Raw genomic sequence first — 57,671 nt, forward strand, 5'->3', positions numbered from 1 at the left:
ACCGGACAGGCGGTGCTTCATGAATCTCTCCGAAAGGTGTGACGGCGCCACGCGCCTTGCCTGTCAGGCAGTCTTTTGCTTCGCGAGTTCCTCGTCCCGCAGCGCGCGGCGCAGAATTTTTCCGACATTGGTTTGCGGCAGCTCGTCGCGGAACTCGACCAGCTTCGGCACCTTGTAGCCGGTCAGATTCTTGCGGCAATGCGCGATCACCTGTTCGGCGGTCAGCGAAGGATTGCGCTTCACGATGAACACCTTCACGCGCTCGCCCTGCGCCGCGTCGGGCACGCCGATCGCCGCGACCTCGCGCACGTCCGGATGCGCGGCGATCACGTCCTCGATTTCGTTCGGATAGACGTTGAAGCCCGACACCAGGATCATGTCCTTCTTGCGGTCGATCAGGCGGATGAAGCCGCGCGAGTCCATCACGCCGATGTCGCCGGTGGCGAGCCAGCCCGCGTCGTCGATCACCTTGGCGGTCTCCTCGGGGCGGTTCCAGTAGCCCTTCATCACCTGCGGTCCCAGCACGCACAGTTCGCCCGCCTCGCCGATGCTGGCCCAACTGCCGTCGTCCTTGCGAAAACGCACCTGGGTGGACGGCGCCGGCAGGCCGATCGAGCCTTCGAAGTCGCGCATATTGCTCAGGTCCACGGGATTCATCGACACGATCGGCGAGCATTCGGTGAGCCCGTAGCCTTCGATGATCGGTTTGCCCGTCACGGCCTTGAAGCGATCGGCGACCGCTTTCTGCGTGGCCATGCCGCCCGCCATCGCGAGCTTGAGGTTCGAGAAGTCGCGCTTGCAGAACTCCTCGTTGTCGAGGAACGCGTTGTACAGCGTATTCACGGCGGTCATGCCGGTGAATTTCTCGTGACGGATGATCATCATCACGCGCTTCATGTCGCGTGGATTGGCGATCAGGATGTTGCGGCCGCCGAGTCCCATGAAGATCAGCGCGTTCACCGTCAGCGAATAGATGTGATAGAGCGGCAGCGGCGTGAGCACGGTTTCGATCTCGCCGCTCAACTGTCCTTCGGACCACGCCTTCGCCTGCAGCAGATTGGCGATGATGTTCCTGTGCGTGAGCATCGCGCCCTTGGCGACGCCGGTCGTGCCGCCGGTGTACTGCAGGAACGCGATGTCGTTGTGCGACAGTCGCACCGGCGTGACCGTGCGCGTGTAGCCGGTGGCGAGCGCGTCGAGCAGCGGCACCGCCTGCGGCAGGTTGTACGCGGGCACCATCTTCTTCACGTGGCGCAGCATGAAATTCAGCAGACGTCCCTTCAGATTCAGGCCGTCCGCGAGCAGGTCGCCGAGGCCCGTGACGATCACGTTCTGCACCTTGGTGCCGGGCAGCGCGTCCTCGACGGTCTTCGCGAAGTTCTCGAACACGATGATCGTGGTCGCGCCGCTGTCCTTCAACTGATGCGCGAGCTCGCGCACGGTATAGAGCGGATTGACGTTGACCACCACCGCGCCCGCCTTGAGTACGCCGAACAGCGACACCGGATACTGGAAGGTGTTGGGCAGCATGATCGCGACGCGCTCGCCGGGTTTCACGCCGATACTCTGCAGATACGCGGCGAACGCGGTGGCCTTGCGTGCGAGTTCGCCATAGGTCAGGTTCGCGCCCACGCTGACGTACGCGACGCGCTCGCGGAACTGCGCGATGCATTCGTCGAAGAACTGGACGATCGACTCGTACTGGTTGACGTCGATTTCATGCGGGACGTCGGCGGGATAGGACGCGTACCAGATGCCGTCGGTGTTCGGCGCCTGAGCGGCGCCGGGCGTTCCAGGGATTCCAGTTGCGCCGGTTGCGCCGGGTGCACCGTTGGCCGCCTGGGCGGCGGGCGAGAATGGCGCTTGCGGGGCTTGCGGGGCTTGCGTGGGTTGTGTCATCGGTCGTCTCCTGAAGCCGTGGCTTCATCTGTTTATATGCTGGCCTCGCGGCCAGTCTTAGCGCTCCAGAATCGCGACCACCCCCTGGCCGCCCGCCGCGCAGATCGAGATCAGCCCGCGCGCGGTGCCCGCGGGTTTGTCGAGTTGCGCAAGCATCTTCGCGAGGCCGGCGACGATGCGTCCGCCGGTTGCCGCGAACGGGTGCCCGGTCGCGAGCGAACTCCCATTCACGTTCAGTTTCGTGCGATCGATCGCGCCGAGCGGAGCGGGCAAGCCGAGTTGCGTGCGGCAGTATTCGTCATCCTGCCACGCGGTGAGCGTGCACAACACCTGCGCGGCGAAGGCCTCGTGAATCTCGTACAGATCGAAGTCCTGCAGCGTGAGGCCGGCGCGTGCCAGCATGCGCGGCACCGCGTAGGCGGGCGCCATCAGCAGCCCTTCCTTCTTGTCGAAAAAGTCGACGGCAGCGGTTTCGGACCACGTCAGGTATGCGAGCACCGGCAGACCGTGGCGGGCCGCCCAGTCCTCGCTGGCCAGCAACACGGCGGATGCGCCGTCGGTGAGCGGCGTCGAATTGCCGGCGGTCAGCGTGCCGGCGTCGCGGTCGAAAACCGGTTTGAGGCCGGAAAGCTTTTCGAGCGTCAGGTCGGCGCGTAGATTGTTGTCGCGCGCGAGGCCGCGATACGGCGTCATCAGATCGTTGACGAAGCCGCGCGCGTACGCGTCGGCGAGCTTGCGGTGGCTGTCGTACGCGAGCACGTCCTGCGCCTCGCGCGAAATGTTCCAGCGCTTGGCCATCAGTTCGCAATGCTCGCCCATCGAGAGCCCCGTGCGCGGCTCGCCGTTACGCGGCAACAGCGGCTTGAAGAACATGCCCGGGCGCAGTTTGGTCAATGCGCCGACGCGCTGGCCGGTGCTGCGGCCGCGATTCGCTTCGAGCAGAATCTGGCGCATCTTCTCGTTCACGCCGATCGGCGCATCGGAGGTCGTATCCACGCCGCCCGCGATGCCCACTTCGATCTGCCCGAGCGCGATCTTGTTGGCGACGAGGATCGCCGCTTCGAGGCCGGTGCCGCATGCCTGCTGCACGTCGTACGCGGGCGTTTCCTTCGCCAGCGTGGTGGACAGCACCGATTCGCGCGTCAGATTGAAGTCGCGCGAATGCTTGATGACGGCGCCCGCCGCGACTTCGCCCAGCCGTTCGCCATGCAGGTTGTAGCGGTCGATCAAACCCTGCAGCGTGAAGGTCAGCATGTCCTGATTCGACGCGGTCGCGTATGCGGTGTTCGAGCGGGCAAACGGAATCCGGTTGCCCCCGACGATGGCGACGCGGCGCACGGCTGGCAGCGGGTGGGTCATGCTCGGCTCCTTCGAGTGATGTTGTTCTGGTGGGTTGAGCGTCACAGCAGTTTCCATTGCATGCGTCCGCGCAGATGGGGTTTTTCTCCGCTCATGTCGCGCACTTCGATGTCGCGTTCGATCAGCGAGGCCGACGCGCTCCACAGCGATGCTTCGCCCGGCAGCAGCATCGGCAATTTGAATTCGCCGCTGAGCGTGGCCTCGGCGAGCGGCTTGGGCGGCTGCAGCGCGGCGGCGGCGCGTGCGAGCGTCCACATGCCATGCGCGATCGCGCGCGGAAAACCGAAGGCCCTGGCCGACAGCGCGCTCAGATGGATCGGGTTGTAGTCGCCGGACGCCTTCGCGTAATCGCGGCCCAGTTGCGACGGCAATTGCCAGCGCGCGATACGCAGCAGCTCGGCGGGCCCGAGTTCGAGCGGCGCGAGCGAGCTGCCGCTCGCCGTCACGCCGCGCTTCAGATAGACGCTATCGCCGTCCCACACCGCTTCGCCGCGCCGGTACATGCGGGTGTGCAGCACGAACGCCTGGCCCTTGTCGTGGCGCAACAGCGCGCCGAATTCGACCTCGACGCGCAATAGATCCTTGAATGCGAGCGGACGCCGCAGCCGCACGTGATTGGCCAGATGCACGAGGCCGAGCGCGGGCCATGGAAACGCCGGATCGGTCAGCATCAGCAGATGCAGCGGAAACGCCAGCAGGTGCGGATAGGTGAGCGGCACGCCGTGCTCGGGGATGAAGCCGCACACGCGCGCGTAGCGCCATACCGCGCCGGGGTCCAGCGCGACGGCGGGGCGCACGAGGCGCAGCGCCGGCAACTGCGTGGGCCGTCCGCGTTTGACGATGCCGGACACCGCGCGCGCATAGAGCTTGTGGGGCGCGGGCAGCGGGTCGATCACCACGGTCTTCGGCCGCACCGCATCGCCGCGCGGGAAACCGGAGCTGGAGTCGCCGCCGAACGGATCACCGGGTTCGGCCATGCTCACGCTCCAATCAGGCTCTGTCCGCACACGCGCACGACCTGGCCGCTCACGCCGGCCGAGCCCGGATGCGCGAGCCACGCGATGGTCTGCGCGACATCGACCGGCTGGCCGCCCTGGCTCATCGAGTTCATGCGCCGGCCGGCCTCGCGGATGGCGAGCGGAATCTTCGCGGTCATCTGCGTTTCGATGAAACCCGGCGCGACCGCGTTGATCGTGATGCCGCGCGCGCGCAGTCGCGGCGCCATGCTCTGCACGCGGCCGATCACGCCGGCTTTCGACGCCGCGTAGTTGGTCTGGCCGAGATTGCCGGCAATGCCGCTGATCGACGACACCGCGACGATGCGTCCGCCGTCGCGCAGAATGCCGGCGGCGAGCAGGGCGTCGTCGATCCGCTCCTGCGCGCCGAGGTTGATGTCGATCACGTTTTGCCATGCCGCATCGCTCATCTTCGCGATGGTTTTGTCCTTCGTGATGCCGGCGTTGTGCACGACGATGTCCACGCCCTGTTCGTCGAGCGCGGCGGCGATCTGCGCGGGTGCTTCCGGCGCGGCGATGTCGAAGGCGAGGGCAGTGCCGTTCAACTGACGCATGGTGGCGTCGAGCGCGTCGCGTGCCGATGGAATGTCGATGCCGATCACGTGGGCGCCCTCGGCCGCGAGCACGCTCGCGATCGCCGCGCCGATGCCGCGCGCGGCGCCGGTCACGACCGCGCGCCGTCCGGCGAGCGGCTGTTGCCAGTCGAAGGCGGGAGCGGCTTGCGGCTGCGTGGGCGTGGGCGTTGATGTTTGCGGCTGCGTGGGCGTTGACGTTAGCGTCGCCGCCTGCACTGCCGGAGAAGCGACGCCGATCCGCACCACCTGTCCGGACACATAAGCCGAGCGCGGCGAGAGAAAGAAGCGCAAGGTCGCCTCGATGCCGCTCTCCGCGCCGCGTTCCACGTACACGAGGTTCGACGTGATGCCGCGCCGCGCTTCCTTGCCGAGCGAGCGCGTGAGGCCTTCGAGCGCGCGCTGCGCGGTCCATTGGCGCGGGTTCTCGCACGACTCCGGCGGCCGCCCCAGCACGACGATGCGTCCGCACTTGCCGAGCGAGCGCAAGGTATCGTGGAAGAACGCATGCAGCGGCGCGAGCTGGCTGCTGTCCTCGATGCCGCTCGCGTCGAACAGCAGCGCGGCGAGCTTGCCGTGAGATGTGGGTTGGGTATGCGACCCGCTCTCGGCCGCTTCGAAGCGGCCCGTCATCAGGCCGCGGCGATTCGCGAGCGGCACCCACAGCCCGGCGCTTTCATGCGCGACGCTGGTCACGCCGATGCTCGCCACGAGGCTCGCGAGCGCGTCGAGCAACTGAGGCTCGCGGCCCGCGCCGAGCGCGACCATGCCGTCGAATTCCGGCCGGTCCGCCTGATGGCGGCGCAGCACCTCGGGCTTCGGCAGACCGAGCGAGCGTGCGAGCCGCGCGCCGAACGGCGAGTTGACGAAGTTCAGATATGAGTCGTTCATAAAATAGCTTTGCTCCGCTGGACCTGGCCCGTGGGAAGTCTGCCGGGCAGACGGTCCACGGGAAGCCCCCCATGGGGCGGCGAACGTGTGTCAGTGTGCACCGAGTCCGGCGCGTCCGGTGCACCTTTTCATCGCGCGCGGGCGGCCGCTTTCAGGCCGCCAGTTCCAGCGCCTTGTCGAGCGACTCCTTGCGTTTCTGCAGGCTCGCGAACATGTCGAAATCGGCCGGGAAATCGTCGACCTTCACGACCTGCGCGCCGTAGCGGGCGTAGTCGTCCAGCACGCGGCGATCGTCCGCGTCGATCAGCCCCTTGCGCTGCGCCGCGTCGGTCCATGCGGCCAGTTGCGGCAGACTTTGCGGCATCGGGTCGAGCTGGCCTTGTTTGACCGCGTCGCGCAGCTTCTGGTCGATCTGCGTGAAGCGCGGATTCAGCTGGAACACCAGTTCGCCGTAACCGAGCGCATCGACGTCCGGGTGCGGGACGTACGAGTCGGACACCAGACGATCGCGGGCCGCGCCGGGCGTCTGCATCAACTCGGCGATCTCGCCGCCGAGGCGGTCGGACGGCTCGCGGTACGGCAAGCCGAACGGGAACGCGAGCATGCGCACGAGCGCGGCGGCGAAGCGGTTCGGGTAGTTCGCGAGCACGCCGTCGAGCGCCTGCTGCGCCTTGTACAGCGAGTCCTCGACGCCCCAGCGCACCAGCGGCAGATCGTCCTCCTGACGGCCTTCGTCCTCGAAACGCTTGAGCGTCGCCGAGATCAGGTAGAGCTGCGACAGCACGTCACCGAGCCGTCCGGAGAGGCGCTCGCGGCGCTTCAGGTCGCCGCCGAGCACGAACATCGAGACGTCGGCGAGCAGCGCGAAGGCGGTCGAAACCCGGGTGGCCGCGCGGTAGTACCCATGCAACGGCGCGTGCGCGGCGCGCGGCGCGGCGATCGTCACGCCGCCGGTGACGCCGTACACGAAACTGCGCACCACGTTCGACAGCGTGAAGCTCACGTGTCCGAAGAACGCGTCGTCGAAATCGCGCAGCGCCTTCGCGCGATCGGTTTCGCGAGTCGCGGCCATTTCCTTCAGCACGTACGGATGGCAGCGAATCGCGCCCTGGCCGAAGATGATCAGGCAGCGCGTGAGAATGTTCGCGCCTTCCACGGTGATCGCGATCGGCACCTGCTGGTAGGCACGCGCGAGGAAGTTCGACGGCCCCATGCAGATGCCCTTGCCGGCGGCGATATCCATGCCGTCGTTGATGACCATGCGGGCGCGTTCGGTGATGTGATATTTGGCGATCGCCGAAATCACCGACGGTTTTTCGCCGAGGTCCACCGCATGCGCGGACAGGCGGCGCGCGGCGTCCATCACGTAGAGGTTGCCGCCCATGCGGCCGAGCGCTTCCTGCACGCCTTCGAACTTGCCGACGGCGGTGCGGAACTGGCGGCGGATCGCCGCGTACGCACCGGTGCCGCGCACCGCGATCTTCGCCATCCCGACGTTCGACGACGGCAGCGAAATCGCCCGTCCGGCCGCGAGACATTCCATCAGCATGCGCCAGCCGTTGCCGACCTGCGCGCGGCCGCCGATCACCCAGTCGAGCGGAATGAAGACGTCCTTGCCCGAGTTCGGCCCGTTCTGGAACACGGCATTCAGCGGCCAGTGACGGCGGCCGATATTCACGCCCGGATGGTCGGTCGGAATCAGCGCGCAGGTGATGCCGGGTTCGTCGTTCTGCCCGAGCAGATGGTCGGGGTCGAGCGCGCGGAACGCGAGGCCGAGTACGGTCGCGATCGGACCGAGCGTGATGTAGCGCTTGTCCCACGTGACGCGAAAGCCGAGCGTCTCGCGTCCTTCGAACGTGCCCTTGCAGACGATGCCGACGTCCGGAATCGCCGCCGCGTCCGATCCCGCGTACGGGCTCGTCAGTGCGAAGCAGGGGATTTCGTCGCCGCGCGCGAGGCGCGGCAGATAGTGATTTTTCTGTTCTTCGGTGCCGTAGTGCATCAGCAGTTCGGCGGGGCCGAGCGAGTTCGGCACCATCACCGAGACGGCGGCGGCCGAGCAGCGCGTCGCGAGCTTCATGATGACCTGCGAATGCGCGTACGCGGAGAACTGCTTGCCGCCGTACTGCTTCGGAATGATCATGCCGAGGAAGCCGCGTTCCTTGATGTATTGCCAGGTTTGCGGCGAGAGGTCCTGCCAGACCATCGTCGTTTCCCAGTCGTTCGCGAGGTCGCATAGCTGCTCGCATTCGACGTCGAGGAAAGACTGTTCTTCCGCGGTGAGCGTGGCGGGGCCGTAGCCGAGCAACGTGTCCCAGTGCGGGCGGCCGGAGAACAGCTCGGCGTCCCACCAGACCGTGCCGGCTTCGATCGCGTCGCGCTCGGTCGGCGACATCTCCGGCAGGATCTTGCGGAACACGTCGAGGACCGGCTTCGTCAGCCATGCGCGGCGCAGCGGCTTGACCGCGAGCACGAGAGCAGGGACGACGAACACGATCGCGAGAAGCGTGGTCAGGACCGGACCGGCCGCGCCGGCGACATGCGCGGCCGCGACCCAGACGACCAGCAAGGCCAGCCACCAGAGCGCGCGCGCCTGAACGAAGACGAGCGCGAAGGCGGCGATGACGAGTAGCAGGATGAACCACGGCATGACGTTTCCTCCTCTTTCGATAGTGCGTGCGAACGCCTCCACGTGACGCGGACGGCTCGCGTTATGTTGATGTCGTTGATCGTCCGGCGGTGCCGTCGTTCGGGTCGCTTCCCGTTTCCGGTTTTCCGGTTTTCCGGTTCGACACGGCGGCTTCGCCTGAGTGCGGCGATTAGACGGGCCGCTCGGGTATGACGCTTCGATGGAGCACGTTTCGTTCCCCGTTATGGGCGGACGGCTTCGCGGGAGGCCGTCCGCCCTGTCTTGCCCGGCATGCCGCGTTGCTGCGTGCGCGGCGTTGCATGCGGGTGCGCTGGATGCTCAGGCCGCGCCGTGCAGCGCGTGATGATAGGCGCCTTGTGCGACGTTGCTGGAGCGAGGGTTGTCGTCGGCGGCATCGGATGGATCGGATGATGCCGTTGCTTTCGATGCGGGTTGCGGCGCTGGGTTGTGTGTCGAGCTTTGCGTCGGGTTTTGCGTCGGGTTTGGCGTTGACGTTTGCATCGATGCTTGCGTCGGCGAGCCCGTGGCCGAGGCGCCTGCCGCGCCCGCGCCCGCCGCGTCGGCGGTGTTCGCCGCGTTCTGCAACGGACACTCCGCGCCGCCCTCGGTCGCATCGCCCAGCACCGCGGCGAACGCGGCCAGTTGCGTGCCATCCGGCAACGGCGCCTTGAGCGCGGCCACCATCAGCGACGCGAGACGCGCGATCAACTGCAGGTCGTTCATCGACTTGCCCTGCGAGAACTCGGAAATCAGGCTGTCGGTGTCGGTGCCGGCCAGCACGCCCGACAGCGCGCCGATCGCGAAGTGCAGGCGCCAGCCGAGTTCCTCGCGCGGCAGATGCGGCAACGCGCGCTGGAACGCATCGAAAAAACGCACCGCGACGGACTCGTAATGCGCATTCAGAAAGTCGCGGATGAACGCCGACGGATCGGTATAGGCGCGCCCCAGCAACCGCAGAAACGCCTTGCCGCCGACGCGCGGATCGCGCGACAGACGCAGCGCCGGAATGAACATCGCGCCGAGCACGTGCTCGCAGGTGAGGCGCGCGCCGAGCATGTCGTCGAAGCGGTCGAGCAGCTTCAGGCGCTCCTGGTTCAGCTTGTCGAGGCGGCGCGACAGCATCGAGTGAATCAGCGATTCCTTGCTGCCGAAGTGATAGTTGACCGCCGCGAGATTGACTTCGGCGCGCGACGTGATCTGGCGCAGCGACATCGCTTCGTAACCGCATTCGATGAACAGCGTTTCGGCGGCATCGAGGATGCGGGACTTCGTATCGCCGGCGTGCCGGCCTGTTGTGCGAACTGCCATGTTGCGTCTCCCAGTTGCCGGGCGTCCGGCCCGCAAACAAGCGATTCAAATAGTTATTTGAAACAGCCGTTTTTTTCAGGATAAGAAGGATCAGGACTGCGATCAAGTGTCCGCTGTGGACTAACTCCTCTAGAAGACCTGACGAAGGCCGGGCTTTCCCTGGTGTGCGCGGGGCGTCGAATCGCGCGGAAATAAAAAAGGCCGTTCCGATCGAAATCGGAACGGCCTCGTATGGCGATACTACTTGTTTGGCCCTGCTATCTATCTGTTCTTGCTTTGCCTATGCGTTGCTCATGCGTGCTGATGTGTCCTGCATCATGCGCTTCGTGGCATGGCGGTTCGAACCGCCTTTGTGCGTATTGTGCCTGCTGCCGCCGCGAGTCGGCAAGCAAAATGGCTGTTTAGTTCGAACGCTTAAAGCTGTGCGGCCACCTGCCTGGCCGACTGCGTCATGTCGATGCCGCGACGCTCGCGACTGAACGGAATCAGCGCCGCGATCACCACCGCGACGATACCGATCACGATCGCCATGATGAGCGCGTAGTTGTTGCCGTGCGCTTCCGCGGCGCTCGCCTGCAACGGGCCGTTGACCGACGCGATCAGATTGCCGAGCTGATACACGAGACCGGGGAAGGTCGCGCGGATTTCATCGGGCGAGATTTCGTTCAGGTGCACCGGGATCACACCCCATGCGCCTTGCACCGAGATCTGCATCAGGAAGGCGCCGAGCGCGAGCAGCACCGGCGTGCTCGAGAATGCCCACAGCGGCAGCACCGGCAGCGCGATCAAGGCCGCGATGAAGATCGCGCGCTTGCGGCCGATCCGCTCCGACATGTAGCCGAAGAACAAACCGCCGCAAATCGCGCCGATGTTCAGCGTGATCGTGATCCACGACACCGTGTGCGCGTCGAACTGATGCTGCACGCGCAGGAAGGTCGGATAGAGATCCTGCGAACCGTGCGAGAAGAAGTTGAACGCGGTCATCAGAATGATCGCGTACAGCGACAGGCCGACGTTCTGTTTGAGCGTGGCGACCAGGCCCGGACGCGCTTTCTTTTCGAGCGTCTTGAAGGCGGGCGATTCGGGCACGTGCGCACGCACGTACAGCACGAGCAGCGCCGGCAGCACGCCGACGAAGAACATGCCGCGCCAGCCGATGTACTGGTAGAACACGCCGAACACCACCGAGGCGAGCAGATAGCCGCTCGGGTAGCCCGCCTGCAGCAGACCGGAGACGATGCCGCGTGATTTCGGCGGCACGGTTTCCATGGTCAGTGCGCCGCCGACGCCCCATTCGCCGCCCATCGCGATGCCGAACAGCGCGCGCAGCACGAGCAGGGTGGTCAGGTTCGGCGAGAAGCCGGACAGCAATTCCAGCAACGAGAAGCACGCGATGTTGACCATCAGCGTCGGACGGCGGCCGTATTTGTCGGCGAGCCAGCCGAAAATCAGCGCGCCGACTGGACGCATCATCAACGTCAGCATGATGCCGAAAGCGACCGCCGGAATTTTCGTATTGAATTCGGCGGCGATATCTTTCAATACGAACACCATTAGAAAGAAATCGAATGCGTCGAGTGTCCAGCCTAGATAGGCGGCGATCGTGACGTTTCTCTGTTCCCGTGACCAGCTCATTGATTGTTCTCCTGAGTCTCGAATAACCCGCGTTTCACGCCCGGCTGCGCGATTTCCCCGTACGCCCCGTGGCATGGGCTTCGAGCGAGTGTACGCCGACCGTTAAGCGCTTGCATGAATGAACGCGCGTTTATCCGTATTAATCCCTGGAGCGAATTTCATGTTGCGCTGCGATGCAGGCGTTATGTTTGTTTATTGTAATTATTGTAGTAATTCTGTTTGAATTTTCGTCGGCTGATCGTAATGAGTTTGAGTGGATGTCATTAAGTAATGGCGAGGCTGAATTTAATACCGGTGGGTCGCGTGCAGGCGGTCGATTCGACCGCTGACTCGCGCGGCGGTAGAGGCTTCGCTCGCGGGATTCCGGTTGGCCGCCTGTTCGGTGACAGGTATAAAAGCGGCTCGCGGCGTACGCGCCGCGTCACGTCGCGTCTGTCACAGCAATCATCTAACGGAGCCGGAGGAGCGCTGAAGCGTTCATTCCGCTCGACGGGGACACCGAACCATGACGATTCCGCATATCTGCCTGCTCATCGTTGCCTTGCTGCCATTTCCCTGGACCATGCTGGCCAAGGGCAACAAGCGCTACAACAATCACGCGCCGCGTGCCTATCTCGCTGGACTCGAAGGCTGGCGGGCGCGCGCCCACGCCGCGCATCAGAACGCGTGGGAAGCGCTGGCGATGTTCACCGCGGCGATCGTCGTCGCGGGGCAGTCGGGCGGATCGAACCCGACGGTCAATGCGCTAGCGATGACCTTCGTCGTCACGCGCGTGTTGCATGGCGTGCTGTATGTCGCCAATCTGGCGGCGCTGCGCTCGCTGGTGTGGTTTGTGGGTGTCGCGTGCGTGGTGGCGATTTTTTTCGTGTCGGCGCATTGAGCGGCTGAAGGCGTGTGCCGAGCGTCAGGGAAACGGCGCTCGGCAAGCTAACGTCGGCACGAACCCTCAACCTATGCGCTCAATGCATCAGTGGAGATTAAAAATCAATTGGACTCATGTTGCGACGCGAAATAACATGGCGAAATTCTCTTAACGCCCGTTCGCTCCAGCTCGCACGCCATGTCCGTCCACACTTTGACTTCCCCGCCGGTACGCCGCGAACGCGGTTCGCTCCCGGCGCTCGCCATCGTCACCTTATTGACCGGTCTCGGCGCCGGACTCGGCGGCATGTTGCTCGCGCTGCTGCTGCACGGCATTCAGCATCTCGCGTACGGCTATAGCGTCGCCCATCTCATCAGTGGCGAGAGTTTTCTGCATGGCGTGAGCAGCGCCGCGCCGGAGCGGCGTCTGGCCGTGCTGACGCTGTGCGGCCTCGTGGCGGGGCTTGGCTGGTGGGCCCTGTACCGTTTCGGCCGTCCGCTCGTGAGCATCCGGCAGGCAGTCAAATCCGACGATCCGCACATGCCGCTCCTCAGCACGACCGTGCACGCGTTGCTGCAGATCGTCACGGTTGCGCTCGGTTCGCCGCTCGGCCGCGAAGTCGCGCCGCGCGAGATCGGTTCGATGCTGGCGGCCTGGTTGTCGCGCCGCGCGGGGTTGTCGGTGGCGCAAAGCCGGATCATGGTGGCCTGCGGCGCGGGCGCGGGTCTCGCGGCGGTTTACAACGTGCCGCTCGGCGGCGCGGTGTTCGTGCTCGAGGTGCTGCTCGGCACATTCGGCTGGACCGCGCTGGTGCCGGCCGTCGTCACCTCGGCGGTAGCCGCGCTGGTCGCGCAGATCGGACTCGGCAACGAACATCAATACCTGGTGCCGGCGTTGACGGTGAATGCTTCGCTGTTGGCGTGGTCGGTGGTGTGCGGGCCGGTTTTCGGCGTGGCCGCGTGGGGCTTCGCCGAGGTCACCAGGCGCTCGCGCGCGGCGGCGCCGAAGGACTGGCGGTTGCCCGTGCTGTCGCTGCTGAATTTCGCGATCGTCGGCGTGCTGGCGATGCATTTCCCGCAACTGCTCGGCAACGGCAAGGGTCCGGCGAGCCTCGCGTTCGACGGCAATCTGACGATCGGTCTCGCCGCGATGCTGCTGGTGCTGAAGGTGGTGATCACCGTGAGCAGTTTGCGCGCGGGCGCGGAAGGCGGGCTGCTGACGCCGGGCCTCGCGAACGGCGCGTTGCTCGCGATCGTGCTCGGCGGCGTGTGGAGCATGGTCTGGCCGGGCGCGTCGCTGGGCGGCTTCGCGGTCATCGGCGCGACGGCGTTTCTGGCGGCGTCGATGCAGATGCCGATTACCGCCGTCGTGCTCATGTTCGAGTTCACCCGCGTGAGTCACGACTTTCTGATCCCGGTATTGTTCGCGGTCGGCGGCTCGTATCTGGGTTTTCAGGCGTGCGTGAAATGGGCGCCGTCGATGCAGGCAAGCTCCGGTTTCATCACTTGGGGCGGGGCGGGTAAGGCTCGCTGAGCCTTTGCCGGCATCGCTTGTGGTCAGGCGAAATTCGCCATGCGTCCCGTTGAAAATGGCAATCCTAAGTAAAAGGCATCGCTTCGTTGCGTGACACCATTTCGTCATGCAAGTCTGCGTAAATTTGCCCCCGTGGTTCATCACGACACGGGGGACGCAATGAGCAAGATTTTCAGTGCGACGGCGACGTCGCAAGGATTGACCGTCAAGGCCTATTCCGGAGACCGTTGCGCGATGCTGGCCTTCGATCTCGCCGACCATCTGACCGACAAACTCGCGGGCTTCGCGATCCGCCGCGCGCCGAACGGCACGGACAAGTGGCAATGGCTCGGCAACCGCCTCTCGTTCGACGGCGCTTACACGAAAAGCGCCGATCAGACCGGTTCGAAGTTCTACGACTCCAACGTCGCACCGTTCCAGAAATTCTGGTGGCTCGATTTTCCGCCCGATGGCGTAGCGGGCACGTTCCGCTACGAAGTGACCGCGATGCGCTTCACCGCGGACAAGTCGCCGCAACTGACCGAGGGGGAACAAGTCGAGGTCGTGATCGATGTGGGGCCGTTTACCGAGGGCAATATCGAAGTCGCGTTCACGCGTGGATATCTGTCGTCGCAGGCTTACGCGGATGAATTCCACAATCAGCCGTATCAACCCAGCCCGCAAGGGAAGGACGGCTGGAAATTCGACTGGACGCCGTATCTGCCGAAATGGACGTGGCTCGGCGGCCATGCGCGGCAAACCATCGTCGATTTTTTCAACGAGATTCACGCGGAAGAAGGCGCGACGCTCGATGCCTTCGTCTACGACCTCAACGAGCCGGAAATCATCACCGCGTTCATCGACCTCGCAGCCAAGGGCAAGCTGAGGTTGCTGGCCGATAACGCGACGTTGCACGCGCCGTCGACGGATGCCGGCAAGGCCTTCGTGGATATCCAGAATGCGGCGAGCGCCGGCACGAAGAACGACTTCCAGCGCGGGAAATTCGGCCGCTTCCAGCACAACAAGGTGTTGATCAAGCGCGTGGGCGGCGTCGCGACGAAGGTGCTGATGGGTTCGACGAATTTCTCGATCACGGGCCTGTACGTCAACGCGAATCACGTGCTGGTGTTCAACGACGCGCAAGTCGCGGCGAAGTACGCAACGGCCTTCGACGCCGCCTTCAAGGACGAGTTGTCCTTGCGCGCGTTCCACGACGACGAAATCTCGATGAAGGAATACCCGATCAACGAAGCGGGGATGCCGGCGCTCGTCGTGACCTTCGCGCCGCACGAGAATCCGCAGATTTCGCTCAAGCGCGTGCTCGACGCGATCGACGGCGCGGACAGCTCGGTGATTTTCGCGGTGATGGATCTGAACGGCCAGGGCGAGGTGCTGAAGGCGCTGTCGCAATTGCATGGCGACGAGAAGGTGTTCTCGTACGGCATCTCCGATTCCGTGAATGCCGACGACGACACCATCAACGGTACGACGGTGTTCACGCCGTCTTCGAAGGGCGGCGAGCTGGTGTATTCGAAAGCGAATCCGGAAAAGTTTCCGCCGCCGTTTTCGTCCGAGATGGAGGTGCATGGGCCGGCCGCGCACATCGTGCATCACAAGTTCGTGGTGGTGGATTTCAACGGCACGAATCCGGTGGTGTTCGTCGGCTCGTCGAATCTCGCCGAGGGCGGCGAAAAGCTGAACGGCGACAACCTGATGGCCGTGTACGACCGCGCGATCGCGACGGCGTTTGCGATCGAAGGGATTCGCCTCGTCGATCACTACGCGTTCGCCGAGGCGCTGAAGAAGGCGGGGTCGAACGCGCAACCGCTGCGGCTCAAGTTCGACGGTGAGAAATGGTGGTCGCGTTATTACACGGCGAACGATATTCGGGAGAAGGAGCGGAAGTTGTTTAGCCGGTGAGACGTAGGGTGCAGGTTCGAAAGATGGTGACAGGGAGTGAGGCCGTCCGCCGGGTCAGGGAGCCGCCGTGCCACGGACCGGCGTCGGCCGGAAACAGGTCGCGCGATACCGAACGAGCGACTTAAAAAATTACAAGTGATCTCATAACAATATTGCGCTGTATGTTTCCTTCATTGTGCTTTGCCTACGCGAGCCAATTGTCTAAAAATGCCGGTCGCCAGGGGCCGGTAAATATTCGGGTCGGCTGCAACAGAAATCCACCTAAATAGAGACATTTGCATGCCCCGGATGTATGCGGATCACCCTAGAATCCGTCAACGAATCACTTCATAACGCACCCGGGTTCGAAGACTATCGCTTTCCGGCATACCGGTAGCGGGCTCAAGGCGGCATAAGCCTGGACTCACGATGCTATTCGGTATATCCGGGCGTGCCGTCTTATCCGTGGATCAGCAGCCATGCTGCTGCGCGTCGGCATGGACGCGTCGGTTGATTCACATCGAGATCGATCCGCGAGGTCTAGCTGTAAATCGGATTTGAGTGAATCAGCCCGTAGGGGGAGGCTGCGCTGTTACGCCCGTTTTATCGGCGCAAGGACGTGACTTTTATTCTGAGGACATGCATGAAACCTGTCGCGGCGGTTGCGGCGGTTGCCTTTGCACATCGGCATTGTTAAACACGGGGAAGACGCGTCATGTTTTATATCAACTGGAAGCCATCGCGGGTTTGCGCGGTCTGTGCCGCCGCCATCCTGATTGCGGGATGCAGTACCTACCAGCAGCACCTTGCCAACGTATTCATCGGCAAGAATGTCAATGATGTCTACGCCCGGATCGGCCGCCCAGCGTCTGTCACGCAAGACAGTAGCGACCCCACGCACCCGTTGAAAGTCCAGTACTGGACAAACTTTCATTCGAACACGCAACAGGACTTCGTTCAGACCGGCAGTGCTTATGCCGGGCAGGTGCAGGTCGGGCAGACGGCAGGAGGCAATGGCGTGGCTGGAATGCCGATTCTCCAGGATCAGTATGCGCCGACGGGCTATTACCAGACGAACACCTATCGATGTTCGCTGACGCTGAAAACGGACAGATCCAATACGGTCGTCAGTGCATCCACCGAGGGTCCCGGTTGCGTTGACCATTTATGGTGGGCGGAAGCGCGGAACTGGTGAGATGGCGTTGCAGGATTCAGCGGTACTCTGGACGCGGACCATCCCGGCACGCGGATATTCACGCAGCACCATCAGGCGATTTTGCGCAATGGCAAGTCGAGGGGGCCACGAATGGGCAGCTTGACCCGGATTTTAGGCGCATCGCTTGCCATGTCAGTGTGGGTGTCGGGCGCGATTGCGCGTGAGCAATCTGCGCTCGACCAATATCTGGCGATGAAGCGCGTCTATGAACAGGAGTTGGCAGCCTACAAGACCAGCGAGGAAGCTGGGTTTCGGGGAGAGACATCCGACAGGATTCTGCGCGATTATCAGGCCGTGTTATTTGATTATGGTAAAGCAGCATCATATTGGGCGCGTGCGCAGATGGAGAAGGCGCCGGCTTCCAATCCTCCCGCGATTGGGCTCGTATCAACCCCGCCCGAAACCCCCACGATCGCAAGTCTCGATCAATTTTATGAAAGCGCGTTGCGGATCAACGCGGCGATGTGGCGATCGTCAGCGGCAGGTTTTCCCAATTCGGTTTTAATACCCAATGATCCGCCTTTGCCACCGTTGCAGAATGAACGTGATCCGCAGTTCGTAAAACTGGTGACGCTGCGTGCGCAGGTGAACAAGCAAATCCAGGCTGTCTTGGCGACCGCTCAGAGGGCCAGCCAGGCGGCGACCGAAGCTGCCGCCAGAATGGGGCCGCCCAATCAATGTATCGATGAGATGGGCCGGAATACCTGCCAACAGCCGGCGCCACCATCACAGGGTGCTCGTTGTATCGCCGTGGAGGGGCAAGGCTGGTCAGGCTGCGCGCCTATTAATTGAGACGTTCGGGAGACTGACTAGCGCCTTCCGGGTGCGCCGAGCCGATCGCTGTTTTCCGAACAGATCCCGCAGTTGTCCCATGAGCTGCATGGGTTCGCCCGCGAGTCTGGTATGCGCAACAGGATCCGCAAAAATCGTCGATGTCAGAGGAGCGCAAGGGATCCGCAGAAAGCAAAAAACCCCGTAAGACCAGAAATCTTACGGGGTTTCTCGAACAGCTTTTGTACTACTGCCGGCTTTCGCCGATACAACTTAATGGTGCCCAGGAGAGGACTCGAACCTCCACGGTGTTGCCACCGCTAGGACCTGAACCTAGTGCGTCTACCAATTCCGCCACCTGGGCACGTCTTCAAACTAGACCGCTATTTTAGCGTGAAGATTCAGCGTGTCAACCCTGCCGACAAACAAACTTCGCTGCTTCAACGCCTACTTCTAACGCCCGGTTAAATCGTTCGACGAAGCGAAAACTTCACGACCGACCACCGTCCTGCCAACTACCTGAAACCCGCCGATTCGTTCCAAACAACTGGAGCCGGATCAACGTGGCCTCACACTAAAAGTAAAGCCGCCCGGAGGCGGCTTTACTTTTGAATCTGGTGCCCAAGAGAGGACTCGAACCTCCACAGTGTTGCCACCGCTAGGACCTGAACCTAGTGCGTCTACCAATTTCGCCACCTGGGCAGGTGATGAACAGCAAAGACCACCATTATAGCGACAGATTCGGACCTGTCAAGCGTTTCTCAAAACTTGCTTAAACATTCCGGCGCGCTCTTCCCGGGTGTCGCGCGACGCGCGCCCGGCGACCGCTCAGCGACTATTGACGGGCCGCTTGGCGCGCGAGACGGGTGTTAGAATGCCTCGCAGTAGTTCGTTGGCACGGTGCACACGCCCGTCGGACTCAGCCTTGAACGAGCCGGACTTGAAAGAGTCTTTTTTGTGCAATCGCAAGAGCAACTCAGGTGCAAGTCAGGTGCGACTTTAGCGCCAAGCAAACGCTTCTTAAGCCGAGCCACATCGCCGACCGACGTCCATGCAACGAGAAAAAATCATCGACAAGCCCTTGAGCAAATTTCCGTACCCGATTCCAAGCCGCGAAGAAATTCTCGGCGTTCTGCGCACGAGTGAAGCGCCGCTCGCCGCGAACGACATCGCCGAAGCGCTGTCGATCAAGCGCCAGGAGCGCGAAGGATTCTTCAAGCGCTTAGGCGCGATGGAGCGCGACGGCCAGATCCGGCTCGATCAGCGCAATCTCTATCAACTGACGCATCCGTCGAACTTCGTCGCGGGCCGTGTGCAAGGTCATCGCGACGGCTTCGGCTTCCTGATCCGCGACGACGGTCAGGACGATCTGTTCCTGCCGAACGGCGAAATGCAGAAGGTCATGCATAACGACCGCGTGCTCGCGCGCATCGTCGGTTATGACCGGCGTGGCCGTCCGGAAGGGCATGTGGTCGAGGTCACGGATCGCGCCAACAAGCGCGTGATCGGCCGGTTGCTCAGCGAGAACGGCGCGCTGATCGTCGCGCCTGAAGACAAGCGCATCGGTCATGACATCCTGATCCAGCAGAACACCCGCAAGGCCAAGGTCGGCCAGGTGGTGGTGGTCGAGCTGACCGATTTCCCGAGCCGTCATTCGCAGCCGCTCGGCCGCGTGGTCGAAGTGCTCGGCGATATCGACGACCCCGGCATGGAAATCGAAATCGCGGTGCGCAAATACGGTGTGCCGCACGAGTTCAGCGAGGCCGCGCTCAACGAAGCCGCCAAGCTTCCCGACGAAGTCCGTCCGGCCGACGCGCGGCATCGCATCGACCTGCGCGACGTGCCGCTCGTCACGATCGACGGCGAAGACGCCCGCGACTTCGACGACGCCGTGTATTGCGAGCCGGTGCAGGTGGGTCGTGGCGAGGGCTTCCGCCTGATCGTCGCGATCGCGGACGTGTCGCACTACGTGCATCCGCAGAGCGGTCTGGATACCGATGCGATCGAGCGCAGCACCTCGGTGTACTTCCCGCGTCGCGTGATTCCGATGCTGCCGGAAAAGCTGTCGAACGGTCTGTGCTCGCTGAATCCGCACGTCGACCGTTGCGTGCTGGTGTGCGACATGATCGTCACCGCGCGCGGCGAAGTGAAGGCGTATCAGTTCTATCCCGGCGTGATGCATTCGGCCGCGCGGCTCACCTATACGGAAGTCGCCGCGGTGCTGAAAAACACCAAGGGTCCGGAAGCCACGCGCCGCGCCGCGTTGCTGCCGCAACTGCAGAATCTCTACGGCGTGTACAAGTCGCTGTTCGCGGCGCGTCAGAAGCGCGGCGCGATCGACTTCGACACGACCGAGACGTACATCGTCTGCAATGCGCAGGGCAAGATCGAACAGATCGTGCCGCGCACCCGCAACGACGCGCACAAGCTGATCGAGGAATGCATGCTGGCCGCGAACGTCTGCGCGGCCGACTTCCTCAAGCGCAACAAGCATCCGGGACTGTTCCGCGTGCACGCGGGTCCGACTGCCGAGAAGCTCGAAAATCTGCGTACCTTCCTGCGCGGCATGGGCCTGACGCTGGCCGGCGGCGACAAGCCGCACGCGAGCGACTACGCCGCGTTGATGGCGCAGATCCGCGAGCGTCCGGACGCGCCGATGCTGCAAACCATGCTGCTGCGCTCGATGCAGCAGGCCGTCTACAGCCCGGACAACATCGGCCACTTCGGCCTCGCATACGAGGCGTACGCGCACTTCACGAGCCCGATCCGCCGCTACCCCGACCTGCTCACGCACCGCGCGATCTACGCGATCCTGCAAGGCCGCAAGTATCAGCCGGAGCCGCCGCACGGCGTCGAGTTGAATACCGCGCTGTCGCCGCGCGCCCGCGCCATGCAGCAGGCGGACGAGGAAAAACGCGGCCGTCAACGCGCGAACAACATCGCGATCTGGGAAGAGCTCGGCCTGCATTGCTCGGCCAACGAGCGTCGCGCGGACGAGGCGTCGCGCGACGTCGAAGCGTGGCTGAAGTGCTACTTCATGCGCGACAAGCTCGGCGAAGAGTACGGCGGCATGGTGAGCGGCGTGACGTCGTTCGGCATTTTCGTGCAGCTCGATTCGCTCTTTATCGAAGGCCTCGTGCACGTCACCGAACTCGGCTCCGACTACTTCCAGTACGACGAGATCAAGAACGAGTTGCGCGGCGAGCGTACCGGCATTCGCTATCGTCTGTCGGATCGCGTGCGCGTGCAGGTGAGCCGCGTCGATCTGGATGCGCGCAAGATCGATTTCCGCCTCGTGCGCGATACGCCGATCAAGCCGCCGGTTCCGCGTGCGTCGCTGGCCGACAAATCGTCGGGCGAAAACGGTGGCGCACGGGTGCGCTCGTTGCCGCCGGTTGATGGCGGCGCGGGTGCGGGGCCGGCGGGCGTGCCGGGTGCGCGGCGCAAGAAGGCGGCGCCGGCGCAAACCGCGGCGGTCAAGGAAGCGCGCGCGGCGCGCGGCGCGGCGAAGAAGCATGGCGCCGTCGCCAAACCGGCAGCGAAATCGCAGGCTCGCAAGAAGCGCTGAAGCAGCTTCGCGCAGAGAACCGCGCGCATCGGGTACGCCGCAACGTACCGGCTGCGCGCGGTCTTCGTTTCTTGAATCAGTTCGTATTCTTCATCACAGCAGCGCGCGGCGAACGCGCGCTCAATCAAAGGTTGTATCAGTCATGGCACGTCACAAGGTTCTTTACGGTTTCCACGCAGTGACCGCGCGTATCCGGCACGACGCATCGACGGTCGAGGACGTCTATTACGACGCGACCCGCAAGGACCGTCGCATGACGGAGTTCCTGCACACGGCGAAGGAAGCCGGCGTGCGTCTGATCGCCGCCGACGAAACGCGCCTGTGGGGCCTTGCGCATACCGAGCGTCACCAGGGCGTGGTCGCGCGCGCGGGCGATCTGCCGCTCGCGCAGAACCTCGCGGAACTGCTCGACGGCATCAACGGTTCGCCGCTCATTCTGGTGCTGGACGGCGTGACCGATCCGCACAACCTGGGCGCCTGCCTGCGCGTTGCGGATGCCGTCGGCGCGCACGCGGTGATCGCGCCGCGCGATCGCGCGGTCGGCTTGAACGCGACGGCGGCGAAGGTCGCAAGCGGCGCGGCCGACACGGTGCCGTACATCACGGTGACGAACCTGGCGCGTGCGCTGCGCGAGTTGAAGGACGCGGGCGTGTGGGTCGTGGGTACGGCGGGCGAGGCGACCAAGAGCCTTTACGAAACGGAGCTCGACGGTCCGGTCGCGCTGGTGATGGGCGCGGAAGGCGAGGGCATGCGCCGCCTGACGCGCGAGACCTGCGACGTGGTCATGCAGATTCCGATGGCGGGGACGGTGGAAAGCCTGAACGTTTCCGTGGCGAGCGGCGTGTGCCTGTTCGAAGCGGTGCGGCAGCGGGCGGTGAAGAAGTAAATCTGCGACGGCGGCTGGCCCGCAAACCGGCGGGCCGCCTTGCTTCAAACTTTCCTACAGCTGGAAATACGAATCGTCGAGCAACATATCTTCGAAGAACGCGCCGAATCGACGGTCTTTGTCGCGGATATGAATCTCGAGAACCCAGAGCTGCTGCGACGGGTGAAAGTCGATGCCCGACAAGGGCACGTTGACGATCGCCTTGTGAGGGAAATCGGCGATGCGATGTCCCGGCAGATCGAAATTCAGTTCCCAACCCCGTTGCTCGGCACTGGCTTGCGCAAAGTCGTAAAGCTCCTTGCCCGACGCGCCCGTGCTCAGCCAATGGCGGCGCACTTCGTGGAAAATCGTCTTGACGTCCGCGGCACAGCGGGCCATATCCGCATTCGATCCGGTGACGAAGGTGTCGCCGCCGTCGCCTTCCCACTGATTCCAGCAAGGCCCGATGTCGACCAGGAAGATATCGTCTTCGCCTAGCGTCAGGTTGGGGTCGATCGGCGTGCCGGCAATCTGCACGGTATTTTTGCCGAAGCGGACGTAGACGTCGTGCCAGCCTCTGAGCAAGCCCATCTCGGCCAGAATATCCTTCGCGGTTTCGATCGCGTCGGCCTCGACCATGCCCGGTTCGATCGCGGCGGCGATCGCGTTGACGGCGAGGCGAGTGTGCTCGCGCGCGACGAGCATCTGGGCGGCGTCGTAATGGGCTCCAACGGCCTCGAGCGGATGATTTGTTTCGTTCATGAGCGGTTCGGTTCAGATTGACGATGCGATCAAAAATCCCGCGTGGGGATGGTTATATGCAAGCCCTCGTGTTCGGCCTGCATGTCCAGCTGACACGACAGTCGATCTAGCGGACCACTGGCCGACAGCGCGCCGAGTAGACGTTTCTCGGCTCTCGACATCGCGGCTAGCTTCGGCAGATGCGCGCTGTCGATCGTCACGCGGCAGGTTCCGCACGACTGGTTGCCGCCGCAAATCGCCTGGACCAGGTTCTCGGCGGCGAGCGCGCGCATCAGCGATTCCCCGACCCGGCAACGCAACGATCGGGCGGAGCCATCCGGCAGCGAAATCGAAACGGAAACCTCGTCGCTCGCATCCGGTTGCGCGGTGGCGGTGAGATCGCTTGCCGACGGCTCGAAAGCGTCGAAAAAAAAGCGCTCGCTGGACAGGCCGCAATCCGACACCAGCCGCTCGCGCGCCATGCGCACCATCGCGGGCGAACCGCAGGCGAACACATAAGCGTCGCTGAGATCCGGATGCGCGGCGGCCGCGACGTCCTGCACGAAACCTTCCGCCGATGGCCAGTCCGGCGTGCCGGTCCGCATGACCGGGACGAAATGAAAATGTGCGCACTCCCGTTCGAGTGCATGCAGCGCTTGCGCCATGTACAGATCGTCGGGACGATCGCCGCCCCAGTACAGCCAGATCTCGTTTTGGGTCGCGGTCCTGACGTATCGGTCGATCATCGCCTTGAGCGGGGCGATGCCGGTTCCCGTGGCGAGCAGGATCACCTTGGCGTGCGCGTCCGGCGGGACTTGCCAGACACAGTCTCCGTAGGGCCCTGACATCGTCAACGAACTGCCGGGCTCGATCTGCTCGCGCAGCATGCGCGAGAACAAACCCTGCGCGTGCAAACGGATGTGCAGTTCGATCGTGCCATCGGGATGGCAGGGCGAAGCCATCGAATACGAGCGGTGCTCGTTCGTCCCCGGCACGGAGAGACTCAGATACTGCCCTTCCTGATAGGTGAAGGACGTATCCGTCGGGGACAAGCGGAGAATCACGACGGATCCCCCGCGATGTTCGAGGCTTTGTACGAGTGCCTGCATGGCGCCTCCGTTATGGATAGTCAGGGTGCGGCCCGACTGGCTGTCGCGAAGCCCGCGCAGCGGCTCCGCTCACTGAATGTACGAACTCACAAGCCGACTTCCTCGATGAGCGTCTTGCGCGAATTGCGGAACGAGTACACGGAGACCGTTCCGTCGCGCACGTTGCCGTGCGCGTCGAAGGCCAGCACGCCGAGCAGGCCCGAGTAGTTCGTCGCGGGCAAGACCGCCAGAATCTTGTCGGGCTGCGTCGAGTTCGCACGCTTCATCGCATCGGCGAGGACATACACCGCTTCGTACGAAAACGGTGCGAACACTTGCGGCGCGTCGCCGTATCTTTGCTTGAAGGACGCGTTGAATGTCGCGCCGCCGTTCATCTTTTCGATGGCGCGGCCGCCTTCGGTGCAGTAGACGTCGCCGGCCGCATCGCCCGCGAGTTGCGCCATGCGCGTGCTGCACAGACCGTCGCCGCCGACGATCTTCGACGCGATGCCGAGCTGTCGCGCCTGGCGCGCCAACGGGCCGCCTGTCGCGTCGACGCCGCCGTAGACGATCGCATCGGGCTTCTCTGCCTTGATCTTCGTGAGGATGGCGCGGAAGTCGACTGCCTTGGTGTTGGTCTCGTCGTGCGAGAGTACGTTGATGCCGAGCTCTTTGGCCCGCTTCTCGAATTCGGTGGCCAGACCCTGGCCGTAGGCGGTGGCGTCGTCGACGATCGCGACAGTCTTCACCTTCAGCGTCTTCCTGGCGAAGTCGGCAATGGCCGGGGCTTGCTGCGCGTCGCTGGCGATCAGACGGAAAGTCGTCTTGAAGCCCTGCGCGGTATAGGCCGGGTTGGAGGAGGCCGGCGACAATTCCGGAATCCCCGCGTCGTTGTAGATCTTCGATGCCGGAATCGAACAGCCCGAGTTGACGTGGCCGATTACCGCGCTCACGTGGCCGTCGACCAGCCGTTGCGCCACCTGGGTCGCGGTTCTCGGATCGGCCGCGTCGTCTTCGGATTGCAGCTTGAGCGTGATCTTCTTGCCGTCGATCGACAAACCGCTGTGATTCAGTTCGTCGACCGCGAGTCGCGCGCCGGCCTCGCTGTCCTTGCCGAGGTTCGCGCTTTCACCCGTCAACGGACCGGCAACGCCGATCACGACCACCTGCGCATCTTCCGCATGTGCACACGGCGCCATCGCCGCGAGCGCGACACTCGCGACACTCGCGACGCTTGCAACCTTCGCAACACCAAACAGAACGGGTCTACTGGACAATCGCAGCATGGGGGCCTCGCGTGGGCGGAAGAATGATTGGAGATAGGGTCTGCAACGCTTTGCCGGCCGAAGCAGTGGGGCGACTATACAAATCGTTCGGTATAAACTGAAGGACCACATAATCAGACTGGCGTTAGACCACTATGCCTCGGGGAAAGACCGCTTCTTCACTCGACCTCCCTTTACCGGCCACTTTCCCCCTCGCAGGAAATCGCTCCAAGCGCGACTGCATCGTCGATGCGATTCGCCACGCTATTTCGACAGGCCTTCTTCCGGCACAGGGCGATCTACCGTCGTCACGCACCTTGGCCGAGCGCTGGCAGGTGTCGCGCGGCACCGTGGAGGCGGCGTTCGATCAGTTGCATTCGGAAGGCTATGTGACGCGCACGCATGGTTCGGGCACCCGCGTGAGCGCCATCGTGCCGGACAGTTTTCTGCCGCCGCCGTCGTCGGCAGGCGGGGGGCGAGGACCGGCCGAAAAGACCGCGGACGCGGTGCAGGACGCACGATTGCCGGCCGCGTCGCCGGACTCGCCCGTGCGGGCCGGCGTTCCGTTCGTGGCCCGGCTGGCGGCACCCGAGCTTCTGCAGCAGTCGCCCTGGCAAAAGCATTCGACCGAGGCGGCCAAAGGCGAATCGGCGGCCGATGCAGGTTCAACGCCGCTGAGAGGTCTCGAGTCTCTGCGCCAGCAGATCGTCGCTTACCTGGGCGCATTCCGCGGACTGTCGTGCCGCCCGGAAGACATCTTCATCACCTCGGGCATCCGCTATGCGATCGATGCCGTCGCGCGCGTGGTGCTGACGCCCGGCAGCAAGGCGGCGATCGAGGACCCGGGTTATCCGGGCGCGAGGCGCATCGTCGAGCTGGCTGGTGCAAGCACGATCGACGTGCCGGTCGACGAACACGGCATGCGCGTCGCCGAGCTGGAACAGCACCCCGACGTGTCGCTCGTCTACATCACGCCGGCGCATCAGTCGCCGCTTGGCGTCAGCCTGTCGATCGATCGTCGCGAGACGCTGCTCGACTGGGCGCATGCGCATCGAGCGTGGATCATCGAGGACGATTACGACGGCGAATTCAGCTTCCAGTCGGCGCCGCTGCCCGCGCTCAAATCGCAGGACCGGCATCAGCGGGTGATCTACTGCAGTTCATTCAACAAGACGGTGCACGCGGGGCTGCGCGTCGGCTTCATGGTGATACCCGCGGCGCTTCAGCCCCGCGTGCTGGCGTTGTGGCAGACGATCGGTTCGCCCGTCAGCGCGACAGTGCAGCGCGCGTTGGCCAGCTTCATGGCGAGCGGAGATTTCGCCAGTCATCTGCGGCGCAGCCGGCAGGCTTATCAACAGCGTCGTGATGTCGTGCTTCGCGAGCTGGATCGCCACGCGCGCGAGCACATCACGGTAACCGGCAGTCATGCGGGATTTCACTTCGTGCTCTGGCTTAACTGGCTTAAGGACGGCATGGACGAGCAGGCGATCGTCACGCAGGCGGCCGCCGCCGGGATCGAATTGCAGCCGCTCGCATCGCTGTGCCGCAACGTGTCGTTCGGACCGGCGTTCATCGTCGGCTACTCTGCGTTGAGTCTTGCGCAGGCGAGGTTTTTCGGCCGCGAACTGGGTTCGATATTGCGCGCGCATGCCGATCTTGCCGCGTGCTGAAGCGCCCGGCTGCGCACACGCATGGGCCGTAACGGTCCGCAGCCGGACACGCGGGCGCGCGGCATCGGCCGGTCGGAATGCAATCGTCCGGTTTTCCCGCGCCACTCCGGTAAACTAGCGGTTTTTACCGCACCTCAGCCTCTCCCATGACTCAAGACGAACTCAAGCAACTGGTCGGCCAGGCCGCCGCCGACTACGTGAACGCCAACGTGCCCGAGGGCTCGGTGATCGGCGTCGGCACCGGCTCCACCGCGAACTGTTTCATCGATGCGCTGGCCGCCAGCAAATCGCGTTATCGCGGCGCGGTGTCGAGCTCGCTCGCCACCACCGCGCGTCTGCAATCGCACGGCTTCAAGGTCTTCGACCTGAACGAAGTCGAGTCGCTGCGCGTGTATGTCGACGGCGCGGACGAGATCGATCACGGCGGCGCGATGATCAAGGGCGGCGGCGGCGCGCTGACGCGCGAGAAGATCGTCGCGTCGGTGTCGGACGTGTTCGTCTGTATCGCGGATGCGAGCAAGCTGGTCGATACGCTCGGCAACTTCCCGCTGCCGATCGAAGTGGTGCCGATGGCGCGCACCGCGATCGGCCGCCGCGTCACCGCGCTCGGCGGTGTGCCGGTGGTGCGGGTCACGAAGGAAGGCGTGCCGTTCATCACCGACAACGGCAACGAGATCCTCGACGTCAAGGGTCTGCGCATCAGCGACCCGCGTACGCTGGAAATGCACATCAACGCATGGCCGGGCGTGGTAACGGTCGGCCTGTTTGCGGGGCGCGGCGCGAATCTGTGCCTGCTCGGCGGCGATACCGGCGTTCGGACGATCGAGTACGGCAAGGACTGATCGCCAACTCGAACTCAAACTCGAACTCGGCGCTTAGCTCGCGCAACGCGTGAGACCTGTTTCGGCGGATTGAAACGGGCTCGCGCGTTTTTGTTTTTCAGCGGGTCTTCACGACGTTGGCCGGCGCGTGCGGCTATCGCACCGGCGATTCGTCTGCCAATTCGGTTTCACGCGCCCGGCGCGGGCAAACCTGCGCGGACGAGCGATCGACCGGTGCGGATTCGCAAGAGGCGAACCGCGAGGCGTCATTATTCGCGCACTGTCGGTCGGCGAATGTGGGCACCCGCACGCACGACAAACGATACGCCCCCTACACTCATCGCTATATCCAGGAATCGTTCATCCACAGGCGAGAGATCATGAGAGTGGCGATCGTGCACGATTGGCTCGTCGCACCCGGCTGCGCCGAGAAGGTGCTCGAACAGATCATCGAATGCTTTCCTGACGCCGATCTCTTCAGTCTCGTCGACTTCCTCGAAGACCGCCGGCCGCTTGGCGGCAAACCGGTCACGACCTCGTTCATCCAACGCCTGCCGTTTGCCCGGCGACGCTTTCGCGCCTATCTGCCGCTGATGCCGCTGGCGATCGAGCAGTTCGATCTGTCCGGCTACGATCTGATCGTCACCAGTTCCCGTGCGCTCGCCAGAGGCGTGCTCGTCAGCCCCCATCAAACGCACGTGAGCTATGTGCATTCGCCGATGCGCTACGCGGCGGAGCGGCAACACCAATATCTGCGCGACGCGCGGCTGCTGGCCGGGCCGAAGTCGTGGGCAGCGCGCGCGATGCTCCATTACCTGCGAGGCTGGGAGGCACGCTCGGCGAACAGCGTCGATCGTTTGATCGCGAATTCGCCGCTCACCGCGCGCCGCATGCTGAAGACTCATCGTCGCGATGCCGCCGTGATTCCGCCGCCCGTCGACGTGCATGATTTCGCTCTGCGTACCGATAAGGACGATTTTTATCTGGCGGCCGCGCGGCTGGTGCCGGACAAGCGCGTCGATCTGATCGTCGAGGCGTTCAGCGCGACGCCGCATCGCAAGCTGGTGGTGATCGGCGACGGGCCGGAGCTGAGCGCGATCCGCGCGAAGGCGGGCCCGAACGTGACGATGCTCGGCCATCAGCCATCCGACGTGTTCAGGGACTATCTGCAACGTGCGCAGGCTTTGGTGTTCGCGGCGGAACAGGACTTCGACCTCGTGCCGCTCGAAGCGCAGGCGTGCGGCACACCGGTAATCGGCTTCGGCAAGGGCGGCGTGCTCGACACCGTGGTGCCGGTCGGCGAACCGCATCCGACCGGCGTGTATTTCGCGCGCCAGACGGTGGTGTCGATGCTCGGCGCGATCGACCGCTTCGAACGTCTGCGCGAGCAGATCACGCCCGCTGCCTGTCGCGCGAACGCCGAGCGGTTTTCGGCGGCGGCATTCCGGCGTGCGTTCATGGCCGAAGTGACCCGCACGATCGTGGCGGCGGGGCCGCGGCACGGGGTGAACGCCGCGGCACGCCGCGACCTCGAAACGAGCGTCGTGAGATGAAAAGTTGGTTGTCTCAATATTCGCATATTGCGAAGTTCTCGAAACGCGAATATTATGTTGAAACGTTGTCCCGCTGCAGTCCGAAAACCAGCCTTCGTCTTATGCCTTCAGGCTAGCTATCGGTGCGGGTCCGCAATGTTTAGCCTTGCAGATGAAGCGTGCAGGTTCAGCGCGCGAAATCTGATGAGGACAACACAATGCGGGTTATTTCAAAGAAGGCACTGCTGGACTTTATAAACAAACATCCGGGCGCGCGCGGTGCGCTAATGGCTTGGTACGCATTGGCGCAGGCTTGCCTCGCGAATAGTTATAACGACCTGAAGCGGACATTCGCCGGCGTGGACTACGTGCCGCCGCAGTACACGGTTTTCGACGTAGGCGGCAACAAGTTCAGGATCGTCGCGGCGATTCACTACAACAGGCAGTCGTTATTCGTTCGTCACGTATTGACGCATGCGGAGTACGACCTTTGGACGAGGAAGAATTCAAAATCATGAATGTCGATCGCCTTCCGGGAGTCTTTCCCGACGTCGCCCCTATCTGGGCCGCGCTGCAAACGCAGTTGCTGCTCAAGCCCATCCGTAGCGAAGAGGACTACCAGCAAATGGTGCGTCTCGCCAACTCGCTCGCCGACCATCTGAACGGCAACGAGGAAGAACCGCTTGCCGATCTGTTCGCGATCGTCGGCGATCTGATCGCGCGCTGGGAAGAGCAGCACGTGGAGATTCCGAAAGCCGAGCCGCGCGAGGTGTTGCGGCACCTGCTCGAAACGCACGGGCTCAAACAGAAGGATCTGATGGGCATTGCCTCGCCGACGGTGGTGAGCGACATTCTCGCCGGCCGCCGCGCGATCAGCAAAAAAGTCGCCAAGGCGCTCGCCGTGCGTTTTCATACCGACGTCAGCGCGTTTCTGTAAGCGTCGCGATTCGGATGCGATGGAGTCCGCGTCCGAATCGGATCTGCGTTGCATTCGCTTCGAATTCGTCTGGCGCGTTCAACCGTTCAGAGAAGTCGAGAATGATAAAGGGGCTGTGTCTGATTGCCAGGCACAGCCCCTTTGCATGGGTGGGTCACGTAACAGCTGCGTCGATGCTTCGGTTCTTCGATGCTTAGTGCCCGAGGAGGCCGCCGGCATCGCGATCAAAAAGCGTTGCGGCCGACAAACCCTTTGACGATCGTGATCAGCACGATTTTCATATCGAACCAGAACGACCAGTTGTGAATGTAGAAGAGGTCGAACTTGACGCGCGCCTCCATCTTCTCGACCTTGGTGGTGGCGCCGCGATAGCCGTTCACCTGAGCCCAGCCGGTGATGCCGGGCTTGATGCGGTAGCGGTTCATGTAGCCGTACACCTGGTCCTTGTAGAGATCGTCGTGTTCGACCGCGTGCGGGCGCGGACCGACCACCGACATCTGTCCAAGCAGCACGTTGAGAAACTGCGGCAGTTCGTCGAGACTGGTGCGGCGCATGAAGCCGCCGAGCTTCGTGACGCGCGCGTCGTTGCGCGATGCCTGCGTCACCGTGCCGTGTGCTTCGTGATGCACGGTCATCGAACGGAACTTGTAGATCGCGAACGGTTGACCATCCACGCCCTTGCGCGTTTGACGGAAAAACACCGGACCGGGCGACGTCAGCTTGATGCCGATCGCGAGCACGACGAAGATCGGCGCGAGCGCGAGCAGGGCGGCGGCGGCAAAGAGACGGTCGAAGATCAGCTTGGGCCACATCTTCGGCGCCGGCACCGGCGCGGTGCTCAGGTTCAAGCTCGGCAAGCCGACCACGTCGACGAGTCCGTGATTGAACAGCGAGAGGCTGCGGACATCGGGAATGAAGCGCAGATTCACGAAGTCGTTTCTGAACAGGCGCGTGAAGCGATAGATCGTATGTTCCTCGGAGAGCGGCAGCGCGAGCCACACCTCGTTCACGTGTTCGTCGCGCACCTTGTCCACGAACGTATGCAGATCGGTCAGCACGGGCAGGCGGTTGAGCCGCGTGCTGTAAGCGCCGGCGCCTTCGATGCGGCTGTCGCTGGTGTCGAACACGCACACTGGTTTGAAGCCCGCTTGCGGCGCGTGCTCGAGATGGGCGAGCAACGTCCGCGAGAAACCCGGCGCGCCGACAATGGCGACCGTGCGATAGTTCATGCCGCGGCGGCGCAGGCTACGCAGCGCCACGTGCACGAGGCACTTGGTGACGACGATCAGCGCGCCGGAGATCAGCGTGGAATAGCCGAACCACAGGCGCGACACCGCATCCATGCGATGCAGCGTGAAAGCCAGCACGAGCGCGGTCGCGACCACCACCAGCCAGGCGGCCGCGACGCGCGCCAGCATCGAGGGCAACGACTTGCCGCGCCACGTGTCGTAGACGCCGAAGCCGGGAAACAGCAGCAGCACCAGCACGCAGTTGAACGCGATCAGCAGACGCTCGGTGTCGGAGAGCGCGATCGGTGTCGAAAAACGCATCCAGTGAGCGAGCAGGCCGCCCGCAATCACGAAGAGCGCGTCGAGGAATCGCGCAGTATTCCTGAACATGATGAACTCTACCCGGTAGTCGAACGAAGCGGCATTTACTCGACTGTTTCAGCCTGGCGCAGACGCGGCAGCAACCGGTCGAATTCGCGCTTGACGAGCCCGTAGCATTCGCACGCGCGGGCTTCGAGGCCCTTGCGGTCGAGCACCTTGATGTGGCCGCGGCTGTGATGGATCAGCCCTTCGTCGTGCAACTTGCCGGCCGCCTCGGTAATGCCTTCGCGGCGCACGCCGAGCATGTCGGCGATCAGCTGCTGGGTCACGGTGAGATCGTTCGACGCCACGCGGTCCACTTCGATCAGCAACCAGCGGCACAATTGCTTGTTCAGCGCGTGATGGCGATTGCACGCGGCGGTTTGCGCGACCTGGGTGAGGAGGGCGTGCATGTACAGCAGCATCAGGCGGCGCAGGAAGTCCGAGCGCGCGAATTGCTGCTTGAGCGCCTGAGCGCTCATCCGGTACGCGAAGCCCGCGCATTGGACCTGCACGCGGTTCGGCATGGTTTCGCCGCCGGTCAGCACCGGTACACCGGTCATGCCTTCGCGACCTACCGCGGCGATTTCGACGGAACTGCCGTCCTCCATCGTCGAGAGCATCGAGATGATCGCGGTGGTCGGGAAGTAGACGTGATGGATGCGTTGACCGGAGTCGCACAGCAGTTGCTCAGTGCGCAGGTGAACCAGTTCGAGATGCGGAGCGAGCGCCTGCCATTCATGGGAGGGCAATGCGCCAAGCAAATGGTTGCCGTGCAGATCTGATTGAAGTGTCAACATGATCGGTCCTCGCGTGAAGCCGCGCGCTGCGTGGCTTCGTGTTTTTGATCCGATTCCCGTATCCGTCGGTGACGACAGCTGCCTGGCGAGCAGCAATGGATGAACAGGATCGGCCCCGTAATGGCCTGGTGCGCCGCCGCTGTTCTTGTTGATTTCGTTTGCGGTGGTGCGGTGTCGCGCTTTCCCTTTAGCGAGGAGTGTGCCAATGGCGGGTAAAGCCAGTCCTGGTGCGGCGCAGCGAGCGGAAGACCACCTTCGCGAGAAGCAAAATGTGGCTTTTTGTTTCAAATCTGTACACCCCGGGTCGCGCCGGCTGTCGTGGCCGTGGACATTTTTATTCGACTCAAGTCTTTGATCGCATTGACTTTGTGCCTGTTCGACAACGCCTGGCGAGAGGTGTCTCACGGATGCAATGCCCTTTGCATGACCGTTATCGAGGGATGTCCCGAATGTGCCGGATTTGATTCACATGTGTTCCATACGCCTCGTTCGCTGCCGCACGCGCGGCCCGATTGCGCGGCGCCTGAGTCGGATGAAAGCCGACAGTGCTGCTGTCGATCCAACAGGCCGCTACGCGCTGCGCCAGGCTGCATGGGCGTTCCGGGACGTGCCCTTGCATGATGTGCACGGTCGACGGTCGAAGCTGGCGGAAGTTGTCTTCACTGCGTGCGGTTCATCACGTTGCAATGTTCGCGAGGTATCGGCTTTAAACGCCAGGTTCGATGCGCGCGCAACTATTTTCGCAGGCCGGGTCGATGACGCTCTCGAGCTTGTCGCTCTGTCTGACGAAACGGTTTCGCTCGACGATTTGCGCTGTAGGCCGCGTCGCGCGGCGTTGCTGTCGTGGGGACGCTCGCGTGCGAGCCGGGCGTTGGGCGGTATTGCGTCGAGAGAATGCACTCAACGCGGCGTCGTTCGGGTAGTCAAATTTCGCCAGCACGATGTGTTGACGAACCGGCACACCGGTTTTGGCGGGCAGTGCGTAGAACGTATCGGATTCGTACATCGGATACGGTTCGCGCGCGACGGGTTCGCGGCAATGTCGAACATCGACGCCAACGCGTGGGACGATTGTGCGACGCTGTCGCTGATATGACGAATTCGCTGACACGCGAGCGTCATCGAGCTGCAACGTCAGAGGATATAAAGTGGGCTCGCGGTGCAGGCGCGCTCGCAGTCTTTGCACGTGCGAACGACGTGGATTGTTCTGACCAGTGTATATGCATCGATCCTCCGGAAGGACGAACCAGCGCAGTCGCAATTGAACGATGTTCGACACTCGATGCCTGCATGCGGTTGGGCAAAACGTAGCGTCGAAGAAACAACTGCGAGGCGGTTGTGCGCGAACGCATCCATGCAAAGAGTGGTGGCGGCTCGCATGCGTGGATGCGTGGTTCAATAACTCGTATTCAAGAATCGTCAACGCCCGAGGTCAGTGCGATGCCGCACGGAAACGCGCGGTTCGGCCACGTACCGTATCTCCATGACAAACGAACCGGCATGCCGGGCCACGTCGGCGAGGACGGCGTGTCATGCCGCGCTCGCTGGACCATTCGACCGCTGGGGAACGTGATGAACTGGAAAACGCTGGAATTCGAGCAGCTTTCGGCACGCGAGCTTTATCTGATTCTGCGGGCGCGCAGTGCGGTGTTCGTCGTCGAACAGTCGCATGTGTGTCTCGATGCCGATGGTCGCGACGAAAACTCGCTGCACGTGTTTGCGCTGGAGGACATTGCGCGGCCCATGCCGATTCTCGCCTATGCGCGCGTGCAACCGGGCGATGCGGAAGATCCGGAGATTACCATCGACAAGGTGCTGACCAGCCCGTTACGGCGCGGCGATGGCACGGCCGAACTGCTGGTCGAGCGCGTACTGCAGGCGATTGCCGAGCGCTGGCCTGGGCACGCGATGCGCGTGAGCGCGCCGCTCGGCTTGCGTGACTTCTACGAGCAGTTCGGTTTCCGCAAGACCGAAGGACCGTATCTCGAACATGGCGTGCCGTTCATCGGACTGACGCGTCAGGTGCGCAGCAGCCCGTCGCGCTTCGGCACGCGGCGCCGGGTGCGCGATGGCGCCGCGTTGGTGAATACGTTTGAGATGCTTTGATGGCAGTGGTTGCAGGGGAGAGTCGTGCGTTCGTGAACTTTGCGAATGTCAGTTGACTTTTGAAGCTGCTGGTCTTGACGGAATTTGCTGGCCTGGCGTTGTCGAATATCGTCGACTCGTTCGATGCTTCGGCTCAACTTTCAGCTTTCAGGTGCGTCTGGCGGATTCCGCGCTGCATGCGGCGAGGCCGCCAACACTTTTGCCCGCGTCAGCGCCTCGCTGATTTCGCCCAACACCTTGTCACGTGCCGCGTCGTCCTGCTGCCTGAGCGCAAACGACGGATGCCACGTCGCGATCGCCCACGCGCCTGCAATCTCGAACGGCGCGCCGACGTAATCACGCAGGCTGGCCTTGCCATGCAGCAGCGCATTCAGCGCGGTCGCTCCGAGCACGACGATCACGGCCGGCCGTACCGTGCGCAATTCCTGTTCAAGCCAGTGCGAACATGCTTCGATCTCACGCTGCCCGGCGGTTTTGTGCAGCCGGCGTTTGCCGCGCGGTTCCCATTTGAAATGCTTGACCGCATTGGTGAGATAAAGCTGGCTGCGCGACAGGCCCGCCCGCTCGATGGCGGCGTCGAGTAATTGTCCCGCGGGTCCGACGAATGGCTGACCGCTCAAATCTTCCTGATCGCCAGGCTGTTCGCCGATCAGCATGATGCGCGCGTCGCTCGGGCCGACGCCGCCGACCGCCTGAGTCGCGTTGCGCCATAGTTCGCAACGCCGGCAACGCTCCAGCGAAGACGGTGCGTCGCGCATGGGTTGCGCGAGTTCCGCTTCGATTGGAATCGATTTGCCGCCGAGCGTGCCGACGCCGCTCGCTTGCGCCACGCGACGCGCACCGCTTTTCGCCTCGCTGATCATCGTGGGTATCAGATGCCCCTCGGGCAGGCCTTTCCAGAAACGCACGGGCATGTGCAGTTCGAGCGCGGCTTCGTTCAGACGTGCCGGATTGAAGGTGCTGCGGTAGTAGGTGAGCCAGAGCGCTTCGGCTTCGTCGGCGGAGTCGCCGGCAGGTGCGTGCGCAGACGCATGCCGATGTTCGAGATGCAGGCGATCGCCGTCCCAGAACGCGGCGGCGCGCGGTGTGGCGATCATCCACGTCGAGCGGCCCATGCGCTGGGCGAAATGTTCGGCGCTCCAGCCGAGCACATCGTGATCCGGCTCGTACCACGCGATGTATTCCGGCGCTTGCGTGTCGGCGGAGGGCTGCTTTCGAAACCGCACGTAGGCGATCATGTCGTGCTTCGCGCGCCGCACGCTTTTGGCCATGGCGTTGAGGCGGGCGCCATCGACGTCGGCCGGCGAGGCGACTTCGCGCTCGCCCTGATGCCAGCGCCACAGCACTTTGTAGAGAAACGCCCAGCGCTGCGGATCGCGGTACAGCGCGGCGTCGTTCAGCAGCGCCGATAGTGCCTTGGAGACGCGCACGCTGGGGCTGTGCGGTATAGCGGAGCGGTGGGGTGTGCCGGGGTCGTAGGAGGTGGCGGGATCACGCGCGGCGTGGGAATGGCTCGGGGTGTCGGAGTCGCTCGGCGGGGCGGGATCGTTTGGCGCTGATGAATCACGCGACGCGTCGGAATGACGTGAGTTGCCGGAGTCGCGCTTGGTGTCGTAGTCGCGCAGTTTGTCGGAATCGCTCGGCGCACCGGAATCACGCGGCGTATCGGAGCCATGCGACTTATCAGAGTCGCGCGTTGCCGCGAGCTTGCAAGGCGAACTGGTTTCACGGAGCGGATTAAATTCGTCTGTCTCGCCATATTCGAACAGCGCCTGACCCTGCGTGAGTTCCGGCGCCTGTTTGACGCGCCATTCGATATATTCCGGCGCGAGCCCTTCGCTCAACGCACGCAGCGACGCCTCGCGCCAGGCGGAGAAATCGTCTTCGATCAGAATGGCTCGCATCTCGCCAACTCAGAGCAGCGCGAGTTGCACGGGCGGCGGCGTCAGCACCCGACGCAACTGTGCGGACGAAGCATCGTGCATCGCCGCCCGATAGTCTTGCGTGACCACGAATGGCTTGATTTTCTGCAGCGGACAACGCAAACGCACAAGGTCTTCATAGCGCACTCGCCGCGAACGCCGCAACTCGACCAGCCGCTGCGCATTGCGCAAACCAATGCCCGGCACGCGCGCGATCATGCGCAGCGGTGCACGATTCAGATCGACCGGGAACTGGTCGCGATGCGCAAGCGCCCACGCGAGTTTCGGATCGATCTCGAGCGACAGATTGCCTGGCTGCTCGAACAGTTCGTCGGCGCTGAAGCCATACCCGCGCATCAGAAAATCGGCCTGATACAGCCGGTGTTCGCGCAACAGCGGCGGTGCCTGTGCCGGCAGCGCGGACGGGCTGTCCGGAATTGGACTGAACGCCGAGTAGTACACGCGCTTCAGTTTGTATGCGCCGTATAGCGTGCCGGCGGTCTGCAGGATCGTGCTGTCGTTCGTCTGATCGGCGCCGACGATCATCTGCGTGCTCTGGCCGGCGGGCGCGAATCTGGGCGCACCCTTTGCCTTGGCTGATGGCGCAGTTTTGCCGCCGGCCCTGGGCGTGCCGGCCTCGCTCTGCGCCTCTTCCTGTGCAAGGCGGATGGACCCCATGGCGAGCTTGATGGTGCGGACGCTCTTTTCCGGCGCGAGCGTTGCAAGGCTACTGTCGGTCGGCAATTCGATATTCACGCTCAGACGGTCGGCATAGCGCCCGGCCTGGGCGATCAGTTGCGGGTCGGCGTCCGGAATCGTCTTCAGATGGATGTAGCCGCGGAACTGATGATCCTCTCGCAACGACCGGGCGACGCGCACGAGCTGTTCCATCGTGTAGTTCGACGACTGGATGATGCCGGAGCTGAGGAATAGTCCATCGATGTAATTGCGCCGGTAGAAATCCAGCGTCAACTCGACCACTTCCTCCGGCGTGAAGCGCGCGCGGGGCACGTTGCTCGAACGCCGGTTCACGCAATATTGGCAGTCGTACAGGCAGAAATTGGTGAAGAGGATTTTCAGCAGCGATACGCAGCGCCCGTCCGGCGTGAAGCTGTGGCAAATGCCGGCGCCGGTACTCGCACCCAGCCCGGCGATGCCGCGCGAGCTGCGTTTGGGCGCGCCGCTGCTCGCGCACGAGGCGTCGTACTTTGCCGCGTCAGCCAATACCTCGAGTTTTTTAAGCAATTCCACGTTGCCGCCAATACTGTATGGATGTACAGTATTGTACGTAAGCCATCCACTTGCGCAAGGGTTTTCGAAAGGGGACTGAATGGTCGATCGGACACATACAGGCGGGGCCTGGTTAAAACTACATAGCAAACGGAGAGTCGCTTGATGCCAGTTTTTCCCGCTCAGGAGCGCCATGCCTGAACAACTCTGGCTGCCCGGGCTGGAGGCGCCACCCACGCCGACAGACGGCCTGTTTCTCGCCGTTTTCCCCGATGCCCACACGGCGGCCGGCATCGCAAAGCTCGCGCAGCAGCTTTGCGGGGAAATGCGCGTGCGTAGCAAGCCGCTCGGCGCGGGGCGATTGCATGTCACGTTGCAGCATCTGGGGAATTTTGCAGGCGGTTTGCCGCCGGCTCGCGTCGAGGCGGCGATACGAGCGGCAGCATCGGTCCGTGTCGAGCCATTCACGGTCGAGTTCGATTCACTGGTCAGCTTTGCGTCGAGGCCTCGGCCGGGGCCGTTGGTGCTGGGTGGTGGCGACGGCGTGGTGAGGCTGTACGCGCTTCACGACATGTTGGTCGAGGCGTTGCGTAGCGCGGGTATCGAGGGGCGGGCGGGGGCTTCCGTCGTGCCTTATACGCCGCATGTCACGCTGGCTTACGGCATGCCGTGGGTTGCGACAAGGCCCATCGAACCCGTTAGCTGGAATGTGCGTGAGTTCGTGTTGATGCATAGCCTGCTTGGGCGCACGCGCCATGTGCCGCTAGCGCGCTGGCGTCTGGAGGGCGTGCGCTGATCGCGTGGGCCGGTACGTCGAGTGGCGAAGGATGCGGGGTTGTGGCCGATGCGGTCGCACTTTGAGCGTCGTCCGAGTCAAAATGCCAACGCCAACGCCAACGCCAACGCCAACGCCAACGGCATCCCGATGCGTACGCCACATAGCAGTCGACACGCACCACACGGCAATCGACAAGCGCTTGCCGGGCCACGCAAACGCTCGCAGTTCCCGAAATACCTGGAATCCGGAAACCAGGTGATTTCGTCGGTTGTCCCCAGCGAGCGGCGCAGCGCTCCCTGATAGAATGCACGGGCCGCAACGTAGTGGATTGCAGATGAAATTGCTTGATGCGCTAGTCGAACAGCGTATTGCCGCCGCGGCCGCGCGCGGCGAGTTCGACGACTTACCGGGCGCCGGCGCGCCGCTGCCGCTCGAGGACGACGCACTGGTCCCTGAAGAGGTGCGGGTCGCTAACCGGATACTGAAGAACGCGGGCTTCGTGCCGCCCGCCGTTGAGCAGTTGCGCGCACTGCGCGATCTGCAAGCGGAGCTGAATGCCGTGAGCGACCCGACTACCCGTTGCCGTCTGCAAGCGCGGATGCTCGCGCTCGATATGGCGCTGGAATCGCTGCGCGGCGGCCCGCTGGTGTTGCCGCGCGAATATTGCCGGCGTATTGCCGAACGTCTGTCCGAGCGTGTCGGCCGCGGTGATCTTGCACATGCGACAGATGCGGCAGATGCGGTAGATCCGGCAGACCCTGCAGGTCGTCCAGACGCGGGTTCGCAGTGAGCGGGCCGCTTGTCGTCAAGTCTTCGTCGCCGGATTCGGCATCGGGTGAACCGGGCCGTACGTCCGACATCCCGAACTCAGCGCATCAGGCTGCCGAGTCGGCAAACTCCGTCGAATCTCCCGCATTGCATGCAAGCAGCGACACGTCGCAACTGCTTATTGCGGCCACATCGATCGACGCAGCCTCGGTTTCCTCGTCCGCACCTTCTCCCATTTCCGAACGCGATCTCCGCTTCATGGCGCTAGCCCAGGCCGCCGCCGAACAGGCGCGCGCGGCCGGCGAAGTGCCGGTCGGCGCCGTGCTCGTGCGCGGCGACGAAGTGATCGCCAGCGGCTTCAATCATCCGATTGGCGGGCACGATCCGTCCGCGCATGCCGAAATGGTTGCGCTGCGTGCGGCGGCGCAAGCCGTCGAGAATTACCGTCTTCCCGGCTGTGAACTCTACGTCACACTCGAACCCTGTCTGATGTGCGCGGGCGCGATCATGCATGCGCGCATCGCCCGGGTGGTGTTCGGCGCGCGCGATCCGAAAACGGGCGCGTGCGGCAGCGTCGTCGATGCGTTCGCGAATCCGCAACTGAATCATCACACGTCGGTGATGGGCGGCGTGCTGGAGCGCGAGTGCGGGGCGGCGCTTCAGTCGTTCTTCGCCGATCGGCGTCGCGCGAGCCGCGAAGCACGCGCGGCGGCGCGCGCCGAAGCCGCCAATCTGAAAGCAGGCAACGACTCGAACAACCGACTCAGCAACGACTCGAACAACGAAACCAGCAACGAAGCCAACAAAAACGCGACCACCAGCCCGGCCAGCCCATCCACCCCGGTCTGAGTCTCGCCAACACTACTCATCCAGAACAGGTCTCTCCCCATGACCGTCCATCGCACCATCGAACTGATCGCACCGTCCGGCTATCCGCACGATCCCGAGAAGCTGCACCGCGCGTTGCAGCGTTTTCATGCGCAGGGGCATCGCGTCGAAGGCGTGGAGGTGACGAAGCGCCGCTATCAGCGTTTCGCCGGCACCGACGGCGAACGCGCGGCCGATCTGAACCGGCTCGCCGACCCGTCGCGTCCATTGCCTGACATCGTGCTGGCGGTGCGCGGCGGCTACGGCGCGGTGCGCATTCTGCATGGACTCGACTACGAAGGGCTGCAACGCCGCCTGACCGATCAGCCGGTCGCGCTGGTCGGGCATAGCGATTTCACCGCGATCCAGCTCGCGCTGCTGGCGCGCGCCGGCGTGAAGACCTTCGGCGGTCCGATGGTGATGAGCGACTTCGGCGCCGAGCAGGAGAGCGAATTCACGATGCAGCATTTCTGGTCGGCGCTTACCAAACCGACCCTGACCGTCACGGTCAACGCGCCGCAAGCGCATGCCGTCGATGTCTCCGGCATGTTGTGGGGCGGCAATCTGGCGGTGTTGTCGGCGCTGATCGGCACGCCGTACATGCCGCCGGTGCAGGGCGGCATCCTGTTTCTGGAAGACGTCAACGAGCAGCCGTTCCGCGTCGAACGGATGATTTATCAACTGCATCTGGCGGGTATCCTCGCGCAGCAGCAGGCGCTGGTGCTGGGCGACTTCTCCGGCGGCAAGGCATACGACTACGACAACGGCTACGACCTGCACGCGATGATCGAGCAGGTGCGCTCGGTGGTCGGCATTCCCGTTCTCACCGGCTTGCAGTTCGGGCACATCCACAACATGCTGACGTTGCCGGTCGGCGCCGACGCGCATCTGGTCGCCGATGCACATGGATTCAAGCTGAACCTGTCGGGGTATCCGACGCTAGCTTGACGTGTCGGCAAGCGCGAAGCGGGCAGTTTGCCCGCTTTTCTTTAACGTCACGAAAGCAACTAACCGTCATTATTTAAACCGTCTCAAGAAGCAGCGCGGCAGCGACTGTCAGCCAATATTGTTGACAAAAACAGCTTCCAATGGACGACAACCGAGGCATCTAATTAAACTCCTACAGAGCCTGAATAAGGATAGTAGGGCCATCGCAGCGTCCCCGCGCCAGAGCAGCCAAGCCTCTCCCCGAAGATTGTCGATATTCAAGATAAAAATTGTTGACAATCTTTATGTCCATCCTATGATGACCAACATACCGAGACGCACATCATGTCCGATACAGATACCGCGGCCGTCAACAGTTCGAAACCCGAAGCGATCGCCGAGCGCATCCGCGCCGCGATCCTCGAGCATCGGCTCGCGCCGGGCGCGAAATTGACGGAAGCCCAGTTGTGCGAAGTATTCGGCGTCAAGCGCGGCCCCATCCGGCAAGCGCTGGCGCAACTGGCCACCGACCATCTCGTCGACCTCGAACCGAATCGCGGGGCGTTCGTCGCGAGTCCGTCGCTGCAGGAAGTGCATGAAGTGTTCGAGATGCGCCGCATCATCGAACTGGCGGTCGTCGAAAAGATTTGCAATGGGCACGGCATGCGGCGCCTGAAGGGCATCGGCAGCATGATCGGCCGCGAACGCAAGGCGTTCGAAACGCGCGATTTTCCGGCGTGGATCCGCCTGTCGGGCGAGTTTCACACCGAGCTGGCCGGTCTCACCGGTAATGCCGTGTTATGCGACTGCCTGAACGGTCTGGTGGCGCGTTCCACGCTGATTTCCGCGCTGTACGAGTCGCTTGGACGGAGCCCATGCTCGTTCGAGGACCACGAAGCCATTCTCGCCGCGCTCGACGCCGGCGACGCAAAGGAGGCCGCGGCCCTGATGTCGCGCCACTTGCAAAGCGTCGAGTTGAAGATGCTGGAGCGCCCCGCGCGCGGCGCGGCCGATCTGCACGAAGTGTTCGGCGCGCTCGGCGGTGCATCGAAGGAAATGTCCCAGGACGCTGTCAAGGCGTCGTCGAAGAACAAGTCCGCGCCAGGCTGAGGCATGCGGCCGGTGTGCGCCTGTCGATGGTGCGCGCCGCACTGAATTGAACTGAACCGAATCTGGCGTCGCAAGGCGGCTCGTCGTGAGCGCTGCCGGCTTGTGCACGCCCGTCCGTCGACGGAATGCGGACGCTGAAAGGCATCGAGCAGCGACGTCACGCCCGCCATTCGCGGCTGCGGGCGCGACGACAACCACAAGTACTTCAAGTACGGAGACACCCGCGGCCCGGCCGGACAGACGCCGACTCGCTTCCACCTGGAAACGGGGCACGACTGGCATGGCCGATGCAATGTCCTTCGGTTCGCAATCGACGGTCCCCATCCCAAGGAGGAATCATGGCTCAGTTCAGTGCAGCGCCCGGTAACCCGGCCATTCACGCATACGGCGACGAAGGCGCGTCCAGCGACCCGTCGATGCCCGCCGGCTACAGCGAGCGGCTCTACAACGAAGACCTCGCGCCGCTGCGCCAGCAGACCTGGGGCGCGTACAACATCTTCGCGTTCTGGATGTCGGACGTGCACAGCGTCGGCGGTTACGTGTTCGCGGGCAGCCTGTTCGCGCTCGGTCTAACCAGCTGGCAGGTGTTGATCGCGCTGCTGGTCGGCATCACGATCGTCAATTTGCTGTGCAACCTGATCGCGAAGCCGAGCCAGGCGAACGGCGTGCCGTATCCGGTCGCGTGTCGCGCGACGTTCGGTGTGCTCGGCGCGAACATTCCCGCTGTGATTCGCGGTCTGATCGCGGTCGCGTGGTACGGCATTCAGACGTATCTCGCATCGAGCGCGCTGGTGATCGTGGTGCTGAAGTTCGTGCCGCAGTTGCTGCCTTATGCCGATGTCCACCATCACGGTTTTCTGGGTCTGTCCACGCTCGGCTGGTCCGGTTTCATGCTGCTGTGGGTGCTGCAGGCGCTGGTGTTCTGGCACGGCATGGAGACCATCAAGAAGTTCATCGACTTCGCCGGTCCGGCCGTGTACGTGGTGATGTTCATTCTCGCGGGTTACATGGTGTATCGCGCGGGCTGGCGCAACATCGGCATCAACCTGGGCGGCGTCAAGTATCACGGCATGGCGGTGGTGCCAGTGATGATCACGGCGATCTCGCTGGTGGTCTCGTACTTCTCGGGACCGATGCTGAATTTCGGCGATTTCTCGCGTTACGGCAAGAGTTTCCGCAGCGTGCAGCGCGGCAATTTCTGGGGCTTGCCGGTCAACTTCCTGGCCTTCTCGCTGGTGACGGTGATCACGACGGCGGCCACGCTGCCGGTGTTCGGCCAACTGATCACGGACCCGGTCGAAACGGTGGGCCGCATCGACTATCCGACCGCGGTGATTCTCGGCGCGCTGACGTTCACGATCGCGACCATCGGCATCAACATCGTCGCGAACTTCGTGTCGCCCGCGTTCGATTTCTCGAACGTCGCGCCGCGTCTGATCAGCTGGCGCGCGGGCGGCATGCTGGCGGCGGTGGCGTCGATCTTCATCACGCCGTGGAATCTGTTCAACAACCCGGCCGTGATCCACTACACGCTCGATGTACTCGGCAGCTTCATCGGACCTTTGTACGGCGTCCTGATCGTCGACTACTACCTCGTGAAGCGTCAGAAGATCGTGCTCGACGATCTGTACACGGTCGCGCCCAGTGGCTCGTACTGGTATCGCAACGGCGTGAACTATCGCGCGGTGGCGGCGCTGCTGCCGGCTGCACTGATCGCCGTACTGTGCGTGATGGTGCCGGGGCTCGACGGCATGGCGAACTTCTCGTGGTTCATCGGCGCGGGACTGGCCGCGCTGTTCTATCGCGCGCTTGCTCGCTAGGCATCGCCGGTCCGGGCCGCCGAGGCGATGGATTCGCCGGACGGCGCGGCACGGCAAGCGCAACGGTAGTAGCAACACCAACGCCAACGCAACACGAGCGCGGCACAAGCAACAGGAGTCGATATGCGCATCAAACTGATCAACCCGAACACGACCCAGCGGATGACCGACGCGATGGGCCGTTGCGCGCGCGAGGTCGCCGCGCCGGGCACCGAGGTGATCGCGGTCAGCCCGACGATGGGGCCGCCGTCGATCGAAGGCTATTACGACGAGGCGCTCGCCACGCCGGGTCTGCTCGCCGAGGTGATGGCCGGCGAGCGCGAAGGCTGCGACGGCTACGTGATCGCCTGCTTCGGCGATCCCGGCCTGTACGCCGCGCGCGAACTGGCGCGCGGCCCGGTGATCGGCATCGCGGAGGCGGCGATGCACGCGGCGAGCGTACTCGCGCCGGGCTTCTCGGTCGTCACGACGCTCGCGCGGACCTGCGGAATGGCATGGCATCTCGCGGAGCGTTACGGGATGAAACGTTTCTGCCGCAACGTGCGCGCCACCGACGTCGCCGTGCTCGATCTCGACAAGCCGGGCTCGGCGGCGCGCCGCATCATCCTCGACGAGTGCCGCCGCGCGCTCGAGGAAGACGGCTCGGACGCGATCGTGCTGGGCTGTGCGGGCATGGCCGAACTGTGCGCGGAAATCGAGGACGCGCTGGGCGCGCCGGTGATCGAGGGCGTGACGGCCGCGGTGAAATGGACCGAGGCGCTGATCGCGCTGCGTCTCGCGACGGCCAAGCGCGGCGACTACGCGCGACCGCTCGCGAAACGCTACGACGGCGCGCTGCAGGCGTTCAGCCCGGGCGTCGACGTAGCCGGTCCGGCGCTGCCGCGCGGAGCGCCCGCCGGTGCCTCGGCGAATCGGGAGGAGAGCGCGCAAGCCCTTGATTTACTGCGGGTAAACACGGTCAAACCGGGCCCGCACATACATTCAGTCTGACACGCACTATCTGCCCGGGTGTATGGGCGCACCCGGGCGTTTTCGCTACACTGGTCCCACTCTGCGCTGGCCCCCGCGACACGCTGTTCCGCCGCACTCCGGCGCTGCAACCACGCCACCTCCCACGCGAAGTTTACGTACCGTCACCACGCATTCGTCAAACCATGTCACTCGACCCGAACTACCCACGCGATCTGATCGGCTACGGCCGCCACCCGGTGCAGGCGAACTGGCCGGGTCAAGCGCGTGTTGCAGTGCAATTCGTTCTGAATTACGAGGAAGGCGGTGAAAACTGCGTGTTGCACGGCGACCCGGGCTCGGAGCAGTTCCTCTCGGAGATCGTCGGCGCCGCGGCCTACCCGGCGCGCCACATGAGCATGGAGTCGATCTACGAATACGGCTCGCGCGCAGGCGTCTGGCGCATTCTGCGCGAATTCGAGAAGCGCGGCCTGCCGCTTACGGTGTTCGGCGTCGGCATGGCGATCGAACGGCATCCGGAAGTCGCGCGCGCGTTCGTCGAGCTGGGTCATGAAATCGCCTGCCACGGTTATCGCTGGATTCACTATCAGGACGCGTCGCCGGAGAAGGAAGCCGAGCACATGCGCCTCGGCATGGAAGCGATCGAGCGCGTGACTGGCGAGCGTCCGCTCGGCTGGTACACCGGCCGCGACAGTCCCAACACGCGCCGTCTCGTCGCCGAATACGGCGGCTTCCTGTACGACTCGGACAACTATGGCGACGATCTGCCGTTCTGGCAGGACGTCGAAATCACCGGCGGCGCGAATGTGCCGCAACTGATCCTGCCGTACACGCTCGACACCAACGACATGCGTTTCGCGAGCCCGCAAGGCTTCAACACGGCGGACCACTTCTTCACGTACCTGCGCGACGCATTCGACGTGCTGTACGAAGAAGGCGACGAAGCGCCGAAGATGCTGTCCATCGGCATGCACTGCCGTCTGCTCGGACGCCCTGGGCGTTTCCGCGCACTGCAACGTTTCCTCGATCACATCGAAAAGCACGATCGCGTGTGGGTGACGCGGCGCGTCGATATTGCGCGCCACTGGCGCGAACATCACCCTTACCAACAAAACCACCGCGGGGCTGCGGCATGAAGGCGATGCAATACACTCTGGACCAACTCAACAGCACCTCGGCCGACGCGTTCGTCGCAGCGCTGTCCGGCATTTTCGAGCATTCGCCGTGGGTCGCGGAAATCGCCGCGCAACAACGGCCGTTCGGCAGCATCGACGAGTTGCATCGCAAGATGTCGGCGATCGTCGAGAACGCCGGCGAAGAGAAGCAACTGGCGTTGATCAACGCCCACCCGGAGCTCGCCGGCAAAGCAGCAGTGCGCGGCGAGCTGACCGCGGAATCGACCCGCGAGCAAAGCGGCGCGGGCCTGTCGCAATGCACGCAGGAAGAGTTCGACAAGCTGCTCGCGTTGAACAGCGCGTATCGCGAGAAGTTCGGCTTCCCGTTCATCCTGGCGGTGCGCGGCTATGACCGCCACGGCATCATCGCGAACTTCGAGGCGCGCGTGAACAACAGCCGCGCCGACGAACTGCGCGCCAGTCTCGATCAGATCTACCGCATCGCACGTTTCCGGCTCGACGACCTGATCGACGCCTGACGAGGCACGTCTCGCGTCGCGGACCCGGTCCGGAACGTTTTTTCAGCACTAACAAACATTAAGGAAGACAAAGATGGCACTCCCGATTCTCGACCCCAATGCACCGGAATTCACGCGTCGTTTCGTGAATCTGGCGGACCCGCGTCTGGGCGCGCAGGCGCTCGAGACCAGCGACGATTTCTTCGCACCGAAGGAGCGCATGCTGAATCCGGAGCCGGCCGTCTTCATCCCGGGCAAATACGACGATCACGGCAAGTGGATGGACGGCTGGGAAACCCGCCGCAAGCGCGCCAACGGTTACGACTGGTGCGTCATCAAGCTGGCACGCCCGGGCGTGATCAAGGGTCTCGACCTCGACACCAGCCACTTCACCGGCAACTTCCCGCCGGCGGCGTCGGTGGAAGCCGCGCGCGTGGTGGACGGCGCACCGAACCAGTCGACCCAATGGACCGAAATCGTTCCCTCGACCACGTTGCAGGGCAATAGCCATCACTATCACGAAGTCAGCGACACGAACGCCTACACGCACCTGCGCGTGAACATCTATCCGGACGGCGGCATCGCGCGTCTGCGTGTGTATGGTCAGCCGCAGGTGGACTGGGCCGGCGCGAGCCGCACCGAGCAGTTCGATCTGGCCGCGATGGAAAACGGCGCGTATCTGGTCGCGGCGAACAATCAGCACTTCGGCGCAGCGTCGACGATCCTGATGCCGGGTCGTGGCGTGAACATGGGCGACGGCTGGGAAACGCGCCGCCGTCGCGAGCCGGGTAACGACTGGGCGATCGTCGCGCTGGCACAGCCGGGCGTGATCAAGAAGATCGAAGTCGATACCGCGCACTTCAAGGGCAACTTCCCGGATCGCTGCTCGATCCAGGCAGCCTACGTGACGGGCGGCACGGACAGCTCGCTGATCACGCAGGCCATGTTCTGGCCGGTGCTGCTGGGCGAACAGAAGCTGAAGATGGACAACCAGCATTACTTCGAAAGCGAAATCGCGGCATTGGGCCCGGTCACGCACGTGCGCTTCAACATCATTCCGGACGGCGGCGTGTCGCGTCTGCGTCTGTGGGGCACGCTCGCATCATGAAAACGCTCGCGATCGAACCGCTGACGAAGGAAGCGTTCGCCGCGTTCGGCGACGTGGTCGAACTCGAAGGCGCGAAGCAGATTCCGATCAACCTCGGCACGACGATCCGCTATCACGATCTCGCGAAAGTGGATGTCACCGACGAGAGCGGCCGTACGCTCGTGAACCTGTTTCGCGGTCAGCCGCGTACGCTGCCGTTCGAAGTGAAGATGCTCGAACGTCATCCGCTCGGCAGCCAGGCCTTCGTGCCGCTGAACGACAAGCCGTATCTGGTCGTGGTGGCGCCGGCGGGCGAGCTGGACGCATCGAAGATCCGCGCGTTCGTGACGAGCGGGTGGCAGGGCGTCAACTACGCGAAGGGCGTTTGGCATCATCCGCTGATCGCGCTGGGCGACGTGAGCGACTTCATCGTCGTCGATCGCGGCGGGGATGGTCTGAACCTCAACGAGCAGGATCTGGCCGAGTCGCTGTGGCTCACGGAAGAGGCGTTGAGCGCAGTGGCGGTTTGAGGTTGTTTTCCGGCGGGTTCCAGTAACCCGTCCGGTGCAGGAAAGAAAGCCCACGGCGGAGACGCCGTGGGCTTTTTGCTTTTGGGCGGGGCGGAGCGGGGCGCATCGCAGCGGAACGCAGGAACGCAGGAACGCAGGAACGCAGGAACGCAGGAACGCAGGAACGCAGGAACGCAGGAATACAGGAACACAGGAACACAGGAACACAGGAACACAGGAACACAGGAACACAGGAACGCGGGAACGCGGGAACGCGGGAACGCGGGAACGCGGGAGCGCGTGCCGATGGCGGAGCGCGAGGTTGCGGCGTTTGTTGATACGGCCCGTTCGCGTCTTCGGGCTTTCTTGTGAGCGCGTCATTCTGGTTCGCACGTTTCGCGTCGTACCGTCGCGCGCCTTGCCGTTCCGCGTCCGGACCTTGCTGTTCGGCGTGGGGTCTTAAGCGTCGCCCACTGAGCCTGTACGCGACGGCAGGTCGAAGAACGTGCTCTCGCAGGAAATGAGGCTTCAGCTTCAGCCGCTTCCAGGCCGATTCGATATCGCGCAAAACCCGCCAAGCAAAACCCTTCACGAAAAAAAGCGGGCTTCCCGCTCACGCGAAAAGCCCGCTTCATGTCCTGCCAACTTCACCAACACCGGGCGCGAGGCCCGGCCACATCACTTATCACTTACTTCGTCGCACCACCTTCAAACCACGCGGCGATCTTCGTACGCTCGTCGTCGGTCATGTGCGTGACGTTGCCCAGCGGCATCGCCTTGAGCGTCACAGCCTGCTGATAGATGCGCTGCGCGTTCTGCGAGATTTCATCCGGCGTATCCAGCAGCACGCCGGCCGGGGCGCTGCCCATCATCGTCGGATGCGCGGAGTGGCACGCCGCGCAGCGTTGCTGCAGAATCGGCGCGATGTCGGCGACCTTCACGGTCGGCGCGTTCGCGGCTTGCGCTTGCGGCACGATCGGCTTGGGCATCGTCCAGAAGAGGGCGGAGAACATCAGCACGATACCGATCAGCGGCAGATACCACAGCACCTGACCACGGTGACGCATCACGAAGAACTGACGGATCAGCGCGCCGGCCAGCATGATGATCAGCAGCACGGCCCAGTTGTACTGGTTCGTGTAGGTCATCGCGTAGTGGTTCGACAGCATCGCGAACACCACCGGCAACGTGAAGTACGTGTTGTGCACCGAGCGTTGCTTGCCGCGCTTGCCGTAGATCGGGTTCGGCGTGTCGCCCTTGAGCATCGCGTCGACCATCTTGCGCTGACCCGGGATGATCACGAAGAACACGTTGGCCGACATGATCGTCGCCAGCATCGCGCCCATGATCAGGTACGCCGCGCGGCCCGCGAAGATGTGGCAGGCGAGCCATGCCGCGATCAGCACGTACACGCCGACGCAGATACCCAGCACCTTGTCCTTGTTGCCGAGAATGCGGCACAGCGAGTCGTACACGATCCAGCCGGCGGCGAGGAAGCCCAGCGCCGAAGCGACCGCGACCACCGGGCCCATGTCCAGCACGTTCTTGTCGATCAGGTACGTGGACGGCGAGAACAGATACAGCACCGTGAACAGACCCGCGCCCGACAGCCACGTGGTGTACGACGGCCACTTCGACCAGTGCAGGTCTTCCGGCATTTCCGGCGGCGCGACGGTGTACTTCTGCATGTTGTAGAAGCCGCCGCCGTGCACGTGCCACAACTCGCCGAACACACCGCGCTTGCGCTGGTTCGGATCGGTCGGCGGCGTCAGGCTGTTGTCGAGCGCGACGAAATAGAACGATTCGCCGATCCAGGCGATCGCGGCAATGACGTGAAACCAGCGAATCGCCAGATTCAACCAGTCGGTGATAAAGCCTTCCATGAACTCCTCCACTTCTGATTCGTTGTACGCGCCGCGACGTTGGTGCCTTGGGAGACCCGGTTAAGGGTTCGTCGGCGAATCGAACGTCGCGGCGCAAACTGCGGGGATGAAAGATGCAATGCGCTCAGTTCGCACGGCATCGTTTAATGATGTCTCTTCGACTTCAACTTCAGCTTCGGGTCGGGGCGGGGCGGGTCGAGCCGCATGCGTCCAAATGCGTTTCGCGGGTGCTTGCCGGAAGGGCGATGCAATCTCGCCGGCAGGCATCTGCGCAATGCAATCGGGCGCGTGCGTCACGCGGCTCGAACCCGACCCCGACCGTGTCTCTCCAGGTATCGAGGCAGAACCGCTTAGCTGCCCCGATACGTGCTGTACGACCACGGCGACACCAGCAGCGGCACGTGATAGTGCGCGCCGGCATCGGCTACGCCGAAGCGCAGCACGACACGGTCGACGAAACGCGGCTCCGGCACCTTGGTGCCGATCGACGCGAAGTAATCGCCCGCGCCGAATACGAGTTCGTATTCGCCGGGAACGAGCGCTTCGCCTTCGAGCAGCGGCTGGTCGCAGCGGCCGTCGTCATTGGTGAGGGTGGTTTTGAGCGCGCGGCGCGTGTCGCCGGAGAGCGCGAAGAGTTCGACCTTGATGCCCGCGCCGGGACGGCCGTTCGCGGTGTCGAGCACGTGGGTAGTGAGCTTTCCCATTCGCAATTTTCCTTGTGTGTTTGCGAGGTTTCGGCGGCAGCCCGATCCAGATACGTTTGCGGCGGATCGAGGCTCCACGTCAGTGGCTACATACCCGTCGGCGAATTGAAGCGAGCGCCGTGGCAGCCATTGTAAAAAGGTTGTTCCGTTCAGGACGCACGAGATAGGAAAGATAATACCTGGCGCATGACAGACAGCCTGCTGAAAGCCGCGGCGACGCACGTCGCTGGCCGATTGCAGGACGTGCGATGCACCAGCGGATCGTACCGGGGCCAAAAAAGGCCCACTATATCGGGAGGCTGAAACTGGTTATCGCTGTGGCGCGAGTTGTCAGTATTATTTTGACCGTCGAAGGTTACACCCGTGCGCCGCGGCCCGTCACAGCCGGATCCGGCAGGGCAGGCGGCGCACCCCGGAACACTGTCCGATGGACGAGGTTGCGGAGAAGTCCTCCGTGAGGAGGCACCCCGAAGACGGCGTATTACGCTGGGTAACCGGGCCAACGGCGTTCGACGGGACGCGGCGGCACGGTATCAGTGTGCCGTCACATCGCGTTCGGACGACTTTGCACGGAAGCATTAAAGCGGAGAATCGAATGACGATGGAACAAGCGGCTGCCAAGCCGAAGAAAACGATGCTGGTCAAGCACGCGGACGTGCTGGTGACGATGGACGGCGCCCGGCGCGAACTGCGCGACGGCGGCCTGTATATCGAGGACAACCGCATCGTCGCGGTCGGACCGACGGCCGAGCTGCCGCAAACGGCCGACGAAGTGCTGGACATGCGCGGGCATCTGGTGATTCCGGGGCTCGTGAACACGCACCATCACATGTATCAAAGCCTGACGCGCGCGATTCCCGCCGCGCAGAACGCCGAACTGTTCGGCTGGCTGACCAACCTCTACAAGGTGTGGGCGAACCTCACGCCGGAAATGATCGAAGTCTCGACGCTGACGGCGATGGCGGAGTTGCTGCTGTCCGGCTGCACGACCTCGAGCGATCACCTGTACATCTACCCGAACGGCAGCCGTCTGGACGACAGCATCGCCGCGGCACGCCGCATCGGCATGCGTTTTCACGCGGCGCGCGGCAGCATGAGCGTGGGGCAGAAAGACGGCGGTCTGCCGCCGGATTCGGTGGTCGAGCGCGAGTCGGACATTCTGAAGGACACGCAGCGCCTGATCGAGACGTATCACGACGAAGGGCGTTACGCGATGCTGCGCGTGGTCGTCGCGCCGTGCTCGCCGTTCTCCGTGAGCCGCGATCTGATGCGCGAATCGGCGGTGATGGCGCGCCAGTACGGCGTGTCGCTGCATACGCACCTGGCGGAAAACGTCAACGACATCGCCTACAGCCGCGAAAAGTTCGGCATGACGCCGGCGGAGTATGCGGAAGATCTCGGCTGGGTCGGTCATGACGTATGGCACGCGCACTGCGTGCAACTCGACGACGCGGGCATCGAACTGTTCGCGCGGACCGGCACCGGCGTCGCGCATTGCCCGTGTTCGAACATGCGGCTCGCGTCGGGCATCGCGCCGGTCAAGCGCATGCGTCTCGCCGGCGTGCCGGTCGGGCTCGGCGTGGATGGCTCGGCATCGAACGACGGCGCGCAGATGGTCGCGGAAGTGCGTCAGGCGTTGCTGTTGCAGCGGGTCGGTTTTGGCCCGGACGCGATGACCGCGCGTGAAGCGCTCGAAATCGCGACGCTCGGCGGCGCGAAGGTGCTCAATCGCGACGACATCGGCGCGCTGGCGCCGGGCATGGCGGCGGACTTCGTGTCGTTCGATCTGCGTCAGCCGCTGTTCGCGGGTGCGTTGCATGACCCGGTCGCGGCGCTGGTGTTCTGCGCACCGTCGCAGGTGAGCTACAGCGTGATCGGCGGCAGGGTGGTCGTGAAGGACGGGCAGTTGGCGACGCTGGAACTCGGACCGGTCATCGAACAGCACAACCGGCTGGCGAAGACGCTTTACGAGGCAGCGGCGTAAGCAGGAGCGAACTGCGGAGGAACGAAACCGCGGGAGGAGTGAACCCGCGGGGAAAACCGCAGGGAAGAAGCGAGGTTTCCGGCGGCCGCCATGCAACGGCTGCCGATAACCCGCTCAAGCTGAAGATACAAAGCTGACGATTTGAAGCGCGCGGCAGAACCGCGTGACCAACGCTTAAGGCTTGTCGATCAGGGTCTTGGTCGCTTCGGCGACCAGACTGCGCAGCCAGCGCACTTCGTCGGAGTAATGCACGCGCTCGTGCCACAGCTGGTAGTACTGCATCGGCGGGAAATCGAGCGGCGCGGGCACCACGGTAAGCGGCAGGAACTTCGCGTAGTAGTCGGCAAACAGGCGCGTCGTCGTGAAGATCAGATCCGACTTGATCAGCACGTACGGCGCCAGATTGAAGTACGGCAGGGTCACGACGACATGACGCTTGAGTCGTTCGCGCGCGAGATGCACGTCGATCGCGCCGCGTTGGCCCACCGAATACGGAGTCGGCGCAAGATGCGGTGCATTCAGGTACTGGTCCAGCGTCAACCCGCCGCGCTTGGCGAACGGATGCGTATTGCTCATCAGGCAGACGATCTGGTCGACGAACAGGTTCGACAGGTGCAGCTGCTCCGGCGGTTCCGGCCAGTTGCCGACCACGATGTCGAGCTTGCCGTCTTCGAGCGCGAGCTCGTAGTCGAACGCCGGCCCGAGCGAATGAAACTCGAGCGTCGCGTTCGGCGCCGCCTGGCGGAAGCGTTCCACCACCGTCGGCACGAACAGCACGTTCAGGTAGTCCGGGCAGCCGATCCGGTAGCAACGGATCGAGGTCGCCGGATCGAAATTGTGCTGCTGGAACTTGATGCGTTCGATTTCGCGCAGCGCGTTCTGCACCGGTTCGAGCAGGCGCAGGCCGTACTCGGTCGGCACCATGCCGGACTTGCCGCGCACCAGCAGCGGGTCGCCGGTGATGTCGCGCAGACGACGCAGCGCCGCGCTGATGGCAGGTTGCGATTGATTCAGTTTGACGGCCGCGCGCGTGACGCTGCGTTCCATCAACAGGGTATGCAAGACGCGTAATAGATACGTATCGATCGCCTCGCGTTGCTGACTCATGACTTCTCCGAAATATATGTTCTGGCTGATCGAACGGGCGTGGGTTTATATGCGTTTTAATATGAACGCGTGTTCACGTCAAGGGTGGGATACCCGCAGATCGCGCAGCGGCGCGGGTTTGCGGGGAATTTTGGCGGCTCGACTGGGTGAGTCGAATTAGGTATCGTCATCCGGATAAGGTGACGGATCGTTTGCCGGGTAGCAACAAAAGGGCAAAAAAGGCACAAAAAGGCATAAGCGACAGAACAAGGTAGAAGCGGCCGGCAGGCGAACGCACCGGACTGGTAGTGACCGACGTACTACGGAATCACATGAGCGACTCTTTCAATAGCGAAGGCGCCGCCCCGCAGCCGGCAACGAGGCCGGAACAGGCGGCGCCCCGGTTGATGCTTCAGGGCATCACCAAACAGTATCCGGCCGTACGCGCCAACGACGACGTCACGTTGATCGTCGCGCCGGGTGAAATCCATGCCGTGCTCGGCGAGAATGGCGCCGGCAAAAGCACGCTGATGAAAATCATCTACGGGGCGGTGCGGCCCGACGCCGGCGAGATTCGCTGGGAGGGCCAGACGGTCGACATCGCCAGTCCGGCGGCCGCGCGCAAGCTCGGCATCGGCATGGTGTTCCAGCACTTTTCGCTGTTCGAGACGCTCACGGTCGGCGAAAACATCGCGCTCGCGCTGGACGAACCCTTTGATCTGAAGACGCTCTCCAAACGCATTCGCGAGGTTTGCGCCGACTACGGCCTCGACATCGACCCGCAGCGCCACGTGCACAGCCTGACGGTGGGCGAGCGCCAGCGCGTCGAGATCGTGCGCTGCCTGTTGCAGAACCCGCGCCTGTTGATCATGGACGAGCCGACGTCGGTGCTCACGCCGCAAGCGGTCCGCAAGCTGTTCGCGACGCTGCGCCGCCTTGCCGCCGAAGGCTGCAGCATCCTCTACATCAGCCACAAGCTCGACGAGATCCAGGAACTGTGCGACACCGCCACGGTGATGCGCGGCGGCCGCGTGACCGGCCACGTCACGCCGAGGGAGGAGACCCACGCGTCGCTCGCGCAGTTGATGGTCGGCCATTCGCTGCCCGACTACACGCGCCGCGAGCACAACCCGGGCGCCGTGCTGCTCGACGTGAAGGCGTTGTCGGTGGAGAGCGACGATCCGTTCGGCACCTCGCTCGATAACGTGTCGTTCAGCGTGCATGCGGGCGAAATCTTCGGCATTGCCGGCGTGTCGGGCAACGGTCAGGCGGAACTGCTGTCGGCCTTGTCGGGCGAGAAGCGCGGCGTACGCGGCATGAGCGCCGACGCCGTCACGATCTGCGGCAAGCCGGCCGGGCGTCTCGGCGCGGGCGGCCGGCGCGCGCTCGGCTTCGGCTTCGTGCCGGAAGAGCGGCTGGGGCGCGGCGCGGTGCCGGCCATGACGCTGTCGGAGAACGCGCTGCTCACCGCGCATCGTCAGCAGATGGTGAAGTCGGGCTGGATCAAGGCGGGCGCCATGCGCGCGTTCGCCAAACGCTGCATCGACGCGTTCGACGTGCGCTGCGGCGGCGCCGAAGCGCTCGCGCAAAGCCTGTCGGGCGGCAATCTGCAGAAATACATCATGGGCCGCGAGATCCTGCAGGCGCCCAAGGTGCTGGTCGTCGCGCAGCCGACGTGGGGCGTGGACGTCGGTGCGGCGGCGTTTATCCGCCAGCAACTGCTCGATCTGTCGGCGCGCGGCGTGGCGATTCTGGTGATCTCGGAGGAACTGGAGGAATTGTTCGACATCTGCGATCGCATCGCGGTGCTCGCGGGCGGCAGACTGTCGCCGGTGCGCGCCACCGGGGCGACCAATGCCGAGGAAATCGGTCGCTGGATGGCGGGCCTGTTCGGCGGCCGCGAAGGCGCGGCGCCGTCGGCCGAACAGACGGCGCACGCGTGACGCGCGTCGGCATCGGCGGAAATTCGCCGCGCCGTTAGCGCCGCTGAATGACAAGCCGGCCGGCACACCCAGACGACAAAACCCGATAAATCACACGCTACCCATGATGCTTCCGTATCGACTCGAAGCCCGCACCACGCCCTCGCGCACGATGCAGCTCGCCGTCCCGCTGATCGCCGCGCTCCTCACGCTGGCGATCGGTTTTCTGATTTTCAGCCTCGTCGGGCGCGACCCGTTGCAGGCGATGCACGCGTTTTTCATCGAGCCGCTGTCGAGCGTGAACGGCTGGTCGGAGCTGCTGCTGAAGGCTTCGCCGCTGTGCCTGATCGGCCTCGGTCTCGCGATCGGCTATCGCGCGAACGTGTGGAACATCGGCGCGGAAGGGCAGATGCTGCTCGGCGGGATCGCCGCGAGCGGCGTCGCGATCTACTTCGATCAGGCGAGCGGCTGGTGGATCCTGCCGACCATGATGATCGCCGGCGTGCTGGGCGGCATGGTGTGGGCGGCGATTCCCGCGCTGCTCAAGAGCCGCTTCAACACCAACGAGATTCTCGTCAGCCTGATGCTGACTTACGTGGCCACGCAGTTGCTGATCTATCTGGTCAGCGGCCCATGGCGCGATCCGCAGGGGATGAATTTCCCGCTTTCGGAAATGTTCAGCGGCGACGCGCTGTTCCCGACGTTCTCCGGCGACTGGCACTGGAAATGGCTGCGCGGCACGCGCCTGAACGCGTCGGTGTTCATCACGCTGATCGCGATTCCGCTCGTGTGGCTGTTCATGCGCAAGAGCTTCGCGGGCTACCGGATGAACGTCGGCGGTCTGGCGCCGCTCGCCGCGCGCTATGCCGGTTTCTCCGACAAAAAGACCATCTGGACCTCGCTGCTGATCAGCGGCGGCCTCGCAGGTCTGGCCGGCATGGGCGAGATCGCCGGGCCGATCGGCCAGTTGCAGGCGACGTGGTCGCCGGGCTACGGCTTCACCGCGATCATCGTGGTGTTCGTCGGGCGGCTGCATCCGCTGGGAATCGTGCTCGCGAGCCTGCTGATGGCGCTGCTGTATCTCGGCGGCGAGGCGGTGCAGACCTCGATGCAATTGCCGCAGGCGCTGTCCGGCGTGTTCCAGGGCCTGCTGCTGTTCTGCCTGCTGGGCGCCGACCTGTTCGTGAACTACCGCGTGCGGCGCCGCTCCCTGGCCCCGCAGGCTCATTAACCGCTCACCGATCTTCGCCGGACTGTTCATGGATATTCAACAAGCCAGCGCGCTCACCTCGAGCGCCGTCACCGCCGCGATTCCGCTGATGTTCGCGGGCGCGGGCGAACTCGTCGCCGAGAAGTCGGGCGTGCTCAACCTCGGCGTCGAGGGGATGATGCTGATGGGCGCCGTGAGCGGCTACGCGGTCACCGCGATCACCGGCAACCCATGGCTCGGCGTGCTCGCGGCGATCGGCGCCGGGCTCGCGATGTCGCTGCTGTTCGCCTTTCTCACGCTCACCATGCTCGCGAATCAGGTCGCCACGGGGTTGTCGCTGACGATCTTCGGCATCGGGCTGTCGGCGTACGTCGGCAAGCCGTACACGTCGGCCGCGGTGCGCGCGACCATCGACACGTGGACCATTCCCGGCCTCTCGAAGATTCCGGTACTCGGCCCCGCGCTTTTCAGCCTCACGCCGCTCGATTACCTCGCGTTCCTGATGTTCGCGGTGATCGGCTGGTTCCTGTACCGCACGCGCGCCGGCCTCGTGCTGCGCTCGGTCGGCGAGTCGCCGCAGGTCGCGCATTCGGTCGGCTTTCCGGTGGTCGGCGTGCGCTATGGCGCGGTGGCTTTCGGCGGCGGCATGGCGGGGCTCGCGGGCGGCTATTACTCGATCGTCAATCTGCA

Annotated in this window: 47 protein-coding genes and 2 tRNA genes (2 of these 49 only partly in view); 29 read left to right on the forward strand and 20 right to left on the reverse strand. The window is 63.7% G+C overall.

The genetic code is table 11. The features are described from left to right. The 8 genes from LFL96_RS07905 to LFL96_RS07940 all read right to left on the reverse strand — a co-directional run. Positions 1–21, reverse strand: partial view of a DUF1571 domain-containing protein gene (locus LFL96_RS07905; RefSeq protein ID WP_280999898.1) — the 5' end (the start) only. Its footprint begins 903 nt before the window's first position; the window shows 21 of its 924 coding nt (coding positions 1–21); the start codon lies at positions 19–21; its stop codon lies beyond the left edge, outside the window. 42 nt (positions 22–63) lie between these two features. Continuing rightward, positions 64–1,899, reverse strand: coding sequence for an AMP-binding protein (locus LFL96_RS07910; protein WP_280999900.1), 1,836 nt, complete (start codon positions 1,897–1,899; stop codon positions 64–66). Positions 1,900–1,956: 57 nt separating this feature from the next. Further along, positions 1,957–3,258, reverse strand: a complete 1,302-nt coding sequence (locus LFL96_RS07915) for an acetyl-CoA C-acetyltransferase (RefSeq protein ID WP_280999902.1) — start codon at positions 3,256–3,258, stop codon at positions 1,957–1,959. A 41-nt stretch (positions 3,259–3,299) separates the two neighbouring features. Next, positions 3,300–4,235: a MaoC/PaaZ C-terminal domain-containing protein gene (locus LFL96_RS07920; protein WP_280999905.1), complete on the reverse strand. Its 936-nt coding sequence runs from the start codon at positions 4,233–4,235 to the stop codon at positions 3,300–3,302. 2 nt (positions 4,236–4,237) lie between these two features. Next, positions 4,238–5,737: a 3-oxoacyl-ACP reductase gene (locus LFL96_RS07925; protein WP_280999907.1), complete on the reverse strand. Its 1,500-nt coding sequence runs from the start codon at positions 5,735–5,737 to the stop codon at positions 4,238–4,240. A gap of 151 nt (positions 5,738–5,888) precedes the next feature. Continuing rightward, positions 5,889–8,387, reverse strand: coding sequence for an acyl-CoA dehydrogenase (locus LFL96_RS07930; protein WP_280999909.1), 2,499 nt, complete (start codon positions 8,385–8,387; stop codon positions 5,889–5,891). Between the two features lie 318 nt (positions 8,388–8,705). Beyond that, the gene (locus tag LFL96_RS07935) at positions 8,706–9,695 is read right to left on the reverse strand and encodes a TetR/AcrR family transcriptional regulator (RefSeq protein WP_280999911.1); all 990 of its coding nucleotides are present in this window, start codon (positions 9,693–9,695) and stop codon (positions 8,706–8,708) included. A gap of 414 nt (positions 9,696–10,109) precedes the next feature. Beyond that, a complete protein-coding gene (locus tag LFL96_RS07940; protein WP_280999913.1) occupies positions 10,110–11,330 on the reverse strand; it encodes an MFS transporter in 1,221 nt (406 codons plus the stop codon). A 505-nt stretch (positions 11,331–11,835) separates the two neighbouring features. Between LFL96_RS07940 and LFL96_RS07945 the strand changes: the two genes are divergently transcribed. From LFL96_RS07945 to LFL96_RS07965, 5 genes are all read left to right on the forward strand, one after another. Next, positions 11,836–12,210 (forward strand): MAPEG family protein, encoded by a 375-nt coding sequence (locus tag LFL96_RS07945; RefSeq protein ID WP_280999915.1) that lies wholly within the window; start codon positions 11,836–11,838, stop codon positions 12,208–12,210. Positions 12,211–12,390: 180 nt separating this feature from the next. Further along, a complete protein-coding gene (locus LFL96_RS07950; protein WP_280999917.1) occupies positions 12,391–13,725 on the forward strand; it encodes a chloride channel protein in 1,335 nt (444 codons plus the stop codon). A gap of 159 nt (positions 13,726–13,884) precedes the next feature. Continuing rightward, a complete protein-coding gene (locus LFL96_RS07955; protein WP_280999919.1) occupies positions 13,885–15,624 on the forward strand; it encodes a phospholipase D-like domain-containing protein in 1,740 nt (579 codons plus the stop codon). Between the two features lie 694 nt (positions 15,625–16,318). Continuing rightward, entirely contained in the window at positions 16,319–16,798 is a 480-nt protein-coding gene (locus LFL96_RS07960; protein WP_280999921.1) for a hypothetical protein, read from the forward strand. A gap of 120 nt (positions 16,799–16,918) precedes the next feature. After that, positions 16,919–17,611 (forward strand): hypothetical protein, encoded by a 693-nt coding sequence (locus LFL96_RS07965; RefSeq protein ID WP_280999923.1) that lies wholly within the window; start codon positions 16,919–16,921, stop codon positions 17,609–17,611. 256 nt (positions 17,612–17,867) lie between these two features. On the opposite strand, the gene LFL96_RS07970 is transcribed toward LFL96_RS07965, so the two are convergent. After that, positions 17,868–17,954, reverse strand: a tRNA-Leu gene (locus LFL96_RS07970). A 251-nt stretch (positions 17,955–18,205) separates the two neighbouring features. Further along, positions 18,206–18,292: transfer RNA gene (locus LFL96_RS07975), tRNA-Leu, on the reverse strand. A 349-nt stretch (positions 18,293–18,641) separates the two neighbouring features. Here LFL96_RS07975 and rnr point away from each other — a divergent pair. Both rnr and rlmB read left to right on the forward strand, forming a co-directional pair. Then, on the forward strand, positions 18,642–21,158 hold the full coding sequence (gene rnr, locus LFL96_RS07980) for a ribonuclease R (RefSeq protein ID WP_280999924.1): 2,517 nt from the start codon (positions 18,642–18,644) through the stop codon (positions 21,156–21,158). 142 nt (positions 21,159–21,300) lie between these two features. Continuing rightward, positions 21,301–22,044, forward strand: a complete 744-nt coding sequence (gene rlmB, locus LFL96_RS07985) for a 23S rRNA (guanosine(2251)-2'-O)-methyltransferase RlmB (protein ID WP_280999926.1) — start codon at positions 21,301–21,303, stop codon at positions 22,042–22,044. A gap of 54 nt (positions 22,045–22,098) precedes the next feature. On the opposite strand, the gene LFL96_RS07990 is transcribed toward rlmB, so the two are convergent. From LFL96_RS07990 to LFL96_RS08000, 3 genes are all read right to left on the reverse strand, one after another. Then, positions 22,099–22,785: a M24 family metallopeptidase gene (locus LFL96_RS07990; RefSeq protein ID WP_280999928.1), complete on the reverse strand. Its 687-nt coding sequence runs from the start codon at positions 22,783–22,785 to the stop codon at positions 22,099–22,101. A gap of 29 nt (positions 22,786–22,814) precedes the next feature. Further along, the gene (locus LFL96_RS07995; RefSeq protein ID WP_280999930.1) at positions 22,815–23,873 is read right to left on the reverse strand and encodes an FAD-binding oxidoreductase; all 1,059 of its coding nucleotides are present in this window, start codon (positions 23,871–23,873) and stop codon (positions 22,815–22,817) included. Between the two features lie 86 nt (positions 23,874–23,959). Beyond that, positions 23,960–25,051 carry a branched-chain amino acid ABC transporter substrate-binding protein gene (locus LFL96_RS08000; RefSeq protein WP_281000620.1) on the reverse strand — a complete coding sequence of 364 codons (1,092 nt, stop codon included), beginning with the start codon at positions 25,049–25,051 and terminating at the stop codon, positions 23,960–23,962. Between the two features lie 221 nt (positions 25,052–25,272). On the opposite strand from LFL96_RS08000, the gene LFL96_RS08005 reads away from it, so the two are divergent. The 5 genes from LFL96_RS08005 (at position 25,273) to LFL96_RS08025 (ending at position 30,077) form a co-directional block, all read left to right on the forward strand. Then, on the forward strand, positions 25,273–26,787 hold the full coding sequence (locus LFL96_RS08005) for a PLP-dependent aminotransferase family protein (protein WP_280999932.1): 1,515 nt from the start codon (positions 25,273–25,275) through the stop codon (positions 26,785–26,787). Positions 26,788–26,933: 146 nt separating this feature from the next. Then, complete coding sequence (gene rpiA / locus LFL96_RS08010; RefSeq protein ID WP_280999934.1) at positions 26,934–27,629, forward strand: ribose-5-phosphate isomerase RpiA; 696 nt, start codon at positions 26,934–26,936, stop codon at positions 27,627–27,629. A gap of 359 nt (positions 27,630–27,988) precedes the next feature. Beyond that, the gene (locus LFL96_RS08015; protein ID WP_280999936.1) at positions 27,989–29,161 is read left to right on the forward strand and encodes a glycosyltransferase; all 1,173 of its coding nucleotides are present in this window, start codon (positions 27,989–27,991) and stop codon (positions 29,159–29,161) included. A 158-nt stretch (positions 29,162–29,319) separates the two neighbouring features. Then, positions 29,320–29,658: a type II toxin-antitoxin system HigB family toxin gene (locus LFL96_RS08020; protein ID WP_280999938.1), complete on the forward strand. Its 339-nt coding sequence runs from the start codon at positions 29,320–29,322 to the stop codon at positions 29,656–29,658. Further along, positions 29,655–30,077 carry a transcriptional regulator gene (locus LFL96_RS08025; RefSeq protein WP_280999939.1) on the forward strand — a complete coding sequence of 141 codons (423 nt, stop codon included), beginning with the start codon at positions 29,655–29,657 and terminating at the stop codon, positions 30,075–30,077. The genes LFL96_RS08020 and LFL96_RS08025 overlap by 4 nt, the downstream gene beginning before the upstream one ends. A gap of 224 nt (positions 30,078–30,301) precedes the next feature. Here LFL96_RS08025 and LFL96_RS08030 read toward each other — a convergent pair whose 3' ends face one another. Both LFL96_RS08030 and LFL96_RS08035 read right to left on the reverse strand, forming a co-directional pair. Further along, positions 30,302–31,696: an undecaprenyl-phosphate glucose phosphotransferase gene (locus LFL96_RS08030; protein WP_280999941.1), complete on the reverse strand. Its 1,395-nt coding sequence runs from the start codon at positions 31,694–31,696 to the stop codon at positions 30,302–30,304. Positions 31,697–31,731: 35 nt separating this feature from the next. Then, complete coding sequence (locus LFL96_RS08035; RefSeq protein ID WP_006048767.1) at positions 31,732–32,466, reverse strand: Crp/Fnr family transcriptional regulator; 735 nt, start codon at positions 32,464–32,466, stop codon at positions 31,732–31,734. Positions 32,467–32,998: 532 nt separating this feature from the next. Here LFL96_RS08035 and LFL96_RS08040 point away from each other — a divergent pair. After that, positions 32,999–33,562: a hypothetical protein gene (locus LFL96_RS08040; RefSeq protein ID WP_280999947.1), complete on the forward strand. Its 564-nt coding sequence runs from the start codon at positions 32,999–33,001 to the stop codon at positions 33,560–33,562. 476 nt (positions 33,563–34,038) lie between these two features. Further along, positions 34,039–34,572, forward strand: a complete 534-nt coding sequence (locus LFL96_RS08045; RefSeq protein ID WP_280999949.1) for a GNAT family N-acetyltransferase — start codon at positions 34,039–34,041, stop codon at positions 34,570–34,572. A 140-nt stretch (positions 34,573–34,712) separates the two neighbouring features. Here LFL96_RS08045 and LFL96_RS08050 read toward each other — a convergent pair whose 3' ends face one another. Continuing rightward, positions 34,713–36,476 (reverse strand): UdgX family uracil-DNA binding protein, encoded by a 1,764-nt coding sequence (locus LFL96_RS08050; protein WP_280999951.1) that lies wholly within the window; start codon positions 36,474–36,476, stop codon positions 34,713–34,715. A gap of 9 nt (positions 36,477–36,485) precedes the next feature. Beyond that, positions 36,486–37,745 (reverse strand): putative DNA modification/repair radical SAM protein, encoded by a 1,260-nt coding sequence (locus LFL96_RS08055; RefSeq protein WP_281000622.1) that lies wholly within the window; start codon positions 37,743–37,745, stop codon positions 36,486–36,488. A 172-nt stretch (positions 37,746–37,917) separates the two neighbouring features. Here LFL96_RS08055 and LFL96_RS08060 point away from each other — a divergent pair, with 172 nt between their 5' ends. From LFL96_RS08060 to LFL96_RS08110, 11 genes are all read left to right on the forward strand, one after another. After that, a complete protein-coding gene (locus LFL96_RS08060; RefSeq protein ID WP_280999953.1) occupies positions 37,918–38,520 on the forward strand; it encodes a 2'-5' RNA ligase family protein in 603 nt (200 codons plus the stop codon). Positions 38,521–38,836: 316 nt separating this feature from the next. After that, entirely contained in the window at positions 38,837–39,292 is a 456-nt protein-coding gene (locus tag LFL96_RS08065) for a DUF1992 domain-containing protein (RefSeq protein ID WP_280999955.1), read from the forward strand. Between the two features lie 158 nt (positions 39,293–39,450). After that, positions 39,451–40,119, forward strand: coding sequence for a tRNA adenosine(34) deaminase TadA (tadA, locus tag LFL96_RS08070; protein ID WP_281000624.1), 669 nt, complete (start codon positions 39,451–39,453; stop codon positions 40,117–40,119). Positions 40,120–40,158: 39 nt separating this feature from the next. Further along, positions 40,159–41,085, forward strand: a complete 927-nt coding sequence (gene ldcA, locus LFL96_RS08075; protein WP_280999957.1) for a muramoyltetrapeptide carboxypeptidase — start codon at positions 40,159–40,161, stop codon at positions 41,083–41,085. Between the two features lie 324 nt (positions 41,086–41,409). Beyond that, positions 41,410–42,174, forward strand: coding sequence for a GntR family transcriptional regulator (locus LFL96_RS08080; RefSeq protein WP_280999959.1), 765 nt, complete (start codon positions 41,410–41,412; stop codon positions 42,172–42,174). Between the two features lie 338 nt (positions 42,175–42,512). Beyond that, entirely contained in the window at positions 42,513–43,994 is a 1,482-nt protein-coding gene (locus tag LFL96_RS08085) for an NCS1 family nucleobase:cation symporter-1 (protein WP_280999961.1), read from the forward strand. A 123-nt stretch (positions 43,995–44,117) separates the two neighbouring features. Further along, a complete protein-coding gene (locus tag LFL96_RS08090; protein WP_280999963.1) occupies positions 44,118–44,984 on the forward strand; it encodes an aspartate/glutamate racemase family protein in 867 nt (288 codons plus the stop codon). A gap of 164 nt (positions 44,985–45,148) precedes the next feature. Continuing rightward, positions 45,149–46,099, forward strand: a complete 951-nt coding sequence (gene puuE / locus LFL96_RS08095) for an allantoinase PuuE (protein WP_280999965.1) — start codon at positions 45,149–45,151, stop codon at positions 46,097–46,099. Then, positions 46,096–46,617 carry a 2-oxo-4-hydroxy-4-carboxy-5-ureidoimidazoline decarboxylase gene (gene uraD / locus LFL96_RS08100; protein ID WP_280999967.1) on the forward strand — a complete coding sequence of 174 codons (522 nt, stop codon included), beginning with the start codon at positions 46,096–46,098 and terminating at the stop codon, positions 46,615–46,617. Before puuE ends, uraD begins: the two co-directional genes overlap by 4 nt. Positions 46,618–46,690: 73 nt before the next feature. Then, positions 46,691–47,704, forward strand: coding sequence for an allantoicase (gene alc, locus LFL96_RS08105; protein ID WP_280999969.1), 1,014 nt, complete (start codon positions 46,691–46,693; stop codon positions 47,702–47,704). After that, positions 47,701–48,213, forward strand: a complete 513-nt coding sequence (locus tag LFL96_RS08110; protein ID WP_280999971.1) for an ureidoglycolate lyase — start codon at positions 47,701–47,703, stop codon at positions 48,211–48,213. The genes alc and LFL96_RS08110 overlap by 4 nt, the downstream gene beginning before the upstream one ends. A gap of 668 nt (positions 48,214–48,881) precedes the next feature. Here the strand turns inward: LFL96_RS08110 and LFL96_RS08115 are convergent. Further along, complete coding sequence (locus tag LFL96_RS08115; protein WP_280999973.1) at positions 48,882–50,075, reverse strand: urate hydroxylase PuuD; 1,194 nt, start codon at positions 50,073–50,075, stop codon at positions 48,882–48,884. 350 nt (positions 50,076–50,425) lie between these two features. Beyond that, positions 50,426–50,779 carry a hydroxyisourate hydrolase gene (gene uraH, locus LFL96_RS08120; protein ID WP_280999974.1) on the reverse strand — a complete coding sequence of 118 codons (354 nt, stop codon included), beginning with the start codon at positions 50,777–50,779 and terminating at the stop codon, positions 50,426–50,428. A gap of 595 nt (positions 50,780–51,374) precedes the next feature. On the opposite strand from uraH, the gene LFL96_RS08125 reads away from it, so the two are divergent. Beyond that, entirely contained in the window at positions 51,375–52,763 is a 1,389-nt protein-coding gene (locus tag LFL96_RS08125) for an 8-oxoguanine deaminase (protein WP_280999976.1), read from the forward strand. Between the two features lie 174 nt (positions 52,764–52,937). Here LFL96_RS08125 and LFL96_RS08130 read toward each other — a convergent pair whose 3' ends face one another. Further along, on the reverse strand, positions 52,938–53,870 hold the full coding sequence (locus LFL96_RS08130) for a LysR substrate-binding domain-containing protein (protein ID WP_074764203.1): 933 nt from the start codon (positions 53,868–53,870) through the stop codon (positions 52,938–52,940). Positions 53,871–54,181: 311 nt separating this feature from the next. On the opposite strand from LFL96_RS08130, the gene LFL96_RS08135 reads away from it, so the two are divergent. The 3 genes from LFL96_RS08135 to LFL96_RS08145 all read left to right on the forward strand — a co-directional run. Then, positions 54,182–55,792 (forward strand): ABC transporter ATP-binding protein, encoded by a 1,611-nt coding sequence (locus LFL96_RS08135; RefSeq protein ID WP_280999986.1) that lies wholly within the window; start codon positions 54,182–54,184, stop codon positions 55,790–55,792. Positions 55,793–55,895: 103 nt separating this feature from the next. Next, positions 55,896–57,002, forward strand: a complete 1,107-nt coding sequence (locus tag LFL96_RS08140; RefSeq protein WP_280999988.1) for an ABC transporter permease — start codon at positions 55,896–55,898, stop codon at positions 57,000–57,002. Positions 57,003–57,030: 28 nt separating this feature from the next. Next, positions 57,031–57,671 carry the 5' portion of an ABC transporter permease gene (locus LFL96_RS08145; RefSeq protein WP_280999990.1) on the forward strand. 289 nt of this gene lie beyond the right edge of the window, so 641 of the gene's 930 nt are visible here — the first part of the coding sequence; it begins with the start codon at positions 57,031–57,033; the stop codon falls past the right edge of the window.

The organism is Paraburkholderia sp. D15, from assembly GCF_029910215.1.
In the GTDB taxonomy this organism is placed as follows: domain Bacteria; phylum Pseudomonadota; class Gammaproteobacteria; order Burkholderiales; family Burkholderiaceae; genus Paraburkholderia.

Coding starts and splice junctions, on each gene's coding strand:
- LFL96_RS07910 (WP_280999900.1), bottom strand. CDS start 1,899: ATGACACAACCCACGCAAGCCCCGCAAGCCCCGCAAGCGCCATTCTCG.
- LFL96_RS07915 (WP_280999902.1), bottom strand. CDS start 3,258: ATGACCCACCCGCTGCCAGCCGTGCGCCGCGTCGCCATCGTCGGGGGC.
- LFL96_RS07920 (WP_280999905.1), bottom strand. CDS start 4,235: ATGGCCGAACCCGGTGATCCGTTCGGCGGCGACTCCAGCTCCGGTTTC.
- LFL96_RS07925 (WP_280999907.1), bottom strand. CDS start 5,737: ATGAACGACTCATATCTGAACTTCGTCAACTCGCCGTTCGGCGCGCGG.
- LFL96_RS07930 (WP_280999909.1), bottom strand. CDS start 8,387: ATGCCGTGGTTCATCCTGCTACTCGTCATCGCCGCCTTCGCGCTCGTC.
- LFL96_RS07935 (WP_280999911.1), bottom strand. CDS start 9,695: ATGGCAGTTCGCACAACAGGCCGGCACGCCGGCGATACGAAGTCCCGC.
- LFL96_RS07940 (WP_280999913.1), bottom strand. CDS start 11,330: ATGAGCTGGTCACGGGAACAGAGAAACGTCACGATCGCCGCCTATCTA.
- LFL96_RS07945 (WP_280999915.1), top strand. CDS start 11,836: ATGACGATTCCGCATATCTGCCTGCTCATCGTTGCCTTGCTGCCATTT.
- LFL96_RS07950 (WP_280999917.1), top strand. CDS start 12,391: ATGTCCGTCCACACTTTGACTTCCCCGCCGGTACGCCGCGAACGCGGT.
- LFL96_RS07955 (WP_280999919.1), top strand. CDS start 13,885: ATGAGCAAGATTTTCAGTGCGACGGCGACGTCGCAAGGATTGACCGTC.
- LFL96_RS07960 (WP_280999921.1), top strand. CDS start 16,319: ATGTTTTATATCAACTGGAAGCCATCGCGGGTTTGCGCGGTCTGTGCC.
- rnr (WP_280999924.1), top strand. CDS start 18,642: ATGCAACGAGAAAAAATCATCGACAAGCCCTTGAGCAAATTTCCGTAC.
- rlmB (WP_280999926.1), top strand. CDS start 21,301: ATGGCACGTCACAAGGTTCTTTACGGTTTCCACGCAGTGACCGCGCGT.
- LFL96_RS07990 (WP_280999928.1), bottom strand. CDS start 22,785: ATGAACGAAACAAATCATCCGCTCGAGGCCGTTGGAGCCCATTACGAC.
- LFL96_RS07995 (WP_280999930.1), bottom strand. CDS start 23,873: ATGCAGGCACTCGTACAAAGCCTCGAACATCGCGGGGGATCCGTCGTG.
- LFL96_RS08000 (WP_281000620.1), bottom strand. CDS start 25,051: ATGGCGCCGTGTGCACATGCGGAAGATGCGCAGGTGGTCGTGATCGGC.
- LFL96_RS08005 (WP_280999932.1), top strand. CDS start 25,273: ATGCCTCGGGGAAAGACCGCTTCTTCACTCGACCTCCCTTTACCGGCC.
- rpiA (WP_280999934.1), top strand. CDS start 26,934: ATGACTCAAGACGAACTCAAGCAACTGGTCGGCCAGGCCGCCGCCGAC.
- LFL96_RS08015 (WP_280999936.1), top strand. CDS start 27,989: ATGAGAGTGGCGATCGTGCACGATTGGCTCGTCGCACCCGGCTGCGCC.
- LFL96_RS08025 (WP_280999939.1), top strand. CDS start 29,655: ATGAATGTCGATCGCCTTCCGGGAGTCTTTCCCGACGTCGCCCCTATC.
- LFL96_RS08030 (WP_280999941.1), bottom strand. CDS start 31,696: ATGTTCAGGAATACTGCGCGATTCCTCGACGCGCTCTTCGTGATTGCG.
- LFL96_RS08035 (WP_006048767.1), bottom strand. CDS start 32,466: ATGTTGACACTTCAATCAGATCTGCACGGCAACCATTTGCTTGGCGCA.
- LFL96_RS08040 (WP_280999947.1), top strand. CDS start 32,999: ATGAAAGCCGACAGTGCTGCTGTCGATCCAACAGGCCGCTACGCGCTG.
- LFL96_RS08045 (WP_280999949.1), top strand. CDS start 34,039: ATGAACTGGAAAACGCTGGAATTCGAGCAGCTTTCGGCACGCGAGCTT.
- LFL96_RS08050 (WP_280999951.1), bottom strand. CDS start 36,476: ATGCGAGCCATTCTGATCGAAGACGATTTCTCCGCCTGGCGCGAGGCG.
- LFL96_RS08060 (WP_280999953.1), top strand. CDS start 37,918: ATGCCTGAACAACTCTGGCTGCCCGGGCTGGAGGCGCCACCCACGCCG.
- LFL96_RS08065 (WP_280999955.1), top strand. CDS start 38,837: ATGAAATTGCTTGATGCGCTAGTCGAACAGCGTATTGCCGCCGCGGCC.
- ldcA (WP_280999957.1), top strand. CDS start 40,159: ATGACCGTCCATCGCACCATCGAACTGATCGCACCGTCCGGCTATCCG.
- LFL96_RS08080 (WP_280999959.1), top strand. CDS start 41,410: ATGTCCGATACAGATACCGCGGCCGTCAACAGTTCGAAACCCGAAGCG.
- LFL96_RS08085 (WP_280999961.1), top strand. CDS start 42,513: ATGGCTCAGTTCAGTGCAGCGCCCGGTAACCCGGCCATTCACGCATAC.
- LFL96_RS08090 (WP_280999963.1), top strand. CDS start 44,118: ATGCGCATCAAACTGATCAACCCGAACACGACCCAGCGGATGACCGAC.
- puuE (WP_280999965.1), top strand. CDS start 45,149: ATGTCACTCGACCCGAACTACCCACGCGATCTGATCGGCTACGGCCGC.
- uraD (WP_280999967.1), top strand. CDS start 46,096: ATGAAGGCGATGCAATACACTCTGGACCAACTCAACAGCACCTCGGCC.
- alc (WP_280999969.1), top strand. CDS start 46,691: ATGGCACTCCCGATTCTCGACCCCAATGCACCGGAATTCACGCGTCGT.
- LFL96_RS08110 (WP_280999971.1), top strand. CDS start 47,701: ATGAAAACGCTCGCGATCGAACCGCTGACGAAGGAAGCGTTCGCCGCG.
- LFL96_RS08115 (WP_280999973.1), bottom strand. CDS start 50,075: ATGGAAGGCTTTATCACCGACTGGTTGAATCTGGCGATTCGCTGGTTT.
- uraH (WP_280999974.1), bottom strand. CDS start 50,779: ATGGGAAAGCTCACTACCCACGTGCTCGACACCGCGAACGGCCGTCCC.
- LFL96_RS08125 (WP_280999976.1), top strand. CDS start 51,375: ATGACGATGGAACAAGCGGCTGCCAAGCCGAAGAAAACGATGCTGGTC.
- LFL96_RS08130 (WP_074764203.1), bottom strand. CDS start 53,870: ATGAGTCAGCAACGCGAGGCGATCGATACGTATCTATTACGCGTCTTG.
- LFL96_RS08135 (WP_280999986.1), top strand. CDS start 54,182: ATGAGCGACTCTTTCAATAGCGAAGGCGCCGCCCCGCAGCCGGCAACG.
- LFL96_RS08140 (WP_280999988.1), top strand. CDS start 55,896: ATGATGCTTCCGTATCGACTCGAAGCCCGCACCACGCCCTCGCGCACG.